This window comes from Chromobacterium fluminis (genome assembly GCF_011602385.1).
Classification (GTDB): domain Bacteria; phylum Pseudomonadota; class Gammaproteobacteria; order Burkholderiales; family Chromobacteriaceae; genus Chromobacterium; species Chromobacterium fluminis.
This window is the reverse complement of record NZ_JAAOMA010000023.1, coordinates 1-56,232: the sequence shown is the minus strand read 5'-3', so window position 1 is coordinate 56,232 and position 56,232 is coordinate 1. Positions and strand designations below refer to the sequence as shown.

The 56,232-nt window shown below is 62.0% G+C and carries 54 protein-coding genes; 37 read left to right on the top strand and 17 right to left on the bottom strand.

The features are described from left to right. Nucleotides 1-135 precede the first annotated feature (135 nt). From HA052_RS16425 to HA052_RS16365, 13 genes are all read left to right on the top strand, one after another. Complete coding sequence (locus HA052_RS16425; RefSeq protein ID WP_166452696.1) at nucleotides 136-1,425, top strand: class I SAM-dependent methyltransferase; 1,290 nt, start codon at nucleotides 136-138, stop codon at nucleotides 1,423-1,425. Then, on the top strand, nucleotides 1,422-3,446 hold the full coding sequence (locus HA052_RS16420; protein ID WP_166452695.1) for a class I SAM-dependent methyltransferase: 2,025 nt from the start codon (nucleotides 1,422-1,424) through the stop codon (nucleotides 3,444-3,446). The genes HA052_RS16425 and HA052_RS16420 overlap by 4 nt, the downstream gene beginning before the upstream one ends. 176 nt (nucleotides 3,447-3,622) lie before the next feature. Then, entirely contained in the window at nucleotides 3,623-7,471 is a 3,849-nt protein-coding gene (locus HA052_RS16415; protein WP_240937389.1) for a glycosyltransferase, read from the top strand. Nucleotides 7,472-7,703: 232 nt separating this feature from the next. Next, entirely contained in the window at nucleotides 7,704-8,552 is an 849-nt protein-coding gene (locus HA052_RS16410) for a flagellin N-terminal helical domain-containing protein (protein WP_166452694.1), read from the top strand. 183 nt (nucleotides 8,553-8,735) lie between these two features. After that, entirely contained in the window at nucleotides 8,736-9,584 is an 849-nt protein-coding gene (locus HA052_RS16405; RefSeq protein ID WP_166452693.1) for a flagellin N-terminal helical domain-containing protein, read from the top strand. A 77-nt stretch (nucleotides 9,585-9,661) separates the two neighbouring features. Next, on the top strand, nucleotides 9,662-10,090 hold the full coding sequence (locus tag HA052_RS16400; RefSeq protein WP_166452692.1) for a flagellar protein FlaG: 429 nt from the start codon (nucleotides 9,662-9,664) through the stop codon (nucleotides 10,088-10,090). A gap of 44 nt (nucleotides 10,091-10,134) precedes the next feature. After that, on the top strand, nucleotides 10,135-11,508 hold the full coding sequence (gene fliD / locus HA052_RS16395) for a flagellar filament capping protein FliD (RefSeq protein WP_166452691.1): 1,374 nt from the start codon (nucleotides 10,135-10,137) through the stop codon (nucleotides 11,506-11,508). An 82-nt stretch (nucleotides 11,509-11,590) separates the two neighbouring features. Then, nucleotides 11,591-12,016, top strand: coding sequence for a flagellar export chaperone FliS (gene fliS / locus HA052_RS16390; protein WP_051002763.1), 426 nt, complete (start codon nucleotides 11,591-11,593; stop codon nucleotides 12,014-12,016). Then, nucleotides 12,013-12,342, top strand: a complete 330-nt coding sequence (gene fliT, locus HA052_RS16385) for a flagellar protein FliT (RefSeq protein ID WP_166452690.1) — start codon at nucleotides 12,013-12,015, stop codon at nucleotides 12,340-12,342. The genes fliS and fliT overlap by 4 nt, the downstream gene beginning before the upstream one ends. A gap of 125 nt (nucleotides 12,343-12,467) precedes the next feature. Beyond that, complete coding sequence (locus HA052_RS16380; RefSeq protein WP_081545453.1) at nucleotides 12,468-12,821, top strand: DUF2802 domain-containing protein; 354 nt, start codon at nucleotides 12,468-12,470, stop codon at nucleotides 12,819-12,821. Then, complete coding sequence (gene fliK / locus HA052_RS16375; RefSeq protein ID WP_166452689.1) at nucleotides 12,818-13,843, top strand: flagellar hook-length control protein FliK; 1,026 nt, start codon at nucleotides 12,818-12,820, stop codon at nucleotides 13,841-13,843. The genes HA052_RS16380 and fliK overlap by 4 nt, the downstream gene beginning before the upstream one ends. Further along, nucleotides 13,824-14,165: an EscU/YscU/HrcU family type III secretion system export apparatus switch protein gene (locus HA052_RS16370; protein ID WP_019103813.1), complete on the top strand. Its 342-nt coding sequence runs from the start codon at nucleotides 13,824-13,826 to the stop codon at nucleotides 14,163-14,165. Before fliK ends, HA052_RS16370 begins: the two co-directional genes overlap by 20 nt. 79 nt (nucleotides 14,166-14,244) lie before the next feature. Next, complete coding sequence (locus HA052_RS16365) at nucleotides 14,245-15,111, top strand: NAD(P)-dependent oxidoreductase (RefSeq protein WP_166452688.1); 867 nt, start codon at nucleotides 14,245-14,247, stop codon at nucleotides 15,109-15,111. 64 nt (nucleotides 15,112-15,175) lie between these two features. Here the strand turns inward: HA052_RS16365 and HA052_RS16360 are convergent, their stop codons facing one another. After that, nucleotides 15,176-15,445 (bottom strand): HU family DNA-binding protein, encoded by a 270-nt coding sequence (locus HA052_RS16360; protein ID WP_019103810.1) that lies wholly within the window; start codon nucleotides 15,443-15,445, stop codon nucleotides 15,176-15,178. Nucleotides 15,446-15,509: 64 nt separating this feature from the next. Then, nucleotides 15,510-16,376 (bottom strand): YicC/YloC family endoribonuclease, encoded by an 867-nt coding sequence (locus tag HA052_RS16355; protein WP_081545450.1) that lies wholly within the window; start codon nucleotides 16,374-16,376, stop codon nucleotides 15,510-15,512. A 107-nt stretch (nucleotides 16,377-16,483) separates the two neighbouring features. Between HA052_RS16355 and HA052_RS16350 the strand changes: the two genes are divergently transcribed. From HA052_RS16350 to rph, 3 genes are all read left to right on the top strand, one after another. Then, complete coding sequence (locus tag HA052_RS16350) at nucleotides 16,484-17,434, top strand: serine/threonine protein kinase (protein ID WP_081545449.1); 951 nt, start codon at nucleotides 16,484-16,486, stop codon at nucleotides 17,432-17,434. 13 nt (nucleotides 17,435-17,447) lie between these two features. Further along, nucleotides 17,448-18,329 (top strand): PP2C family protein-serine/threonine phosphatase, encoded by an 882-nt coding sequence (locus tag HA052_RS16345; RefSeq protein ID WP_081545448.1) that lies wholly within the window; start codon nucleotides 17,448-17,450, stop codon nucleotides 18,327-18,329. A 61-nt stretch (nucleotides 18,330-18,390) separates the two neighbouring features. Continuing rightward, nucleotides 18,391-19,107: a ribonuclease PH gene (gene rph / locus HA052_RS16340; RefSeq protein WP_081545494.1), complete on the top strand. Its 717-nt coding sequence runs from the start codon at nucleotides 18,391-18,393 to the stop codon at nucleotides 19,105-19,107. A 47-nt stretch (nucleotides 19,108-19,154) separates the two neighbouring features. On the opposite strand, the gene HA052_RS16335 is transcribed toward rph, so the two are convergent. The 4 genes from HA052_RS16335 to rstA form a co-directional block, all read right to left on the bottom strand. Further along, complete coding sequence (locus HA052_RS16335; protein WP_166452687.1) at nucleotides 19,155-19,961, bottom strand: trypsin-like serine peptidase; 807 nt, start codon at nucleotides 19,959-19,961, stop codon at nucleotides 19,155-19,157. Nucleotides 19,962-20,050: 89 nt separating this feature from the next. After that, nucleotides 20,051-20,947 (bottom strand): hypothetical protein, encoded by an 897-nt coding sequence (locus tag HA052_RS27395; RefSeq protein ID WP_206118929.1) that lies wholly within the window; start codon nucleotides 20,945-20,947, stop codon nucleotides 20,051-20,053. A 147-nt stretch (nucleotides 20,948-21,094) separates the two neighbouring features. Then, nucleotides 21,095-22,366: a two-component system sensor histidine kinase RstB gene (gene rstB / locus HA052_RS16325; RefSeq protein WP_019101597.1), complete on the bottom strand. Its 1,272-nt coding sequence runs from the start codon at nucleotides 22,364-22,366 to the stop codon at nucleotides 21,095-21,097. 6 nt (nucleotides 22,367-22,372) lie between these two features. Further along, the gene (gene rstA, locus HA052_RS16320) at nucleotides 22,373-23,092 is read right to left on the bottom strand and encodes a two-component system response regulator RstA (protein ID WP_166452686.1); all 720 of its coding nucleotides are present in this window, start codon (nucleotides 23,090-23,092) and stop codon (nucleotides 22,373-22,375) included. Between the two features lie 207 nt (nucleotides 23,093-23,299). Here rstA and HA052_RS16315 point away from each other — a divergent pair, with 207 nt between their 5' ends. Genes HA052_RS16315 through HA052_RS16275 form a run of 9 tightly spaced genes read left to right on the top strand, consistent with a single transcriptional unit; the run spans nucleotide 23,300 to nucleotide 30,764 of the window. Continuing rightward, entirely contained in the window at nucleotides 23,300-23,632 is a 333-nt protein-coding gene (locus HA052_RS16315; RefSeq protein ID WP_166452685.1) for a glycine dehydrogenase, read from the top strand. 39 nt (nucleotides 23,633-23,671) lie between these two features. Beyond that, a complete protein-coding gene (locus HA052_RS16310) occupies nucleotides 23,672-24,034 on the top strand; it encodes an SFCGS family glycine-rich protein (protein ID WP_107800435.1) in 363 nt (120 codons plus the stop codon). A 3-nt stretch (nucleotides 24,035-24,037) separates the two neighbouring features. Next, on the top strand, nucleotides 24,038-24,340 hold the full coding sequence (locus tag HA052_RS16305; RefSeq protein ID WP_166452684.1) for a DUF4312 family protein: 303 nt from the start codon (nucleotides 24,038-24,040) through the stop codon (nucleotides 24,338-24,340). Nucleotides 24,341-24,375: 35 nt separating this feature from the next. Then, nucleotides 24,376-25,152, top strand: coding sequence for a DUF4311 domain-containing protein (locus HA052_RS16300; RefSeq protein ID WP_166452683.1), 777 nt, complete (start codon nucleotides 24,376-24,378; stop codon nucleotides 25,150-25,152). Nucleotides 25,153-25,169: 17 nt separating this feature from the next. Next, entirely contained in the window at nucleotides 25,170-25,823 is a 654-nt protein-coding gene (locus tag HA052_RS16295; RefSeq protein WP_166452682.1) for a DUF4310 family protein, read from the top strand. A 10-nt stretch (nucleotides 25,824-25,833) separates the two neighbouring features. After that, entirely contained in the window at nucleotides 25,834-26,967 is a 1,134-nt protein-coding gene (locus tag HA052_RS16290; RefSeq protein WP_166452681.1) for an amidohydrolase/deacetylase family metallohydrolase, read from the top strand. Continuing rightward, nucleotides 26,951-28,069, top strand: coding sequence for a DgaE family pyridoxal phosphate-dependent ammonia lyase (locus HA052_RS16285; protein WP_166452680.1), 1,119 nt, complete (start codon nucleotides 26,951-26,953; stop codon nucleotides 28,067-28,069). The genes HA052_RS16290 and HA052_RS16285 overlap by 17 nt, the downstream gene beginning before the upstream one ends. Further along, complete coding sequence (dagF, locus tag HA052_RS16280) at nucleotides 28,066-28,800, top strand: 2-dehydro-3-deoxy-phosphogluconate aldolase (protein WP_166452679.1); 735 nt, start codon at nucleotides 28,066-28,068, stop codon at nucleotides 28,798-28,800. Before HA052_RS16285 ends, dagF begins: the two co-directional genes overlap by 4 nt. Nucleotides 28,801-28,847: 47 nt before the next feature. Then, nucleotides 28,848-30,764 carry a BglG family transcription antiterminator gene (locus HA052_RS16275; protein WP_166452678.1) on the top strand — a complete coding sequence of 639 codons (1,917 nt, stop codon included), beginning with the start codon at nucleotides 28,848-28,850 and terminating at the stop codon, nucleotides 30,762-30,764. Between the two features lie 259 nt (nucleotides 30,765-31,023). On the opposite strand, the gene HA052_RS16270 is transcribed toward HA052_RS16275, so the two are convergent. Next, a complete protein-coding gene (locus tag HA052_RS16270) occupies nucleotides 31,024-31,473 on the bottom strand; it encodes a hypothetical protein (RefSeq protein WP_166452677.1) in 450 nt (149 codons plus the stop codon). 15 nt (nucleotides 31,474-31,488) lie between these two features. Here HA052_RS16270 and cyoA point away from each other — a divergent pair, with 15 nt between their 5' ends. From cyoA to cyoE, 5 genes are read left to right on the top strand one after another with little or no spacing between them, the layout of a single operon-like run. After that, entirely contained in the window at nucleotides 31,489-32,424 is a 936-nt protein-coding gene (gene cyoA / locus HA052_RS16265) for a ubiquinol oxidase subunit II (RefSeq protein ID WP_346774566.1), read from the top strand. Nucleotides 32,425-32,431: 7 nt separating this feature from the next. Beyond that, on the top strand, nucleotides 32,432-34,474 hold the full coding sequence (gene cyoB, locus HA052_RS16260) for a cytochrome o ubiquinol oxidase subunit I (protein ID WP_081545442.1): 2,043 nt from the start codon (nucleotides 32,432-32,434) through the stop codon (nucleotides 34,472-34,474). A 15-nt stretch (nucleotides 34,475-34,489) separates the two neighbouring features. Beyond that, on the top strand, nucleotides 34,490-35,104 hold the full coding sequence (gene cyoC / locus HA052_RS16255) for a cytochrome o ubiquinol oxidase subunit III (protein ID WP_166452675.1): 615 nt from the start codon (nucleotides 34,490-34,492) through the stop codon (nucleotides 35,102-35,104). After that, the gene (gene cyoD, locus HA052_RS16250; RefSeq protein WP_081545440.1) at nucleotides 35,101-35,421 is read left to right on the top strand and encodes a cytochrome o ubiquinol oxidase subunit IV; all 321 of its coding nucleotides are present in this window, start codon (nucleotides 35,101-35,103) and stop codon (nucleotides 35,419-35,421) included. Before cyoC ends, cyoD begins: the two co-directional genes overlap by 4 nt. A gap of 22 nt (nucleotides 35,422-35,443) precedes the next feature. Then, on the top strand, nucleotides 35,444-36,349 hold the full coding sequence (cyoE, locus tag HA052_RS16245) for a heme o synthase (protein ID WP_166452674.1): 906 nt from the start codon (nucleotides 35,444-35,446) through the stop codon (nucleotides 36,347-36,349). Nucleotides 36,350-36,420: 71 nt separating this feature from the next. On the opposite strand, the gene HA052_RS16240 is transcribed toward cyoE, so the two are convergent. The 10 genes from HA052_RS16240 to HA052_RS16195 form a co-directional block, all read right to left on the bottom strand. After that, nucleotides 36,421-38,385, bottom strand: a complete 1,965-nt coding sequence (locus tag HA052_RS16240; protein ID WP_166452673.1) for an acetyl/propionyl/methylcrotonyl-CoA carboxylase subunit alpha — start codon at nucleotides 38,383-38,385, stop codon at nucleotides 36,421-36,423. Nucleotides 38,386-38,390: 5 nt separating this feature from the next. Then, complete coding sequence (locus HA052_RS16235; protein ID WP_166452672.1) at nucleotides 38,391-39,995, bottom strand: carboxyl transferase domain-containing protein; 1,605 nt, start codon at nucleotides 39,993-39,995, stop codon at nucleotides 38,391-38,393. A gap of 17 nt (nucleotides 39,996-40,012) precedes the next feature. Continuing rightward, nucleotides 40,013-41,224, bottom strand: a complete 1,212-nt coding sequence (locus HA052_RS16230) for an MFS transporter (protein ID WP_206118927.1) — start codon at nucleotides 41,222-41,224, stop codon at nucleotides 40,013-40,015. Next, complete coding sequence (locus tag HA052_RS16225; protein WP_166452671.1) at nucleotides 41,217-42,428, bottom strand: 8-amino-7-oxononanoate synthase family protein; 1,212 nt, start codon at nucleotides 42,426-42,428, stop codon at nucleotides 41,217-41,219. Before HA052_RS16225 ends, HA052_RS16230 begins: the two co-directional genes overlap by 8 nt. A 52-nt stretch (nucleotides 42,429-42,480) precedes the next feature. Beyond that, on the bottom strand, nucleotides 42,481-43,683 hold the full coding sequence (gene pcaF, locus HA052_RS16220; RefSeq protein WP_166452670.1) for a 3-oxoadipyl-CoA thiolase: 1,203 nt from the start codon (nucleotides 43,681-43,683) through the stop codon (nucleotides 42,481-42,483). A 12-nt stretch (nucleotides 43,684-43,695) separates the two neighbouring features. Beyond that, nucleotides 43,696-44,364, bottom strand: coding sequence for an alpha/beta hydrolase (locus HA052_RS16215; RefSeq protein ID WP_166452669.1), 669 nt, complete (start codon nucleotides 44,362-44,364; stop codon nucleotides 43,696-43,698). Between the two features lie 12 nt (nucleotides 44,365-44,376). Then, nucleotides 44,377-45,198, bottom strand: coding sequence for a beta-keto acid cleavage family enzyme (locus HA052_RS16210; protein WP_048415426.1), 822 nt, complete (start codon nucleotides 45,196-45,198; stop codon nucleotides 44,377-44,379). Between the two features lie 44 nt (nucleotides 45,199-45,242). Continuing rightward, complete coding sequence (locus HA052_RS16205) at nucleotides 45,243-46,172, bottom strand: DMT family transporter (protein ID WP_166452668.1); 930 nt, start codon at nucleotides 46,170-46,172, stop codon at nucleotides 45,243-45,245. 208 nt (nucleotides 46,173-46,380) lie between these two features. Next, a complete protein-coding gene (locus HA052_RS16200) occupies nucleotides 46,381-47,142 on the bottom strand; it encodes an AraC family transcriptional regulator (protein WP_206118926.1) in 762 nt (253 codons plus the stop codon). A 247-nt stretch (nucleotides 47,143-47,389) separates the two neighbouring features. After that, nucleotides 47,390-49,417, bottom strand: coding sequence for a glycoside hydrolase family 3 protein (locus HA052_RS16195; protein ID WP_166452667.1), 2,028 nt, complete (start codon nucleotides 49,415-49,417; stop codon nucleotides 47,390-47,392). 462 nt (nucleotides 49,418-49,879) lie between these two features. Here HA052_RS16195 and dusA point away from each other — a divergent pair, with 462 nt between their 5' ends. From dusA to HA052_RS16160, 7 genes are all read left to right on the top strand, one after another. Beyond that, nucleotides 49,880-50,902, top strand: a complete 1,023-nt coding sequence (gene dusA / locus HA052_RS16190) for a tRNA dihydrouridine(20/20a) synthase DusA (protein ID WP_346774565.1) — start codon at nucleotides 49,880-49,882, stop codon at nucleotides 50,900-50,902. Between the two features lie 317 nt (nucleotides 50,903-51,219). Beyond that, the gene (locus tag HA052_RS16185) at nucleotides 51,220-52,290 is read left to right on the top strand and encodes an ABC transporter substrate-binding protein (protein WP_240937387.1); all 1,071 of its coding nucleotides are present in this window, start codon (nucleotides 51,220-51,222) and stop codon (nucleotides 52,288-52,290) included. A gap of 206 nt (nucleotides 52,291-52,496) precedes the next feature. Then, nucleotides 52,497-53,090 (top strand): RdgB/HAM1 family non-canonical purine NTP pyrophosphatase, encoded by a 594-nt coding sequence (gene rdgB / locus HA052_RS16180; RefSeq protein WP_166452664.1) that lies wholly within the window; start codon nucleotides 52,497-52,499, stop codon nucleotides 53,088-53,090. A gap of 55 nt (nucleotides 53,091-53,145) precedes the next feature. Then, nucleotides 53,146-54,354: a radical SAM family heme chaperone HemW gene (hemW, locus tag HA052_RS16175; RefSeq protein WP_166452663.1), complete on the top strand. Its 1,209-nt coding sequence runs from the start codon at nucleotides 53,146-53,148 to the stop codon at nucleotides 54,352-54,354. Continuing rightward, nucleotides 54,354-54,734, top strand: a complete 381-nt coding sequence (gene ridA / locus HA052_RS16170) for a RidA family protein (protein ID WP_043642167.1) — start codon at nucleotides 54,354-54,356, stop codon at nucleotides 54,732-54,734. Before hemW ends, ridA begins: the two co-directional genes overlap by 1 nt. 236 nt (nucleotides 54,735-54,970) lie before the next feature. Then, on the top strand, nucleotides 54,971-55,429 hold the full coding sequence (locus HA052_RS16165) for a DUF4124 domain-containing protein (protein WP_166452662.1): 459 nt from the start codon (nucleotides 54,971-54,973) through the stop codon (nucleotides 55,427-55,429). Beyond that, nucleotides 55,426-56,232 (top strand): PhzF family phenazine biosynthesis protein (locus HA052_RS16160; protein ID WP_166452661.1); only part of this gene is annotated, 807 nt, incomplete at its 3' end. The genes HA052_RS16165 and HA052_RS16160, both read left to right, overlap by 4 nt.

The following is a 56,232-nucleotide window of genomic DNA, read 5'->3' as shown; positions in this document are numbered from 1 at the left end:
GTATAAATCAGATGAATTTTGAGTTCTGAGTAAGTTGAATTTTGGCCTTTCGCCAAAAATTCTTTGATATGGTTATGGTATGCCAGCCACGAAAGCCCTGAAACCGGGCATGCCGCTCACATGGGAAGCGTTGAAATGAGTAATCAAGCCGCGGCTTCAGCCGCGAGTCACGAAGACGACAGTCTGATCAACTGGAAAACCCAGGCGTGGCAGGATGCGGGCATGGTTAGTTGGTATTCCGGCAGGATGGCGGAAAATACTAGCACCAATTATCTGAAAAATGTTTTGGAGGTGGGCACTATCAAGCGCCATGTCCGAGGCAAAGAGGTACTCGATATCGGCATTGGCACTGGCCGGGCTAGTCTTCCCTTGATCGAACAAGGGTTCGCAGTAACAGGCATTGACAGTTCCCAAGCCATGCTGAACGAGACACGACGGCTGGCTGGCAATTTACCCATCACGTTGAAGTTGGGCGATATTACCAAGCTGCCGTTTGATGCGGAGAGTTTTGACAGCGCGATTGCATTGAATGTGATGGTGCATTTTCCTAACTGGCGGGAGGCTTTGCTGGAGTGGAAGCGAGTGGTCAGACCTGGCGGGCGCATCGTGTTCGATATTCACTCCCGAGATCATTTTGAAGCGGCGTACGGGGCGGATATCGATAAGTGGCCAGCGGTGATGCGCGAAGCGGAAGACCCAACTAATTTTGGCCGCTATATGTCCCGGATCCGGGTCGACGAGCTGGTGGCGTTTGCCAACCAGGAAGGCTTTGCCATTGTGGATGCCGTACCGCATGGGGCATTTCTCGGAGGCGGGAATATTAATGCCTTCCTGTACGAACCGCTAGAGAAGAGCAAACGTTGGACGCGTGTGCTGTCATGGTTTTCTCGTGATCCGCAGTTGTTGGAGTTGGGCTTGTTTCTTGAGGAGCTTTTGGTGGCGCGGCTGACGCCAAAAGTCGCAGGACGCATGTTCGTGGTTTTGGAGAACAGAACGGATGTGGAAGGGAACATGGTTTGGGCTGAGGAGCAGAGGAAAAAAGATGCGGCGCTAGAGCAACTGTCGTTTCGAGCGCTAATGCCGTGGATGTTGTTGTCGAGTGAGGATCTTTCCCAAGAATTGGATCGCCTGCTGCAACCTTTGCGCGCACGGCATTTTTTCTACTGCCTGTTGAAAGTTTTGGTACAAAGTTGCCCTGGTTATGATTTTGCAGGCTTACTTTCCGAAGAGCGTGTGCAGCAGTTCTCCGTATGGTTGGCAGCCGAAGCCTTGGACCACCGGGTTATGAATCTGGTGAAGGGGTGGTCGGTTGGCTGCCCGGATAAGCTCAGACATGGGGTTGACCTGACCTTGGGGGCTGATTACCACTTGGTGGATACCTTATTGGCAAAACACTATGGCATTTTCGGCGGGAACCAAGGATGAAACCAAAGGCAATTATAAGTCTGCTGTGGGATAACCAATTGGGGGCTCTGCGCCAATTCCTGGCGATGTTCGACCCCATGGTCATTGTGACTACTTCATCAGGTATGACCCCCGCACTGCTTAATCTGGCCGCAGATTGCGGTTGCGCTGTAGTAGGTTTGGAGAGTCTGCTCCCGGATGGATATAACGCGGTTGGCGAAGCAAGTCCATCTCTGGCTGCGCTGAGTGCGCATTTGTCGGCCTTGAACTGGAGCGAAGAGTTTGCTGACGAGGACAATACTGAGCAATTGGCAGGGTTGATCAAGGAGCGTTTGGGCCTTGAATTACCAATGTCGGTGCAGTTGTTAGATGGCTTGGCCGCGGCGGCGGAGGAATTTGACGTTTCGCTCTTTGTCACTAGCGAAGATATGACGCGCTTGGGCAAGGTCGCTACTGCCTGGGCAAAGGCGCATGGCATTCCCAGCTTGCATCTTTCCCATGCTATCCCACTGGTTGACCCCTACACAGTCCATGCTGAGCTGATCGCGGATAAGATGGCTGTTTACGGGGAGCGTGGTAAAGAAGGCTTTCTGGACTTGGGGATAGAGCCGGAGCGTCTGGTGTTGACAGGCAATCCAGCTTGGGACTGCTATGCGCAATTGCGGATCCAGAAGACAGCTTATCGACAAGCATTAGTCGAAAAGTATGAGATGGACCCAAACTTGCCGATCGTGGTTTTTGGCACGACATGGGCGGCTAATCTTAGCGCACATTGCAATGAGCATGCTTATGCGGACACGATGCTGGCGTTCTTGAGCGCTTGCGAAGCTTTGTCGCAGCATGGCTGCAAAATCAATGCCGTTATCAAGGATCGGCCGGCTAATCAAGCGATAGGCGAGCGTTGTTGCTCCGAACTGCTGGCGGCCTTGGGGTCAGATGGTCGCCAGTATTATTACGCGATGGAAGATACTTCCGCCTTTGCCGTTGCGGCGGATGTGCTGGTAGCAGTGGACTCCAACTATTTAGTGGAGGGGATGATGGCGGATACGCCTGTCATCAACTTGATGAATAGTGCAGGCATGTTGATGGGACCATGCTTTGAGGCCGAGACGGGGATCAAGGAAGTGGAGGCCCATGAGCTGGCTGCATGCATTTTGCAACTGTTGGAAGACAAGGACGAACGTAACGCTCAGTTGCATCAGGCTCGCCAGCGGTTGGTCTATTATCATCATGGCGGGGTGGATGGTTTGGCGGCGGCGAGGGTGGCGCAACTGATGGCAAGCATGGCGCAGGGCCTGCAAGTGCGTCCGCAAAGATTGGTATGGCAGCAATATCTGGATAATGAGCATACAGATTTGACTGCTGGCTACCATACAACGGGGCGCAAAGATTTAATCAGCCTATTCAGCAATCAGCCTAGTCTGGCTTTGGACATAGGCTGCGCGGGCGGGGGCAATGGCGCTTTGATTAAACAGCGCTTTCCATCTTGCCAGGTGTGGGGAATTGAAATGAACCATGCCGCAGCGGAGATGGCCAGCCGGCAATTGGATAAAGTTCTGCTAGGAAAATTTGAGGACTTTGATCTGGTGGCAGAAGGTATGGCTGCGGGCAGCTTAGATGCTGTGGTGTTGGCCGATGTGCTGGAGCATATGTATAACCCATGGGATGTGATGGTGAAAATTCATCGCTATCTATCCCCGCAAGGACAGGTGCTGCTCAGTGTGCCGAATGTGCGCAACCTGGCTCTGATGGATGACTTGGCTAAAGGCAACTGGACGTATGCTAAGGAGGGGTTGCTGGATATTACGCATATTCGCTTCTTTACCTTGCGGGAGCTGCTTAAGTTTTGCCAGGAAACTGGCTATATGGTGGTCAATAAAATGAATGCACTTGATGGCAGACTGCAAGATATTTTCAATAGAGCTCAAGGCTCCCTGCCATGCAATATTGAAACAGAGCGCATGGTAATTAAAAATGTCACCCATGATGAAATGTTGGAAATGTGCTCGTTACAGTTTTATCTCTTGCTTGAAAAGGCATAGGTTAGTTTGACTGTTGAGTGAGAAGCGACCTCGGAGGGGTCGCTTCTTGTTTGTTTATTGCTTTTCTAACTGTGCCTAAATAGTCTGATTGAAGGTGTTGGTGGCGATATTTGTCGCTGTAATAGTCGTTTGACTATATTGGGCGTGGTGTCATCTCTGCAGGTGGGCCTTATCTCATGGAAAAAAGAAATCCCCGTATCGGTGTCTTGTCTAGAGACCACTTTGATCATGCTTGTTTCAAGCTCCGATTAGGTGACCCTCTGTCTTTGCTCGCAGGAGTGGTTGACACTTATTTTTATAAAAACCTGGAGGCTCATCGGTTGGTGGGTGACTATGGTTTTGAGTCGGATGCACATTTTGTGGAGTCCATGGATGCATTTATTGTGCAGCGATGGTTTATCGATAAATGTTATATGGATTTAATGAAGGCTATCATTGATTCCAAGAAGCCAATTATTTTTGATATCGATGATTGGTTGCTGGGTCTGCCAAGCAGTAATCCGATGTATGATGACTTTTTTAAATCAACTGAGTATATTAAATGGATATTGCCTTATTGTGCTGTGGTGACGGTGAGTACGTCAGAACTGGCTCAAAAATTTACTGCGTATAATAAAAACGTTGTGGTGATTCCAAACTCTCTTAGTCAGTTTAGATTTGTCGAGCCAAGAGAGCGGGATGATCAGGTGGTTGTTGGGTTTGCAGGTACCAGTACTCATGGTCGTGATTTGGATTTGATTTCTGGTGCACTGTTACGGGTTTATCATGAGTATGCCGATGCGGTGAAATTTGTGTTTTGGGGAAATGTTCCCAAAACTATGATTGGCCTGAAAGGTGTGAAGCAAGGCCCCAAAGGGGTAATGTATCATGACTATTTTTCTTATCTTGCTGATTTGAAAATAGATATTGGGTTGGCTCCATTGGAGGAAGATGGATTCAACTTGTGCAAATCTGATATCAAGTGGATTGATTATGCGGTGGTTGGTGCGGCCAGCATTGTATCGGATCTACCGCCTTATGCAGAGGCTAAGGAAAAAGGCCTGGCACTAGCTGTTGAAAACAATGAAGACGCTTGGTACAACGCCATTGTTTCCTTGATTGAGGACCATGCCGCAAGAAAGTCGATAGCTTCCAGAGCGCGCAACTATATTTTGCAGCAGCGTACGCTGGAAGGGGAGATTAATCAGCATATTTCGGCGTGGAATGATGTTTTACCCAAGGCGCTTCAAATTAGCATTCCCAGCAAAATAGGAAAACCGATTATGCAATCCTCTTGCCCAGAGGATGCGATCGAAGAGCAGCGTTACAAGATTTGGAAGAACAATCATCAGTTGCGCGAAGTCCATGCAGAACAGTTTGCAGAGAGAATGGTGAAAGCTTGGTCGGTACGGCCAACATTCAACTTGGTCACAGTGGTGCCTGCGTCACAAAAACGGCGTTTAGTCGAGTCGTTGGCGGCGATGGAGAAGCAACTGTACCCAAATTGGCGCTTGCTGGTATTGGCGGATTGGGAAATGCCGGATCCGGTGTTTAAGAACAGCCCGCAGTTGGGTTGGGTTAGCTTGCCTACTCTAGAGGATCCGGAGCAGCTAGCCCAGGCTTTCAACGATGCTGTTGCTGATTCCTATGCCGATTGGGCAATGCTCTTGCCAGCGGGATTCCGTTTGGAGCCGCGAGCACTGCTTAGGTTGGCCGAGGGAGCCCACGCTCACCCAGAGTGGATGGCGATTTATTGCGATAGTGATGTTGTGTCCCCGATGGGGGAGTATTTTTTGCCTTCGTTCAGGCCAGATTTCTCTCCGGAATACTTGCGCTCGATGGACTATATCGGGGCCGCAGTAACGATTTCAACCAGAGCCTTGGTGGCTTTGAATGGTTTGCAACCTTATCCAGGCGCTTATGTTTATGAATGTCTACTACGCTTGTTGGAGTTGAAAGGGAATGAGGTGATAGGACATGTGGATGATGTCCTGCTGTCCCTGCCATATGATAAGAGTGACATCGCTCCTCTGCCGACGGCAGCGAGAAAAGTGGCTTTGGAGAATCATGCCGCAAGATTGGGGTTGCAAGTGGAGGTGGGTGACGGCTATGTGCCGGGAACCCATCATTTTGATATCAAGGTGCAGGGCAGTCCGCTGGTTTCCATTATCATTCCGACCCGGGATAAATTGGAGTTTTTGGAGCCTTGTATTGAAAGCCTATTTGAGAAAACCCGGTACCAGTCGTTTGAGGTTATTGTTGTCGACAATCGCTCGGAGCAGCCCGAGACCCGTGAGTTTTACGCGGACGTAGCCGAAAGATTTCCCGGGAGGGTCAAGGTTGTCGAGTATGACGCGCCATTTAATTTTTCGGCACAATGCAATTTAGGCGTTAGCATAGCGGCCGGTGAGTTTGTCTTATTGCTGAACAACGATACCGAAGTCATCTTGGAGTCTTGGCTGGAGCGTTTGGTGGGGGTGGGGCAGCAGAGTGGCGTGGGGGCTGTTGGCGCGCGGCTGCTGTATCCCGAAGTGGGGCAGATACAGCATGCCGGCATCATTCTTGGGTTGCCAGGGGGGATGAGGTCTGTTGCTGATCATGTGTTTGAACCGATGGACATCTCTGAGTCAGGGTATCAGAACCGGATTTTGACTGGACAGAACTACTCGGCGGTGACCGGGGCTTGTCTTTTGGTGCGCAAAGAGGTTTATCTGCAGGTAAGCGGCTTGGATGAAGACAAGTTTAAGGTTTGCTTTAATGATGTGGACTTCTGCCTGAAAGTCCAAGCTGCAGGCTACCGGAATGTGTATAACCCCTTTGTGGTGTTGTACCACCATCACGCGAAAAGTATTGGCCGCACCACTTCAGATCCTCGCATCGCCTTGAAGGCCGCCGTGCGAGAGCGTGATGAAATGGATGCAATGTTGCGGCAATGGCTGCCGCTTCTACGGCGCGACCCATTCTTTAACCGCCATTTGTCTTTGCGCGGCAGGAGAATGGAAGTGGAGTGGCAGCGTTGCGTTGCCTGGGACCCAGAGTTGCCTGGACGCAAGCGCGTGTTGGGAATGCCGGTTCCTGGGGGCAGCGGCGAGTATCGACTAAGCCAGCCCCTGTCCATCCTGCAAGAGCAGGGACGGCTTGATGGGGAGATTCACCAGCCGACTCAGGGGGTATTGTCTGTCGTTGAGATGGCTCGTCATGCGCCGGATACCTTGCTATTGCATACCGGGATCAATGATGGGATCTATGACGCGCTGACAGCTTACCGTGAGTTCATTCCGCAGATGCGTGTGGTTTTCGGGATTGACGACTTGGTCGGCGGAACACCGGTGAAAAGCAATCTTTATGACCATTGGAAACGCTTGTATCCGGATGCGAAGCAGCGGCTTCGTAGGGTTCTGAAGTTGAGCGACGCCTTGGTGGTGTCGACCGAGCCGTTGGCCGAGTTCACTCAAGGAATGGTGGATGAGATAGTTGTAGTGCCGAATCGGTTGCGGAAAAGCGTGTGGGGGCAGTTGAGATCGCAAAGACGGCTTGGTGCGAAGCCTCGGGTTGGTTGGGTTGGCGCGTCTCAACACCGGGGAGATTTGGAGCTGTTGCTTGAGGTTATCAAGCGAACCGCAGCGGAAGTGGATTGGGTTTTCATGGGTATGTGCTTGCCTCAATTCCGCCCTTATGTGGCTGAGGTGCATCACTCAGTGCCGTTTGATCAATACCCAGAGACGATTGCCAAATTGAACCTAGATTTGGCGGTGGCACCGTTGGAACTCAATGCCTTTAACGAGGCCAAGAGCAATCTGCGTTTGCTTGAGTATGGCGCTTTAGGATGGCCGGTTGTGTGCACGGATATTTATCCCTATCAGACCAATGCTGCTCCAGTGTGCCGGGTGCCTAATGTTGCGGAGGCCTGGATTGAGGCAATCAGAAGCAGGGTGTATGACCTGGACGCCAGTGAGCATGAAGGGAGGCTGCTAAGGGAGTGGGTGGAGCGGCACTACTGGCTGGAGGAGCACAATGAAGATTGGTTCCGTGTACTGCATGGGTGAGCGTTGAGCTGTATGTTTTGAAGAAATGCCCTGCGATGGACTGCAGGGCATTTTTTGTTTTGTCGATAGGCAATCTATGATCAGAAGAGGAGCAAGGTAGATTAGTTGAGGCTGATATTTGGTAAAAATACCATTTTGGTCAAGTTTATTAACCTTTAGACGATCTAGTAAGCATGCTGCGCAAATCACGGCGTTCCGCTTGACGCAGTTTTGATCTCTTAAGGGGAATAACATGGCTATTACCGTAAACACCAATATTGCGTCGCTGAACGCGCAGCGCAACCTCGGCAGTTCCAACAACTCGTTGCAGGTCTCTTTGCAGCGTCTGTCTTCCGGCATGCGGGTCAACAGCGCCAAGGATGATGCCGCCGGTCTGGCCATTTCCCAGACCCTGACTTCCGCCATCCGTGGTAACAATCAGGCGATCAAGAACGCCAACGATGGTATCTCGGTTGGTCAGACGGCTGAAGGTGCCTTGGGCCAGCTGGCCAACAATATGCAGCGTATCCGTGAAATTGCGGTACAGGCATCCAACGGTTCAGTCAGCAACACCAACCGTTCACAGCTGCAAAGCGAAGTGGACCAACTGACTCAGGAAATCTCGCGTATCGTTCAGACCACTCAGTTCAACGGCACCAGCCTGTTGTCCGGCGGCTCGGTACTGACCTTCCAGGTGGGCTCGTCCGGCGCGGCGACCAACCAGGTGTCGATTTCCTCCACCGACCTGACCTCGGCCGGCACGTTGAACGCCTACAATTCCAGCCTGACCAATACTGGCACCATTAATGTAACAACTCAGGGCGCGGCTTCCGCTGCTTTGTCGGCACTGGATACGGATATTGCGCAGATATCGAACATCCGCTCGACTTTTGGTGCGGTACAGAACCGATTTGACGCGGTCGTCAACAATCTGCAGAACTACACTGAAAATCTGACTGCGGCTAACAGCCGTATCATCGACGTGGACTTTGCGGCGGAAACCGCTAACCTGACCAAGAACCAGATTCTGCAACAGGCTGGCACTTCGATTCTGAAAAACGCCAACTCGCTGCCGCAATCGGCTCTGACGCTGCTGCAGTAAGTCTTGGATGAACGGGCTCTGGCTGATTGGGCGGGGTCTCGTTCACCGAGGGGCTGGGTCCTAGGCGGGGGCGATGTCGGGGTGGCGGTAAAATTCACGTTCTGGCTGTAAAGTTTATTGCAGCATTGACGATATGGTGAGTAAGCAAGTCGCTTTGCCCAACTGTATCTCAGGAGAACTAACATGGCTATTACCGTCAACACCAACATTGCTTCGCTGAATGCGCAGCGCAACCTCGGCAATTCGAACAACGCGTTGCAGGTCTCTTTGCAGCGCCTGTCTTCCGGCCTGCGCGTGAACAGCGCCAAGGATGACGCCGCAGGTCTGGCGATTTCCCAGACTCTGACCGCCGCTATCCGTGGTAACAACCAGTCGATCAAGAACGCCAACGACGGCATTTCCGTCGGGCAGACCGCTGAAGGCGCCTTGGGCCAGATCGCCAACAACCTGCAGCGTATCCGCGAAATCGCGGTGCAAGCGTCCAACGGCTCGGTGAGCAACACCAACCGTTCGCAGCTGCAAAGCGAAGTGGATCAGCTGACCCAGGAAATCTCGCGTATCGTGCAAACCACTCAGTTCAACGGCACCAGCCTGTTGTCCGGTGGCTCAGTGCTGACCTTCCAGGTGGGCTCGTCCGGCGCGACCAACAACCAAGTTTCCATTTCGTCGACTGACCTGACTTCCGCCGGCGTTTTGAATAGCTACAACTCGAGCTTGACCAATACCGGTACTGTGAGTGTGACCACTCAGGGTGGAGCATCTGGCGCGCTATCGTCGCTGGATGCCGATATCGCTTCGATCTCGAACATCCGGTCCACCTTCGGTGCGGTGCAGAACCGTTTCGATGCGGTAGTGGCCAACTTGCAGAACTACGTGGAAAACCTGACCGCAGCCAACAGCCGTATCGTGGATGTGGACTTCGCGGCGGAAACTGCTAACCTGACCAAGAACCAGATTTTGCAACAGGCCGGCACTTCGATTCTGAAGAACGCCAACTCGCTGCCGCAGTCGGCACTGACCCTGCTGCAATAAGTCTAGAATGATGGTATGAGCCAGCGGCGGCTCCGGTTGGTTGGGCAACCGGAGCTGCGCGCGTCAGGAGAGTTACCATGCAAATACCTTCTTTACAATCACTGCCGATTGCCAACGCGGGCGCTTCCACGCCGCGGCAGCAAACGGTGGAACTGGCGCAGAGTGGGCAAGGGGCCGATAAGGCTGCTTCCGCTTTGCCGGAGAATGCTCAGGCCGTTGCCGCCGCAGGTCAGGCACAGCAACAGCAAGCGCAGAATACCGCGGCCAAGGCAAAACCATCGGTTACCGAACAGTTGCAGTCCTCGCTGAAGCAACTGAACAGCGTGGCCTCGCTGTACAATAACCAGCTGGAGTTCTCAGTGGACAAGGACACTGATTTGCAGGTGGTGAAAGTCGTGGACAAAGAAACTCAGAAGGTGATCCGGCAGATCCCCTCCGAGGATGCAATCCGGATCGCCAAGGCGATCGGCGACTTCAAGGGCATGCTGCTGAAGGACAAAGCTTGAGTCCCGGGAGCGGCTCAACAAAATACACATAAAGGGTGATGAACATGGCAGGGATAACAACATCGGTCGGCTCGCTCGACGTCCAAACCATCGTAAGCCAGCTGATGGCGATCGATTCCCGGCCATTGGTCGCCAGCCAGAAGAAACTGGATGGCTACAACACCCAGCTGAGCGACCTCGGCAAGATAGGATCTGCGTTGTCCGCGCTGCAAAGCGCGATCACCAGTTTGTCTTCCGGGTCGTTTTTGCAAGCGTTCAAGGCCTCGTCCAGCGACTCCTCCATTGCCGGCGTTAGTACTACCAGCGGTGGCGTCAGCGGCACCTATGTCGTCAACGTGGCCAACCTGGCAACCTCCCGGCAACTGGTGTTTGACCAGTTCAACGGTGCAGATATCAAGGACGCGCAAGCGGAAATTACCGGCGCGCCTGATGAGCTAAAGTTCACCATCAACGGCAAGGAACAGACGGTCAAGTTGCGGGATAAGCCCGGCGACAAAGTTACTCTGCAGTCCATTTCCGACAAGATCAACGCCGAGGGCATGGGGGTTAACGCCTCCGTTGTGAAAAACGGCGATAACTATAAGCTGGTGGTAGCGTCGACAGCCTCCGGTACCGACAATAAATTCACCATTAGCGCTGGCGGCACCGACTCAGGTACAACCAGTGGTTCGGCGCTGGCGGGTTTGACGCAAAGTTCGACCGCCGCTAATGAGTCCAAGGATGCTGGCAATGCTGACCTGACCGTGAATGGCGTTCGGGTGTCTTCCGGTAGTAATAAAGTAAGCAATGCGATTCCAGGGGTCGAGCTGGATCTGTACAAAGGTGGGGCCGGCATTTCCACCACGGTGACGCTGAGTCAGGACACCGCTGGCATCGGTAAAAATCTGCAAGGTTTTGTCGACGCGTATAATCAAGTATTAAGTTCGATCAAGGATGCGCGCGCCGGCAGCATGAAGGGCAATGCCTCGATTTTGTCGATTCAGCAAAAGCTGCAGGATGTATTGACCAAATCTATTCCCGGCGTCGACCCGGTCAACTCGTATGCTTACCTGTCCCAGATCGGGATTGCCATTCAAAAGGACGGCACTCTCAAGCTGGACCAGACCAAGTTCAACGATGCTCTGAAAAAAGATCCGACCGCGGTAAAAAATCTATTCGGAAATACCAGCACTACCGGGATTGCGCAGTTGTTGAATAAGGAAATCAATAGCTTGCTAGGCCCCAGTGGCGTTGTGGAAAGCAGCAAGAGTTCGATCAACTCGCGTATCAGCACCGAGAAAGCTTCGCAGGATGCGTTGACTGCCCGGCTTGCTGCGCGGCAGAAACAATATATCCAGCAATACACCGCGTTGAACTCGACATTATCTAAAATGACCGCGGCCACCAATAATCTTAGCGGCCTGATGTCTCAAGTATGAATTTGGTCTCTCGTCATGATTTTACGCTGAGGTCGGATCGGGCTGGAGCGCCCGGTGACCTGGCTCTGCCGGTGGTAACACTATGCTGAACTCCAGAATGTTGAAGCAATTCAACAAGGCTTATGAAAACGACGCCTTGAAGGCCGCGGTATACGGCGCCAGCCCGATTGGGATCGTGGTCATGCTGTACGAGGGCGCAATCAAGGCGATCATGACCGCCAGCATTGCGATCGAAGCTCAGCGCTTTGATGAAAAGGCGCGCATGATTTCGAAGGCGATGGACATCATCGAAGGTCTGCGCATTGCTTTGGATGTCGAGGCCGGCAGCGAGGCCGCCGTCAATCTGAACGAGTTGTACCTCTATATGAAGACGCGTTTGGGGCGGGCCAGCCTCAAGAACGATCTGGAAATCCTGGCTGAAGTACGCGGGTTGTTGGAAACCATTCTTCCCGCTTGGCAGCAGGTTGACCGCAGCCAGCCCGCGGCCAGCGCAGCGGCGGGCGCATGACGGCGGCGACGCGCGCGACGGCCTTGGTTGAGTTGGTGGCGGAACTGGAGGCCTTGACGCCCCAGGTGTCCGCCGCGGTATCCGCCAAAGACTACGAGCGTTTCAGCGCTTTGCAGGCGCAGCAGGAAAAGCTGATGTCGCGGCTGTTGGCTTCGCTGACCCAGGAGGCGCTGTCGGGCCTGGAGGAAACTCAGCGCGACAGGCTGCGCGAACTGGTGCGGCGACGGGAGGAAATCCAGGCCGATCTGGTACAGTGGTCAGAAGCGCTCCGTTCTGAACTGGTGCTGATCAATCAGAATTCCCGGGTGCTCAAGCACTATCGTTGACCGCAAGCCGCCGTGATTGCCCGGCCAGGACGGCGGGGTTGATTTGATGGCGGGTTGGCCTTGGGTTGTTGGAGGTTTCGCCATAAAATTAAGTCACGGCGGAAACTCTTCCATGGGGAACCAAGATGTCCGGCACCTTCTTCCCATACCTGATGGTCGTGCTCTGGCTGATGCTGGCCATGGCGGTAGCGTATGTCTACTGGCGCGTGCTGCGCCTGGAAACCAAACGCGACAGCTTGACCACCATGTATCTCGACCAGCAGCAGCAGCAGATCAGCGCTATGCAGCGGGATATGTCACGCCTATTGTCCCGCGTGGAGCAGCAGGCGCACGGAGATGTCGGACTCAGCCCTTACAACCAGGCTATCGAGATGATACGCCAGGGCCTGACGGCTTCCGAAGTGGCCTCCCGCTGCGGCATTTCCCGCAGCGAGGCCGAGTTGATCGTTTCCCTGTACCGAAATAGTCCCACCTCATGATTCCGTCGATCAATACCGGCGTCTTGCCGGCGCAACAGATCAACCCCTCGCAGTTGTTGGGCGAGGGGGCCAAGCTGTTGCTGGAAACCGCGACGCTGCCGAGTCGCTTGCCTACGCTGTTGCTGGGCGAGCAGGTGACCGCGCGCGTGGCGGATCGGCTGGACAATAACCAGCTGGCGGTATTGATCAAGAATGCGCTGTTTACTCTGAACCTGCCTCAGGGCGCGACGGTAAGCGGGGATACCTTGCAATTGAAGGTGGCGTCCTTGCAGCCGGCGCTGACTTTTCTGTTGCAGGACGGAAGCAAGGAAAGCGCGGAGCAGAACAAGGCCAGCTCGGTGCAGGTGGCTTTGAGTCCGGCTTCCAAGTATCTGACGCACCTGTTGTCCACCCAGACCAGCGACACGGGTAAGCCGGTGCTGGTCAACGCGGCGCAGCAGCCCCCGCCCAAGGTGGCGGAGGATTTGCAGCAGGGGGTGGCCAAGAGCGGGCTGTTTTATGAGTCTCATCTGAAGGACTTCGCCGATGGCCGCACCAGCCTGGCCGAGATCAAGCAGGAGCCGCAGGCCAAGATGAGCCAGGCGCTGGCCAATACCGAGCACGCGGCGGCCAGCGCGCGGCCGCAGGCGCAGGCTCAAGCCCAGGAGTTGGGCAATCTGGTGCAAAGGCAGCTCAACGGCCTGGAAAACCAGCAACTGCAGTTTCAAGGCATGGCCTGGCCCGGCCAGCCCATGCAGATGGTGATCGAGCAGGAAAAGACCGAGGCCGACCGCGAGGGCAATGGCCAGCAGGAGATGCAGGCCTGGTCCACCAACTTATCCTTGAACCTGCCGGCCTTGGGCGGCATGGCGGCGCGCATCCGCCTGGTGGGCCAGACGGTGCAGGTGTCTTTTGCCGCCGAAGACGAACAAGCGGGACAGCTGATCACTCAAAACGCCAGTCGGCTGGAGGCGGGCTTGGCCTCGGCCGGCCTGGCTCTGGCCAGCTTGGTGGTGAAGGACGATGGCTCGGCCGCCGAGTGAGGACAAGCGCCGCTCGGCGGTGGCATTGTCTTACCAGGAGGGTCACCGTTCCCCCAAGGTCGTCGCCAAGGGCTACGGCGAGCTGGCCGAGCGCATCATCGACCGCGCGCGGGAAGCCGGCGTGTTCGTCCATGATTCCCCGGAACTGGTGTCCTTGCTGATGCAGGTGGACCTGGATAAGAACATCCCGCCGGAACTCTACCGCGCGGTGGCCGAGGTGCTGGCCTTCGTCTATTTTCTGGAGCATCACGCCTCCGGCAAGGATTATGAATTCGAGGCCTGGCTGGGCGGGCGCAAGCCGGCGCCCTTGCCCGAGCCCTGATTTCCCTCCGCCGCGCGCTGGCGTTGCGGCGCGCTTCCCCTTATCCTCGATGAATGTCGTTTTCATCGTGGAGTCGCAAATGAAAGTCGGTTATATCGGTCTGGGCATCATGGGCCGTCCCTGCGTATTGAATCTGTTGAAGGCGGGCCACCAGGTGGCGGTATGGGCGCGCAGCCGCGAACGGGCGGAGGATTTGTTGCGGGCCGGCGCTAGCTGGGCTGACAGCCCGGCCGCGCTGGCAGGCCAGGTTGAGCTGCTGATCACCAATGTGTCGGACACCGCGGACGTTGAGCAGGTGTTGCTGGGCGAGGAAGGCGCGGTTCACGGCGCCGGCGCGGGCCTGGTATGCGCCGATATGAGCACCATCGCGCCCAATGGCGCGCGCCGCATTGCGGAGAAGTTGGCGTCTTTCGGCGTGGACTTCCTGGACTGTCCGGTTTCCGGGGGCGAGGTGGGCGCCGTCAACGGCATGCTGACCATCATGGTCGGCGGCAAGGCCGAGGCCCTGGAGCGGGCGCGTCCGGCCTTGCAGGCCATGGGGCAGACCATTACCCATATCGGCGCCAGCGGCGCCGGCCAGGTGGCCAAGGCTTGCAATCAGATCGCGGTTGGCGTCGGGGTTGCCGCGGTGGCGGAAATCATGAAATTGGCCCAAGCCTGCAATGTCGATCCCGCGCCGGTGCGGGCGGCTTTGCTGGGCGGTTTTGCGCAGAGCAAGGTGCTGGATATCCACGGCCAGCGCATGATAGATGACAATTACGCGCCGGGTTTCAAGGCTAAGCTGCACGCCAAGGACATGCGCATTGTGCTGGAGACGGCGCGCGAGCAGGGCATCCGTTTGCCGGAGGCCGAACGGGTGTCGGGCCTGATCGATCAGTTGGTGGCAGAGGGAGAGGGCGAGTTGGATTCGTCGGCGATCGCCCGGCTGATCTGGCGGCAGAACTGAAGCTGCGGACAAAAAAACAGCGAGGCTAGGCCTCGCTGTTTTAGCAGAAGCGCCGGAGGGTGCCTCAGGCGACCTTGTCCTTCAACTGTTTGCTGGGCAGAAACACCACTTTACGCTTGGCGGCGATCTCGATGGTTTCGCCGGTCTTGGGGTTGCGGCCGGTTCGCGCGGCGCTTTCCTTGACTTTGTATTTACCCACCACGGTGGTGATTTCATCGCCCTTGGCCAGCGCGTTTTGCAGCACTTCGTCAAATGCGCCCAATACGCGGAGCACGTCGGCCTTGCTCAGGCCGGATGTTTCCGCCAATGCCGCGATCAGTTCTGCTTTGGTCATGTCTTGGTCTTTCCCTAAGGTCTAGGAACGCTTGCCGTGGCGGCTTTGGCCACCGGCGTCGTGCTTACTCGATATTCTGGATCTGCTCGCGCATCTGTTCAATCAGGACTTTCAGCTCCACCGAGGCTTGGGTGGTTTCGGTGGACACCGATTTGGACCCCAGCGTGTTGGCTTCGCGGTTCAGTTCCTGCATCAGGAAGTCTAGGCGTTTGCCGGATTGGCCGCCGGCCTTCAGGATGCGGCGCACTTCGCTGAGATGGGTGCTGAGGCGGGCCAGTTCTTCATCGACGTCTATTTTCTGAGCGAACAGCGCGAATTCCTGCTTCAGCCGGTCTTCGTCGACATTGCCCAGCGCTTCTTGCAGGCGGCTGGACAGTTTGGACATATGGGCGTCCAGAATGGCCGGCAGCTTGGGTTTGATGGCGACGACGATGGCTTCCATGCCGGTGATGCGTTCTTCCAGCACCACCTTGAGTTTTTCGCCTTCGCGGCCGCGCGAGGCGTTGAAATCCTTCAGCGCCACCGCCAGGCTTTCCGTGCACAGTTGCTGCAGCACTTCCGGCGCCAGTTCGTTGGTTTTCATCACGCCGGGCCAGCGCATCAGTTCGCCCACGGACAGGCCGCGGCTTTCGCCGGTCTGCTCGCGCACTTGCTGCGACACTTCGATCAGCCGCTGCAGCATGGGCTGGTTCAGTTCCAGGGTAGGAGCGGCGCTGTCCACCTGATTGATGCCGACGCGGCATTCCAGCTTGCCGCGGCTGACTTTGGCGGAAATCAGTTCGCGCAATTGCGGCTCGATCACGCGCAATTCTTCCGGCAAGCGCATTTGCAGATCAAGGTAACGGTGGTTGACCGAGCGAATTTCTAGGCTAAGCAAGCCGCCGGGAAATTCCCTGCTGCTTGCGGCAAAGCCTGTCATACTTAAAATCATCAGACACCCCCTTAGATGAGCGGATTGTTTACATTCTCAAGGCTGGGCCCGAATTGCTTTGCTAAGCTCAATCCAAGGCCTGCGGACACTATAACAACTGACACCTCATGACTCAATCGAACCAGCAGACAGCTCTGCCGGCCGGCTCCCGGCTGGGGGAGTACACGATTGTCCGCCAACTTTCAGTGGGCGGATTCAGCGTTGTCTATCTGGCCTTGGACGATCAGGACAATAAGTTTGCGATCAAGGAGTACTTGCCGCGCAATCTGGCGCTGCGGGACGAGGATGGCCATGTGACGGTGCCGCACGAGCTGGATAGGGAGGCTTTCAACCTGGGCTTGAAGTGTTTCTTCGAGGAAGGACGGATTCTTTCCGGCATTTCCCACCCCACCGTGGTGCGCGTCATCAACTTCTTCCGTGCGAATCAGACGGTTTATATGGTGATGGAGTACGCCGACGGTCGTTCGCTGGTGCGCGAGCTGGAGCTGGCCGGCGGCCGGTTGGACGAGCGGCGTTTGCGCAAATGGTTCGCCGCGCTCTTGTCCGGGCTGCGCGAAGTTCATCTGCAGCGCCTGCTGCACCTGGACATCAAGCCGGCCAATATCTATTTGCGCCGCAACGGCGCGCCGCTATTGCTGGATTTTGGCGCGGCCAGGCAGACTTTGTCTCGCCGCGACAAACATTTCGCCTCGATGTACACCCCCGGTTTCGCCGCGCCCGAGCAGTATGAGAAAGACGCGCCGCTCGGGCCCTGGACCGACATCTACGCCTTGGGCGCCTGTCTTTACGCCTGCATGGGCGGCGGTACGCCGCAGATTTCCAAGGAGCGCAAGGAAAGCGACAGGCTGACGCCGGCGAGCAAGGCGTTTCGTCATTTGTATTCCCGCGAGTTGCTGGAGTTGACCGACCAGTGCCTGGCGCTGTCTCCGGAAGAGAGGCCGGCCACCGTGCCGGGGCTGCAAAAGCGTCTGATGGCGGAAGAGTACAGTCCGCCGGAAGAACTGGCGGGCAGCAAGTGGGTGGGATGGATAAAAAACCTGACTGGCGGACGCTCATGATGAGGGGATCGGCATGAAACTATCCATCTATCAGGAAAGCCGAATCGGCGGGCGAGCGTACAACCAGGACAGGCTGGTGATCGCGCACTCTCGCGACGCCGTGATGCTGGCGGTGGCGGACGGCATGGGCGGGCATTTGCGCGGCGAAGTGGCGGCGCAGATCACGGTGGATCTGCTCAGCGAGCTGTTCTACCAGCAAGCCACGCCGACGCTGACGCATCCCAATCGCTTTCTCGTCAACGCGGTCAGCACCGCGCATCAAGTCATTCTCGATTACGCCGCCGACCACCGGCTGCCGGAGGTGCCGAGCACCACGGTGGTGGCCGCCATCATCCAGCAAGGCCAGTTGTACTGGTGTCATGTCGGCGATTCCCGGCTCTATCTGTTGGATGATAAGGGCCTGCGGCTGCGTTCGCGAGACCACTCCCAGGTGCAGCGCCTGATCGATCAGGGCCAGTTGAGCGAGGACGCCGCCAAGGTGCATCCGGAGCGCCACAAGATCTACAACTGTCTGGGCGCGGCTAGTGATCCGGACATCGACGTCGGCGAGAAACAGAGCGTGGGCGCGGGTTGCTCCATCCTGCTGTGTTCAGACGGCCTGTGGTCGCAAGTCATGGACCCGGAGCTGGAAAAAGTGTTTGTCCGTCGCAACGTCAGCCAGGTCTTGCCGGCGTTGATGAACGTGGCGGAGCGCCGCGCCGGCGCCGGCGGGGACAATCTGTCCGCGGCGGCGGTCACCTTGCTGGACGAGACACAGGATTACGGCGAGCGCGAGGACGTGCTGGACACGGAAACGGCGACGCCGCGCCAGATGGGGCGGATGATTCTGGATTCCAATCTGGAGACCATGCATCAGGAGATTCTGGCCAGCCGGGTGGCGGGCAAGCGCGACTAAGCGCCGTCGTCGGTGACGACTGATATAATCGTCGGCATTTACCGTTCTGGACGATGACATGATGCGACCTTCCCAACGCCCCGCCGATGCTCTACGCACGGTGCGGATCAGCCGCCATTACCTCAAGCACGCCGAAGGCTCGGTGTTGATCGAGTTCGGCGATACCAAGGTGATTTGCACTGCCAGCGTGGACGACGGCGTGCCGGGCTTCCTGAAGGGCAAGGGCCGCGGCTGGGTAACGGCCGAGTACGGCATGCTGCCGCGTTCCACCGGCTCCCGCATGCGGCGCGAGTCTTCCGCCGGCAAGCAGTCCGGTCGCACTCAGGAGATCCAGCGCCTGATCGGCCGTTCGCTGCGCGCGGTGGTGGATCTGGAGAAGCTGGGGGAGCGCCAGATCCAGATTGATTGCGATGTGATCCAGGCCGACGGCGGCACCCGCACCGCCAGCATCACCGGCGCTTATGTGGCCTTGGCCGACGCGATCGGCCTGCTGCTGCGCGAGGGCAAGCTGAGCGAGAACCCGCTGCGCGACCAGGTAGCCGCCATTTCGGTAGGGCTGTACCAGGGCGTGCCGGTCTTGGATCTGGATTATGCGGAAGACTCCAACTGCGACACCGATATGAATGTGGTGATGACCGGCGATGGCCGTTTCGTCGAAGTGCAGGGCACGGCTGAAGGCGAACCGTTTGGCGATCAAGAGTTGCAGGCGATGTTGGGCCTGGCGCGAGCTGGAATCGGCGAACTGGTAGCTTTGCAGCGCCAGGTGCTGGCGGAGTGAAGACTTAAGCTCTGTTCAATAAAAAAGCCCCGGAAACGGGGCTTTTTTCATGGCTTGGCGCTCTTGCGTATGAACTGCTGCAGCGCATCGTAGAACATCGGCGCGCTGACGCTCATATTGTCTTCTTGTTTGCGTCGCGCGGCGACGGGGGCGGAGCTTTGCACCGCGACGATGACCGGCTGTCCCGGTCCCATCACGAAGACCGGCGAGCCGCTATTGCCCTCCAGGGTGTCGCAGCGGTGGGTCAGGCGGCCGTCCGGGCGCAGCTTGGTCGCCTTGCAGGCGTTGTGCACCAGCAGGTGTTTCTGATCGTCGATGGGGTAGCCGCCCTGGGTCAGCGTCCAGCTCCGCTGGTTCAGCAATTCGCGCAACTGCTTGGCGTTGCCGCTGAAGACCGGCAACACGCCCTGGGTGTCGCCCAGCGGGGTGGCCAGGCGGACGAAGGCGAAGTCGCGCGGCGCGATGCGCGGCGGGATGTAGAGGCCGTCGGCGCGGCGGTCCAGGCCTTTGAGGAAGCTCTTGTCCACCTGCACTTCCAGGATTTTGCTGCGGGCGGTGTATTCGTCGCCCCACAGGCCGACGGTGAAGCTGACCGCCGGATCGAAACGGCCTTTCTCGTCAACAAAGCAATGGCCTGCGGTCAGCACCACGTCGCGGGCCACCAGCGCGCCGGTGCAAATGGTGCGGGAGCGAGTTTGCAATTGCCCTACCGCAAGCCAGGGTTGATGGTCGGGGCGGGTGCGGACGCGATCGTCCTGGCCGAAGAACAGGATTTTGTGTTCCGCGGAGAGTTTGGGGGCGGCGGAAGCCAGCGGCGCCAGCAGCAGGCTGAGGACAAGCAGGGGGAGTTTCATCGAGTGTGGCCTTGCAAATGAAAACGGGGCGCCGAAGCGCCCCGAATTATGTGCGATTGCCGGAGGTGCCGGCAATGCTCGCTACCTGATTACTTGGCAGCGGAAGCAGCTTTTTTGGAAGCTTTCTTCTCGGCTTTCTTGGCCGGAGCGGAAGCTTCTTTCTTAGCGGCTTGGGCTTTCTGAGCAGCGGAAGCCTCTTTCTTGGCTACGTGCTTTTTGTGCTTTTTAGCGGCTTTTTTGGCCGGGGCGGAAGCGTCGGCTTTAGCGGCCTGGGCTTTCTGAGCAGCGGAAGCTTCTTTCTTAGCAGCGTGCTTTTTGTGCTTTTTAGCGGCTTTTTTAGCCGGAGCGGAAGCGTCGGCTTTAGCGGCTTGAGCTTTCTGAGCAGCGGAAGCTTCTTTCTTAGCTACGTGCTTTTTGGCTTTTTTGGCTTTTTTCGGAGCGGAAGCGTCGGCCTTGGCGGCTTGGGCTTTCTGAGCGGCGGAAGCTTCTTTCTTAGCTACGTGCTTCTTGGCTTTTTTAGCTTTCGGAGCGGAAGCGTCGGCCTTGGCGGCTTGGGCTTTCTGAGCGGCGGAAGCTTCTTTCTTGGCGTGCTTCTTGGCTTTTTTAGCTTTCGGAGCGGAAGCGTCGGCCTTGGCGGCTTGAGCTTTCTGAGCGGCGGAAGCTTCTTTCTTGGCTACGTGCTTCTTGGCTTTTTTAGCTTTCGGAGCGGAAGCTTCGGCTTTGGCGGCTTGAGCTTTCTGAGCTGCGGAAGCTTCTTTCTTAGCTACGTGCTTCTTGGCTTTTTTAGCCTTCGGAGCGGAAGCTTCGGCTTTGGCGGCCTGAGCTTTTTGAGTAGCGGAAGCTTCTTTCTTCGCTACTTTTTTCTCGGCTTTTTTAGCCTTGTGGATCGCAACCGGAGCGGAAGCGGCAGCTTTTTCAGCGGCGAAGCCGTTAACGGACACCAGGCTGAAAGCAGCGGTCAGAGCAAGCAGAGCCAGCTTTTTCATTTATGAAACTCCTAAGTTTCTTGGATTGGTATGAAAGTGGACACATAGTCCTTTTCAGGCCGAAATGCTAACCATGACAAGGGGCTGAGTCTATGCTCTCTGTGTATCCCAATGTTACGGAATGTACATGCAGGGCGGCGGCGAGGTTCAGATCGGCCAGCGGAACAGGAAGCGCGCGCCGCCCAGCGGCGAGCTTTCCACTTTGACTTCGCCTCGGTGGGCGCGGGCGATGCCGGCGACGATGGCCAGGCCCAGACCATGGCCGCCGGTTTTGCGGCCGCGGCTTTCGTCCAGCCGCACGAAGGCGTCGAATACCCGGCTGCGGTCCTGTTCGGGGATGCCGGGGCCGTCGTCGTCCACCATGATGATGCAGTGGCGCTGCTCGACGATGATGCTGGTTTGCACCAGGCGGTTGGCGTGGCGGCGGGCGTTGGACAGGAAGTTGTCCAGCACCCGGGTCAGCAGGTGTTCGTCGGCGGTGATGGCCAGGCTGGCGCCGGCCGGCTCCAGCCATTGAATGTCCTGCGTCAACGCGGCTTGGCCGGCGATGCGGTCCTTGGCCCAGGGAATGGCGTCGAAGCTGCTGAGCTTCAGAGGCGCTTCCGGCCGGTCCAGCCGCGCGTGCAGCAGCAACTCCTCCACCAGCTTGTCGATGGCGGACAGGTCGCGCTCGATCGCCTGCCGCTCCGGGCTGCTTTCGTCGCCTTCCAGCAGCGCCATCCGGTAGCGCAGTCGCGCCAGCGGCGTGCGCAGCTCATGGGCCACGGCGTTGGTCAGCGTTTTCTTGCTATTGATCAGCGCGGCGATATTGTCGGCCATGTGGTTGAAGGCGACGCCCAGCTGGCTGACGCCGGAGCGAGGCGGCAGGTCGACGCGGGCGGACAGGTTGCCGCTGGCCAGCTTGCCGGCGGTCTGTTCCAGAGCCACCAGGTCGCGCCAGTGCGGGCGCATCCACAGGAAAACCGGGATCGCCAGCGACAGGCCGATGAAGCCCAGCAGCGCGTAGTCGAACCATTTGAGCTGATGCAGGAAAAAGAGATAGCGCAGCGGGCCGGCCACCAAGAGGTAGTTGCTGTCCTCCAGTTTTTGCAGGAATACATATTTGTCTTCCAACATCACGATTTCGCCGCGGTCCAGCGCCTGCTTGGATTCGTCGTCCAGCAGATAGCTGCTCATCTTTTCCACTTTGACGCGGAAGGTGAAGCCGTGGTCGGAGTTGGCCAGCGTTTCGCTCCAGCGGTCTTCCGGCACGCCGCGCAAATCGGCCTCGATCAGCGACAGCGTGGTACGCAGCAGGTCGGACAGATAGCGCTCGCCCACATCGTCCACCGCCTGTTTGTAGACCGCGCCCACCAAGACCACTGCCACCAGGAAACAGGTCATCAGCAGCAGGTAGAACTGGATGAACAATCGGCGCATGCGCGCTTACTCCCAGCCAGACAAGGAGAACAGATAGCCGCGGTTGCGCACCGTCTTGATGCGGAACGGCTCGCTGGGGTTGTCGCCCAGTTTTTTGCGCAGCCGCGAGATGGCCACGTCTATGCTGCGGTCCAGTCCGTCGTAGCTGACGCCGCGCATTTCCTTGAGCAGGATGTCGCGGTTCAGGGTTTCGCCGGCGTGGCTGGCCAGCAACCACAGCAGATCGAAGTCCGAGGTGGACAGCGGAATCTTCTCGTTGGCCAGCGTCACGTCGCGGCTGATCGGGTCTATCGCCAACTGACCGAACACCACTTTCCGGGTGCCCGGTTTGGGCGGGGCGGCGTCGGCGTTGGCCTGAGCGGGCCGCAGATTGCGCAATTGGGCGCGCAGCCGCGCCACCAGCACCGAGGGCGGCGTGGTTTTCAGGATGTAGTCGTTGGCGCCCAGTTCCAGGCCCAGGATCTGGTTCATATCGCTGTCCAGCGAGGTCAGCATGATAATGGGGCCGTCGAATTTGGGGCGCAGCTCGCGGCAGATGGAGAGACCGTCCTTGCCGGGCAGCATGATGTCCAGCAGCACCAGATCCGGCGCTTCGCGGGCTATGGTGTCCAGCGCGGCGTCGCCGCGCGGCTCCACCACCACGTCCATTTCATGACGGGACAGGAAGTCGCTGATCAGCTCGGCCAGGTCGGCGTCGTCTTCTACAAACACGATGCGGTGAGTCATGCCTTGCATCCATCTATTCAGTGGTCAATCCGCGAAGTATCGCCCGAGCCGCCGCGCGCTTCAACTGCAAGCACGGTCAGGACCGCCTTGTTCCCGCCCGGCGAGCAGGCTATTTCCGTTTCGAAGCGGAAAATCCACCGGTCCACAGTTGCCGGCGCCTTGATTACAGTTTCCCGACATCGCCAACCGTTTTGCAAAGGAAACCCCATGAACGATCAAGTCCGTCCCATCGCCGTTGACCAGGCCGCTATCCGCCGTCTGGCGGACCAGGTTTTGGGGCAGATTCCCGCCTTGCTGGACGCGGCCGGCAAGTCTCTGACCGAGGTTCAGCAGCAGAAGCTGGATTCGCACGTGCTGGCGATGGCGCGCCGCTCGCTGACCGGCGAAGGGCTGCCGGATTTCGACAAGAGCCTGTTCGACGAGATCTCGGACACCACGCGGCGGCTGTCCGCCGCGGTGGTGGCCCTGTTCGGCAATCTGCCGGAAGAGGAAGCGCTGCTGCTGTCCATTCATTTCGAGATGGCCAAGAACAAGGCCTGAAGTCCGCCGTGCATAGATAGAGAGATAGAGGAGAAGACAATGACGCAGATAACCGTAGTGATTGGCGACCGTCTGGGCAAGGGACAGAAAGTGGGCGCGGGCGCGGAGGCCGCCGGCGCGCGCGCGGTGGTGATCGCGGGCATGGCCGCGGATATGAAGCTGGGCGACGTGATGCAGGCGGAGGGCGCGCAGCTGGGCATTTCCTTCTGCGGCAGCGGCGGCGCCGGCGCTATCACCGCGCAGACCAAGTACGGCTACAAGGCCAAGTACGGCATGCGTTCGGTGGAGGAGGGCGTGACCGCGATCGAGGAGGGCTACACCGTGCTCGGCTTCGGCTTCATGGACAAGGAAGAGCTGGGGCAGCGGCTGGTGGCGGCCTATCAGAAGAAATACGGCGGCTGAGCGATGCAAAGGCGTTTCGAGTCCAGCGTGACGGTCAGCGGCCGTGGCGACAGCAAGGCGCAGGCTTGCGCCGACGCCTTGTCCGGCGTGCAGCGCGCGGTGACGGCGGCAGGCCATCCGGTGCTGTTGCGCATCGAGCCCATGCGGGTGACGGTGGTCGCGGCGGAGGAGATCCGCCGCCGCGAGCGCTTTTTGTTCTTCTTTCTGCCGAGGGACAGGCTCAGCTACGCCGTCACGCTGGAGGTGGAGGTCAGCGTGACGGCGCTGGATATCGAGGCCTTGCCCTTCGTCGCGCGCCAAGCTTAGGCGCCGGCTGTCGTTTCATACCAGAGGAGGAAGCCATGCTTCTGATCATTCTTCTCAAGTCGCTGTTGATAGGCGGTCTGGTCGGCGTCGCGGTGGGCGCCGGCGCGGCTCGCATGTTCCACGCGCCGACTTCCCAGGGCATGGGCGCCTTCCGCACCCTGGGCGAGCTCAATTCCTGCGAGGGCGATCCGGCCTCGCATTTTTCCTTCGGCCTGGGCTTCTTCTTCAACGCCTGGGCCTCGTCGGTGGCCGCCGGCGCCTTCACCCAGGACATCGATCACCGGGTGATCCCGCATTGGGGCGCGGCGGCGCTGCTGGCGCGCAACCGCAACCTGGCGGAGACCCTGCACAACCCGCGCAAGATGGCCTTGGTGTGCGGGGTGATAGGCATGCTGCTGGTGGCCTTCCTGAACACCACCGCTTCGGCGGTGCCGGCTTCGCTGCAAATCACCGCGGTCAAGGTCTTGGTGCCCGCGGCCAATCTGCTGGTCAACACCGTGATGCCGGTGATTTTCTGGCTGGCGGCGATTGAGGCTGGCCGGCGTTCCGGTCTGTGGGGCACGGTGTTCGGCGGCCTGGCCCAGCTGATCATGGGCAATGCGGTGCCGGGCCTGGTGCTGGGCATTCTGATCGGCAAGGGCGTGGACGAGGGCGGTTGGAACAAGGTCACCAAGTTGATGATGGCGGCCATCGTGGCCTTGTTCGCGCTCAGCGCCTTCTTCCGGGGCTTTGATCTGAAGCTGCTGAGCAGCTTCCACTTGAACGCCCCGTCCTGGCTGGAACTGCTGCACGCCGCCGTGCGCGGCGCTTGAGGTTGAAGGAGAGAATGATGACTGAACAAGCACAAACCGGGGGTTTCTGGCTGGCGGACTGGTCGTTCCCGCTACTGGTGGGGCTGTTGTCCGCCGGCGTTTTCGCCGGCACGCATATGTATTACGTCTACGGCATCGGCGCTTTCAACGAGGTGGCTTTCGTCTCGATGCTGCGAGCCGGCATGGATACCGGCGTTTACGGCGCGGTGGCGGCCTTTGGCGCCAGCTTCCTGTTCGCCCGGGTGATAGAAGGCTCGCTGGTGGGCATTCTGGACATCGGCGGCGCCATCATGACCGGCGTCGGCCTCGGCATTCCGGCAATGTTCCTTGGCGCGGGGATCCTATTCCCGGTGGAAAACTTCGGCGCGGCGCTGGCTACCGGGCTGGTCATCGGCCTGCTGATAGGCGCGGTGATCGTCTTCGCGCGCAAATTCACCATCAATCAGGGCAACTCCACTTACGGCGCCGACGTGATGATGGGCGCGGGCAACTCCTCCGGCCGCTTCCTCGGCCCGCTGATCATCCTGTCGGCGATGGCGGCGTCGATCCCCATCGGCGTCGGCTCGCTGCTGGGCGCGCTGGTCTTCTATCTGTGGGGCAAGCCCATCACCGGCGGCGCCATCCTGGGCGCGATGCTGCTGGGCACGCTGTTCCCGGTGGCGATTGCCTGAGGAGGCGGCGATGGATGATTTGCTGATCAAGGACGCTTTGCTGGCCGACGGCTCGGTAATGGACATTGCGATCCGTCACGGCAAGATCGCCGGGCTGGGGCGGCTGGACGGCCCGGCCCGGCGCACGCTGCGGCTGGACGGACGCTGGCGGCTCAGCGCCGGCTGGATAGACGGCCATGTGCATTGCAACCCGGCCTCGCCGATTTATCACGACGAGCCGGATCAGGTGGGCGTGGCCGGCGGGGTCACCACGGTGGTGGACGCCGGCAGCGTAGGGGCCGACGACGTCGCCGCCTTCCGCGAGCTGGCCGGCGCTTGCCGCACCGATGTGCGCGCCTTGCTGAACATCTCGCGCATCGGCCTCGTCACCCAGCATGAATTGGCCAATCTGGACGACGTCGACGTGGCGCTGGCCGGCGCGGCCATCCGCGCGCATCGCGATTTCATCGTCGGCATCAAGGCGCGGCTCAGCGGCAGCGTGGTCGGCGCCAACGGCGTCGCGCCGCTGGCGCGGGCCAAGGAGATACAGCGGCGCTTCGGGCCGCTGCCCTTGATGGTGCACATCGGCAACACCCCGCCGTCGCTGGACGAGATCGCCGAATGGCTGGAGCCGGGCGACATCGTCACCCACTGCTTCAACGGCAAGCCCAACCGCATCCTGGACGCCGCCGGCGCGCTGCGCGCCTCGGTGCGGGCGGCGATCGAGCGCGGCGTGTTGCTGGACGTCGGCCACGGCAGCGCCAGCTTCAGTTTCCGCGTGGCGCGCGAAGCCATGGCGCTTGGGGTGTACCCGGACATCATCAGCTCGGACATCTATTGCCGCAACCGCGTTAGCGGGCCGGTGTTCGGCCTGGCGGCGGTAATGTCCAAATTCCTGAGCCTGGGCATGCCGCTGGAGAGGGTGCTGGACTGTGTGACCCGGCGGCCGGCCGAGGCGCTGCGGCTCAGCGGCAAAGGCCGGCTGGAAGTGGGTGCGGACGCCGATCTCACCATTTTCGACATCGAAACCGCGCCGCGGCCGCTGAGCGACAGCGAGGGCGACACGCTGACTGGTGTGCGTAACCTGGCGCCGCTGGCGGCGGTGGCGGGCGGCGTCTTGCTGCCCACCGAACAAGGAAAGGCTTGTCATGTCTTCGATCTATGAGCGGTACCTGCTGCGGCCGGTGATCAACGCCTCCGGCCGCATGACCATGCTGGGCGTGTCCACGCCGGCGCCGGAAGTGACGGGGGCGGTGGCGCAGGGCCTGGGCCAGTATTTCGAGATGAAGGATTTGGTCGACAAAACCGGCGACTACATTGCCCGCTTGCTGGAGGTGGAGGCCGCCACCGTGGTGTCCTGCGCCTCCGCCGGCATCGCTCAGTCCGTGGCCGCGGTCATCGTCCGCGACGATCCGCGCCTGCTGGTGAACCTGCACGCGCAGCCAGTCAACGGACCGCGTGAAATCGTGCTGCCCAAGGGGCACAACGTCAATTTCGGCGCGCCGGTCGGCACCATGGTGGCGCTGGGCGGCGGCCAGGTGGTGGAAGCCGGCTGGGGCAATGAGTGCTCGGCCGCGCAGCTGGAGGCCGCGGTCGGCCCCGGCACCGCCGCCATCCTCTATATCAAGTCCCACCACGCCTTGCAGAAAAGCGTGCTCGGCGTGGCCGAGGCCGCCGAGGTGGCGCGCCGCCGGAAGGTGCCGCTGATCGTCGACGCCGCCGCGGAGGAGGACTTGCGCGAGTATTACCGGCTGGGCGCGGACCTGGTGATCTACAGCGGGGCCAAGGCGATCGAGGGGCCGACCAGCGGCCTGGTCTTGGGCCGCCGGCAGTATGTGGAATGGGTCAAACTGCAAAGCCAGGGCATAGGCCGGGCGATGAAGGTGGGCAAGGAGGGCATTCTGGGCCTGACGTGCGCGATAGAACGCTATCTGAAGCAGGACAAGGAAAGCGGGGCGGCGATGGCGGAGCGGCTGCAGCCCTTCATCGCCGGGCTGAACCAACTGGCCGGCGTCAGCGCGCGCCTGGTCTGGGACGCCGCCGGCCGCGACATCGCCCGCGCCGAGATCGCTTTTGACGCCGCCGTGTCCGGCGTCAGCGCGGAGGCCGCCGCCGCCGCGCTGAAACAGGGCGACATCGCCATTTATTTCCGGGAATACCGGGCTAACGAGGGCAAGCTGGAGGTGGACGCGCGCAGCGTGGACGCCGCCCAGCTGGAACAGATCGGCGCGCGCATCCGCCGCTTGCTGACGGGAGAACAAGCATGAAACTGGAACCCCATTTTTATCAAGACCGCGTTTGCTTGAATGTACTGGCTGGAAGCAAGCACAATGCCCGTCAGATTCATCAGGCGGCGGAAGGCCATGTGCTGGTGGGCGTGCTGTCGAAAAACTACGCCGACGTGGACAGCGCGGTGGCGGACATGCGCGAGTACGCGGCCTTGATCGACAATGCCTTGTCGGTGGGGCTGGGCGCCGGCGATCCGCGCCAGTCCGAGATGGTCAGCGCCATTGTCGGCCAAGTGCAGCCGCAGCACGTCAATCAGGTGTTCACCGGCGTCGGCGCCAGCCGCGCGCTGCTGGGCCAGACGCGTACCGTGGTCAATGGTCTGGTTTCGCCCAGCGGCATTCCTGGCCTGGTGAAGGTGTCCACCGGTCCGCTCAGCGCGGAAGCGCCGGTTTGCGCGGCGCCGGTGGACACCGCCATCGCCATGCTCAAGGATATGGGCGGCAGCTCCATCAAGTACTTCCCCATGGGCGGGCTGGATTGCCGCGACGAGTATCTGGCGGTGGCGGAGGCCTGCGCGCGCCATGATTTCTGGTTGGAGCCCACCGGCGGCATCACGTTGGAGAATTTCAGCGAGATCGTCCGCCTGGCGCTGGAGGCCGGCGTACCCAAGGTGATTCCGCATGTGTACAGTTCCATCATCGACGCGAACGGAGAAACCCGGCCGGGCGACGTTGAGCGGCTGTTGTCGATGGTGAAAGCCTTGTTGTAGACGTGTCCGGGGAGGCCGGGCGCGGATGGGTTTAAAGAAAGAGGCTCATGGTCAAATTCCCCTATCAGCGGCTGGCCCAGGCCTTTGCCGCCCTGCAGGCGGAAGCGCTGCCGCAGGAAGAGCTGGCGCGTCGGCTGGCGGTGTCCACCCGCACCGTGCGCAACGACATCGACGCGCTCAACGCCATTCTGGCCGAGCACGGCGCGCGCTTCGTGCTCAAGCGCGGCGAGGGCTACCGGCTGCAGGCCGACGACCCGGAACGCTTCCAGCGGGTGCGGCCGCAGGCCGGCTCCGGCCGCGCCATCCCGCGGCAGGCCGTCGAGCGGGTGCACTACCTGCTGGCTCAATTTCTAGGCTCCGCCTACGCCTTGAAGCTGCAAGATCTGGCCGATGCCTGGTGCGTCAGCCGCGCCACCTTGCAGACGGATATGGCCGAGGTGCGAGAGCGTCTGGCGGCTTACGGTCTGAGCATAGAGGCCAAGCCGCACTACGGCATGAAGCTGCTGGGCGCGGAATCCTCCATCCGCGTCTGTCTTAGCGATCTCTTGGCGCAACTGGCGGCGGAGCGGCCGGACCATCCGCTGTTGAGCGCGGACCCGGTTCTGGCCGACGCGCTGGCGACGGTACGCGCCGGCCTGCCGGGCTGTTTGAGCCGCGCCGGCATCCGTCTCAGCGACGACGGCGCTCAGTTCCTGACCTTTTATTGCGCGGTGGCGGCCAAGCGCATCGTTGATGGTTTCCCTCTGCAGGACTTTTGCGGCGAGGAGACGCTGCCGGCGGTGGATCAGGCCGCCACGCATATCGTCGGCCTGCTGAGGCGCATGAGCGGAGTGGAAATCGCCGTCGCCGAGCGGGCCTTTCTCTGCGTCAACATCGCCGCGCGCAGCCTGACCGGCATGTTGCCCAGCGCGATCAACGCCGACGACGCCGACGCCTTGGTCTGCTACATCCTCGACTACATCAACCGCCATTACCGTTACGATCTGCGCGCCGACCGGCAATTGCGAGAGGATCTGATCACCCACGTCAAAACCATGATCACCCGGGTGCGCTACCAGATCAATCTGCCCAATCCGGTGCTGGCCGACATCAAGCAGCATTACGCGCTGGCCTACGATTTCACGCTGGCGGCGGTGTCTAGCTGGGCCAAGCACTCGCCGTACCGGATCTCGGAGAACGAGATCGGCTATCTGGTGCTGCATATCGGCGTGGGCTTGGAGCGCCATTACCAGATCGGCTATCTGCGCCGGCCGCAGGCCCTGCTGGTGTGCGACGGCGGCAACGCCACGCTGCGCACCTTGGAAGCGGTGCTGCGGCGCCGTTTCCCGCAGTTGGAGGTATGCGCCTCCTTGTCCTGTCAGGAATACGAGGCGCTGGAGCATGTGAGCGCGGATTTCGTGGTCTCCACGGTGCGCTTGGAGGACAAGCGCAAGCCGGTGGCGCTGCTGTCGCCGTTTCCGTCGGATTACCAGTTGGAGCAATTGGCGCGGCTGGTGGCGGTGGACCGTACCCGGCCTTATATGTTGGAACGCTATTTTTCCGCCCAGCATTTCTGGGTGGCGGAAGCGGGGCTGAGCCAGCAGGCGCTGTTCGAGCGTGTTTGCGGGCAGTTGCGCGAGGAGGGCTATGTCGACGCCGATTTTCTGCCTTCGGTGCGCGAGCGCGAGGACATCCTCAGCACCATGCTGGGCGACGGCATCGCCTTACCGCACTCGCTGGGCTTGCTGGCGCGCAAGACCACGGTGTGCACCATCATCGCGCCGCATGGCATCGCCTGGGGGGAGGGCGGCGTGGCGAGGGTGATTTTCCTGCTGGCGATCAGCAAGACCGAGTACGAGGAAGCGATGGCGATCTACGAATTGTTCGTTTCCTTCATGCGCCAGCGCGCCGGCGCCCGGCTGGTGGAAAGCCGCAGCTTCGAAGCGTTTCTGCGCAATGCCTTGCTATGCCTGCCTGAGTCCTGAGCCACGCGGGAAGCGCTTTTCCCGCGGCTGTCAATCCATATGGTTTGGTTTATGTTTTTGTTGCGATTTGTGTTGAATCGCGTTGTTTTTGTGCACCGCAAAGGGGGGAGTTCCGGCTTTTTTGTAACAGTTTGAAACTGTGTATATGTTCGAGTATTTACTTCATGCTTTCGTTCTAGATCACGCCATGTCTGAGCATGGGCGATATTTTCGTCATTGATCTGTAACAAGCTCTCTGGATTTACCCCGCGAGCGGCCGTTAACCTGGATCAAATTTGCCCTTGAAACTTGGGGGCGAACTGTTTTTAATAGCGCCGCCTGGCTTCACAACCGGGATGCTCCCGCCGCTTTCTGCGCCGTCCAGGGCTGCTTGCCTACTGGAAGACGCGTCTCTGCCCGAGGGTTCGCCGGCTGTCAGCGTTGTGATGTCCCAGCAGGAGAAGGCCGGCTGTCGCCGCTCTCCTGTCGCGTCATCCACTCGGAGCGATTCGCGTCGCCCCTGTCGATTGATCATGCCGACCTTTCGATTTTGATCAGCTCGCGCTGCGAGTTCCGCATTGCTTTTTATTATGACTTTGGCATTTGCATGGCCATCGGCCGCGCAAGGGCTTGCTGTTGCCGTCCGGCCATGAGCCGGGCCTGGATTACCGCCGCCGGGGCCGATGGCGCGCAGCCGTTCGCGCCCGGGCGAGATAACAAGAATGTTCAACCCGTAAAGTCGTAAATGATGAGAAACCAAAGACCCTCACGCCTGTGGCGGGGACTTGCTGTTGCTTCGGCGTTGCTGCTCGCCGGGTGTCAAGGCGGAATCCTTGACCCCAAGGGCCCCGTGGCGGCGGAGCAGAAGTCCCTGATCATCACGGCAACCGCGCTGATGCTGCTGGTGGTCATCCCGGTGATCCTGATGACCTTCTTCTTCGCCTGGAAGTACCGCGCCAGCAACAAGGACGCCGTCTACGAGCCGAAATGGTCGCACTCGACCAAGATCGAGCTGGTGGTCTGGCTGATTCCCTGCATCATCATCGCCTTCCTCGCCGTGCTGACCTGGGAAACCACCCACAAGCTGGATCCGTACCGCCCGCTGGATTCGGATCAGAAGCCGATCGAGGTGCAGGTGGTGGCGTTGAATTGGAAATGGTTGTTCATCTATCCGGAGCAGCAGATCGCCACGATCAACGAGCTGGCCTTCCCCAGCAATGTGCCGGTGAATTTCAAGATCACTTCCGATGCGGCGATGAACTCCTTCTTCATCCCGCAACTGGGCGGCCAGATTTACGCGATGGCCGGCATGCAGACCCAGTTGCATCTGCTGGCGCATGAGCCGGGGGTGTACAAGGGCTTCTCCGCCAACTACAGCGGCGCCGGTTTCTCCGGCATGAAGTTCAACGCCGTCGCCACCAAGACGCCGGCGGAGTTCGAGGCTTGGGTGGCCAAGGTCAAGGCGTCCGGCAAGGCGCTGGACGTGAATGGCTACCGCGGCCTGGTGCTGCCCAGCGAAAAGAACCCGGTGGCCTATTACGGCGCCGTCACCCCCTATCTGTTCCAGGGCGTGCTGCACAAATACATGACCGGCCGCACCTCGCTGGCCGCCACCGAGGCCGACGTGAAGCTGGCCGCTCTGGCCAAGAGCCTGTGCGAACCGCTGACGGTGAAGGAGTAATCAAGACATGCTGTTAGGCAAACTTACGCTGGACGCCATCCCCTTCCACGAGCCCATTGTGATGGGCGCGCTGGGCGGCGTCGGCCTGATCGGGCTGATGCTGGTGGCCCTGATCTCCAAAATGGGCAAATGGGGCTATCTGTGGCATGAGTGGCTGACCTCGGTCGACCACAAGAAGATAGGCGTGATGTACATCATCGTCGCCATGATCATGCTGCTGCGCGGCTTCGCCGACGCGCTGATGATGCGCGCGCAATTGGCCATCGCCACCGGCGGCAGCCACGGCGTGTTGCCCCCGGATCACTACGATCAGATCTTCACCGCCCACGGCGTGATCATGATCATCTTCATGGCGATGCCGTTCATGACGGGCCTGATGAACATCGTGGTGCCGTTGCAGATCGGCGCGCGCGACGTGGCCTTCCCCTTCCTGAACTCGCTGAGCTTCTGGCTGCTGGTGGCGGCGGTGATCCTGGTCAACCTGTCGCTGGGCGTGGGCAACTTCGCCCGCACCGGCTGGGTGGCCTATCCGCCCTTGGCCGGCATCGCCTTCAGTCCGGACGTGGGGGTGGATTACTACACCTGGGCCTTGCAGATATCAGGGATAGGGACGACGCTGACGGCGATCAACTTCCTGGTCACCGTGATCAAGATGCGCGCCCCCGGCATGAAGCTGATGGACATGCCCATCTTCACCTGGACCTGCACCTGGGCCAATGTGCTGATCGCCAGCTCCTTCCCCATCCTGACCGGCGCGCTGGCCATGTTGAGCCTGGACCGCTACCTGGACTTCCATTTCTTCACCGCGGAAGCCGGCGGCAACGCGATGATGTATCTGAACCTGTTCTGGGCCTGGGGCCATCCAGAGGTGTACATCCTGGTGCTGCCCGCCTTCGGCATTTTCTCCGAGGTGGTGTCCACCTTCACCGGCAAGCGCCTGTTCGGCCACAAGTCCATGATCTACGCCAGCGGCGCGATCTCCATCCTGGGCTTCATGGTGTGGCTGCATCACTTCTTCACCATGGGTTCCGGCGCCAGCGTCAATGCTTTCTTCGGCATCGCCACCATGATCATTTCGATCCCGACCGGGGTGAAGCTGTTCAACTGGCTGTTCACCATTTACCGCGGCCGCCTGCGTTTTGAAACCCCCATCCTGTGGACGCTGGGCTTCATGGTCACCTTCTCCATTGGCGGCATGACCGGCGTGTTGATGGCGGTGCCGGGCGCGGACTTCGTGCTGCACAACAGCCTGTTCCTGATCGCTCACTTCCACAACACCATCATCGGCGGCGCGGTGTTCGGCTATCTGGCCGGCGTGACCTTCTGGTTCCCGAAAGTGTTCGGCTTCAAGCTGAACCCGAAACTGGGCAAGGCCTCGTTCTGGTTCTGGCAGATCGGCTTCATGTTCGCCTTCATGCCGCTGTACGTGCTGGGCTTCCTCGGCATGACCCGCCGCCTGAACTACACCACCAATCCGGAATGGGAACCGTGGCTGTATCTGGCGCTGTTCGGCGCGGTCCTGATCGCCTGCGGCATCGCCTGCCAGTTGCTGCAGATCGTGGTCAGCATCCGCGACCGCAAGAAGCTGGCCGACGTCAGCGGCGACCCGTGGAACGGCCATACCCTGGAGTGGTCCACCTCGTCGCCGGCGCCGTTCTACAACTTCGCCAAGTTGCCGGTGGTGCATGACATCGACGCCTTCACCGACATGAAGGAAAAAGGCGTGGCCTACGCGGTGCCGAAGTCCTACGAGCCCATCCATATGCCTAAGAACACCGCGATGGGCGTCTATATCGGCGGCTTCACCACGGTGTTGGGCTTCGCCCTGATCTGGCATATCTGGTGGCTGGCCATCGTCGGCCTGGTGGGCATCGTCGGCTGCATGCTGGCGCGCGCCTACGACAACGATCTGGACTACTACGTGCAGCCGGAGGAAGTGGAGGCCATCGAGCGCGAGCGTTTCGAAAAACTGGGCATCGATGTGGACAACTACACCGAGCGCGACCCGGCCCAGCCGCACAAGGCGGCGCGTCCGACCACCACCGCGTAACAGGTTGAATCCGACATGACGACTTATGTAAAAGACGCGCACGAAGCGCACGACGACCACGAGCACCACGACAGCGGTTCGCAAACCGTGTTGGGCTTCTGGTTCTACTTGATGACCGACTGCATCCTGTTCGCCAGCGCGTTCGCGGCTTACGCCGTGCTGTTCCGCAATGTGGCGGAAGGCGTGTCCGGCAAGGAGATCTTCGATCTGCAATACGTGCTGGTGGAGACCGCGGCGCTGCTGCTGTCCTCCATCACCTACGGCTTTGCGATGATCGCCGGTCAGAAGGGCAATAAATCCGCGGTACTGGGCTGGCTGGGCATGACCTTCCTGTTCGGCGCCGCCTTCATCGGCCTGGAAATCAACGAGTTCCACCACCTGATCTCCGAGGGCCACGGCCCGCAGGTCAGCGCCTTCCTGTCTGCCTTCTTCGGCTTGGTGGGCCTGCACGGCCTGCACGTGACCGCCGGCCTGATCTGGATGGCGGTGATGATGGTGGAAGTGGCCAAGACCGGCCTGACCGGCCGCGCGATGACGCGTCTGAACTGCCTGTCGCTGTTCTGGCACTTCCTCGACATCGTGTGGATCTGCGTGTTCACCGTCGTCTACCTGAAAGGAGCCATGGGATGAGCCAGGCACATGAACACGCCGCGCACGGCAGCGTGAAAAGCTATCTGATCGGCTTCCTGCTGTCGGTGGTGCTCACCGCCATTCCGTTCTGGATGGTGATGGGCGGCGCCTTCACGCCGCAGGCGACGGCGATCGGCATCTTCGCGCTGGCGGTGGTGCAGATCGTGGTGCATCTGAAGTATTTCCTGCATCTGGACTTCAGCAAGGAGGGCAAGCTCAACACCTTCTCCTTCCTGTTCACCGGCATGGTGATCGTGCTGCTGGTCGGGCTGTCGATCTGGATTATCTACACCGCCGACGCGCTGATGATGCGTTGAGGCGGGTTTGAGAGAGACCGTCTTGACATTCAAGCGCTATTTGCAGGTGACCAAGCCGGGCATCATCTTCGGCAACCTGATCTCGGCCGTCGGCGGCTTTCTGCTGGCGGCCCAGGGCCGGGTTGACTGGAGCTTGCTGCTGGCCACGCTGGCCGGCCTCTCGCTGGTGGTGGCGTCCGGCTGCGCGATCAACAACTGCATAGACCGGGACATCGACGCCAAGATGGCCCGCACCCGCAAGCGGGTGCTGGTCACTGGCGCGATGAGCGCGCGGGCGGCGCTGGCTCACGGCCTGCTGCTCGGCCTGGCCGGCTTTTACGCGCTGTGGCGCTGGACCAATCCGCTGGCCTTCGGCTGCGTGCTGTTCGGCTTCGTCATCTATGTGGGGGTGTACAGCCTCTATATGAAGCGTCATTCAGTGTACGGCACCCTGGTGGGCAGCTTGTCCGGCGCGGTGCCGCCGGTGGCCGGCTACTGCGCGGTGACCGGCCGTTTCGACGCCGGCGCGGCCATCCTGCTGCTGATGTTCTGTCTGTGGCAGATGCCGCATTCCTACGCCATCGCCATCTTCCGCTTTCAGGATTACCAGGCGGCGGGGATTCCGGTGTTGCCGGTGGTCAAGGGCATTTCCAGCGCCAAGCGCCAGATCGTGCTCTACATCCTGGCCTTCGGCGCCGCCACCGCGATGCTGGCCTTCGGCGGCTACGCCGGCTACGGCTATCTGGCGGTGGCCGGGGCCACCAGCCTGTGGTGGCTGAAGATGGCCTTGTCCGGCTACAAGCGCAGCACCGACGACCGCGTCTGGGCGCGTCAGGTGTTCTTCTTCTCCATCATCACCATCACCGCGCTGTCGGTGATGATGGCGGTGGATTTCCGGCAGCCGGAACGCCAACAGCTGGCCGGCCTGAGCGCGTCCGCGCAGTCCTGAACGCCAGCAAGCCAAGACAAAGCGCGGGCCGTGGCCCGCGCTTTTTTCATGGCTGAGCGGCTAGAGCGCGATCAAACGTCGTCGGCCGCGACGCTGACCAGCACCTGGTCGGCGGCGACAATGTCGCCCACCCGGCAGTGCAGCGCGCTGACGACGCCGGCGCGCGGCGCGTAGATCCGGTTTTCCATCTTCATCGCTTCGACGACGGCCAGCACCTGGTTGGCTTCCACCCGCTGCTCGACGGTCACCGGCAGCGCCACCACCGTGCCCGGCATCGGCGAGGCCACTCGCTGGCCGGCGTCGGCGTCCGCCTCGGCGGCCTCCGGCTGTTCCGCCTGCAAGCGCAGGCGATGGCCGCCCACCGTCAACTCCATGTCGTCGCCGCAGGGCAGGGCGCTCCATTGCCGCCCGTCCACCTCGCCGCGCCACAGCTCGCCGTCGCGGCGAAGTTCCACGCGCAGGCTATGCTCTCCCACCGCCACGCGGGCATGGGCGCCGGCGCGTTCCAGCAGGCGGGCCTGCCAGCGCGAAGCGCCGATGCGATAGCTCAGGCGGCCCAAGGGGGCGCCCGGGTCCAGCGCCGCGCGGTCGTGCGGGCCGATGCCGCCCTGCCAGGGCGAGGACGATTCGACGCAGGCCAGGGTCAGTTCGACGGCGGCGGCGCAGGCGACGGCTTCGGCCAGCGGCGCGGTTTCCGGCGCGGCGGCGAGCTGGTCGACCAGATGGGTGTCCAGCAGGCCGGCCCGCACTCGCGGTTCGCGCAACAGCCGGTCGATGAAGCCCAGATTGGTGCTCAGGCCCGGCAGCGCGGTGTCGCGCGCGGCGGCTTGCAGCGCGTCCAAGGCCGCGGCGCGGCTGCCGCCGTGGGCGATCAGCTTGGCCAGCATCGGGTCGTAGAAAGCCGGCACCTCGCCGCCGTCGCCGTCGAAAGCCGCGTCCACGCGGCAGCTTTGCGGCCAGCGCGCCAGCAGCGCCTTGCCCGGCATGGGCGCGAACTCGCGCAGCGGGTCTTCGGCGTAGACCCGGCATTCGATGGCGTGGCCGTCGGCGCGTATCTCCTCCTGGCGCAGCGGCAAGGCTTCGCCGGCGGCCACGCGCAGCTGCCATTCCACCAAGTCCAGGCCGGTGACGGCCTCGGTGACCGGGTGTTCCACCTGCAAGCGGGTGTTCACTTCCAGGAAATAGAACTGGCCGTCCGGCGCCAGGATGAATTCAAAAGTGCCGGCGTTTTGGTAGCCGATGGCCGCCGCGCCGCGCACCGCGGTGTCCAGCAGCGCGGCGCGGGTGGCGGCCGGCATCGCGCAGGCCGGGGCCTCCTCGATGATTTTCTGGTGGCGGCGCTGCAAGGAGCATTCGCGTTCGAACAGATGCGCCACATTGCCGTGACTATCGCCGAACACCTGGACTTCCAGATGGCGCGGCCGCGCGATGTAGCGCTCCACCAGTAGCCGGCCGTCGCCGAAGCTGGAGCGGCCGACGCGCACGGCGGCGTCCACCGCCTCGCGCAGCGCGGCTTCTTCCCACACCACTTGCATGCCTTTGCCGCCGCCGCCGGCCACCTGTTTGAGAATGACCGGATAGCCGATATCCGCGCAGCACTCCAGGATCAGGCCGTAGGATTCGGTGGCTTCCGCCGAGCCCGGCGTCACCGGCACGCCCGCCGCCGCCATCAATTGGCGCGCGCGCGCCTTATCGCCCATCTGGGCGATGGTGTCGGCGTCGGGGCCGATGAAGACCAGGCCGGCGGCGGTCACCGCGCGGGCGAAGTCGGCGTTTTCCGACAGGAAGCCGTAGCCGGGGTGGATGGCTTCGCAGCCGCTGGCCAGCGCCGCGGCGATGATGGCCTCGCCGTTCAGATAGCTGGCGCTGGCCGGAGCCTCGCCTATCCAGCGCCGTTCCGCGGCCCCTTCCAGATGCGCCGCGCCGGCGTCGGCCGTGGAGTAGACGGCGACATGCTCGATGCCGAGCCGTCGGCAACTGCGGGCGATGCGGCGCGCGATTTCGCCGCGGTTGGCGATCAAAATTCGTTTGAACATGGTGTTTACATCCTGAAAACGCCGAAGCGGGTGTCTTGGACCGGGGCGGCGGCGGCCAGCGCCAGGCTGAGCGCCAGCCATTCTCGGGTCTGGGCCGGGTCGACGATGGCGTCCACCCACATGCGGGCCGCCACGTACAGCGCCTGGCCCTGGCGCTCATAGGCATCGCGGATCGGCCGCTTGAAGCTTTCCTCTTCTTCCGGCGTCCAGGCCTTGCCCTGCTTCTCCAATTGCTCCGCGCGGATCAGCGCCAGCACCGTCGCCGCCTGTTCGCCGCCCACCACCGTGGTCTTGGCGTTGGGCCACATCGCCATCAACTGCGGGCCGATGGCGCGGCCGCACATGGCCAGATTGCCGGCGCCGTAGCTGCCGCCGATCAGGATGCTGAATTTGGGCACGCGGGCGCAGGAGGCGGCGTTGACCATCTTGGCGCCGTGCTTGGCGATGCCGCCGGCCTCGTATTCCGCGCCCACCATGAAGCCGTTGATATTGTGCAGGAATAGTAGTGGAATGCCGCGTTGCGCGCATAGTTCGATGAAGTTGGCCGCTTTTTGCGCGCTTTCCGAGAACAATACGCCGTCGTTGATCAGCACGCCCACCGGATAGCCGCCGATGTGGCCGGTGCCGCACAGAATGGTGGCGCCGAAACGGGCGCGGTATTCGGCGAAGGCGGAGTCGTCCAGCAGCCGGGCCAGGATTTCCCGCGCCGGAATATGTTCGCGCGGGTTGGCGCTGACGATGCCGGCCAGCTCAGCCGGATCGTAACGCGGCGGTTGCGGCGCTTGCGGCGGCGCGTACTGCCGGCCGCGGCCGCGGCGCGCGACGATGTCCCGCATCAGTCGCAGCGCGTGTTCGTCGCTGAGCGCGTAGTGATCCGCCACCCCGCTGTCGCGGGTGTGCACATCGGCGCCGCCCAGGGTTTCCGCGTCCACGATCACCCCGGTGGCGGCGCGCACCAGTTGCGGGCCGCCCAGAAAGATGGAGCCGTTGCCGCGCACGATGATGGTTTCGTCGCTCATCGCCGGGATGTAGGCGCCGCCGGCGGTGCAAGAGCCGAGCACCGCCGAGATCTGCGGCAGGCCCAGCGCCGACATTTCGGCGATATTGCGGAAGATGCGGCCGAAGTGCTGCTCATCGGGGAAAATGTCTTCTTGCAAGGGCAGGTAGACTCCGCCGGAATCCACCAGATAGAGGCAGGGCAGGCCTTGTTCGCGGGCGATCTGCTGGGTGCGCAGATGTTTGCGCAGCGTCAGCGGGTAATAAGTGCCGCCCTTGACCGAGGCGTCGTTGGCGAACACCGCCACCGCGTGGCCGGCGACGATGCCGATGCCGGTGACGATGCCGGCGCAGGGCACCGCGTGGTCATAAACGTCGTGGGCGGCCAGCTGGCCGATCTCCAGAAAGGGCGTGCCGGGGTCTAGCAGCAGCGACAAGCGCTCGCGCGGGGACAGCTTGCCCTTGGCCGCTTGTTTGGAGCGCGCCTCCGGGCCGCCGCCTTGCAGGGCGGCGTCGCGGGCGGCGGCGATGCCTTCGCGCAGTTGGCGGTAGGCTTCGGCATTGCGTTCAAACGCCTCGCCCGAGGCGGGAACGCGGGATTCGATACGGGACATGAATAAGCTTTCTCGATTCAGGACGCGCGCGCGCGCACCTTGAACAGCACTTGGGACAGGGTCAACAGGCCCAGGGCGGCGACCGCCAGCGTCCAGGCGCCGTCGTGATGCAGCAGCACCGAGACGGTGGCGGCGATGCCGGCCAGCCCTTGCTGCAGGAAGCCGCACAGCGCCATCGCGTGAGCGCCGTGTTCCTTGGCGTCGCTGACGGCGGTGGCCATGCTGTTGGGGAACAGTACCGCCTGGCCGAAGATGGTCAGGCAGTAGAGGCCGATGAACAGCCACAGGCCGGGCTGACGCTCCAGCAGGCCCAGATGCCAGCCCAGCAGCATGGCCAGCGTGGCCGCGGCCAGCAGCGCCGCGCCGGCGCGCATCAGCCGCAACCTGCCCACGCGGGCCACCAGACGGTTCACCACCATGGCGCCGCTGAAGTAAGACAGGCCGATTAACAGTCCGACGTTGCCGAAACCGGCCACCGCCAGGCCGAAGTGCTCCTGAAACACGAAGGGGCTGACCTCTTGCAAGGTCACCGTGGTGGCGAAGCCCAGGCCGCCGGCGCAGGCAGGCCACAGAAAGCCGGGGCGGCGCAGAATGCCCCAGTACGGGCTGGGGCCGGAGGCCGCGGCGGCCGGGCGGCCGGCTTGCAGCGGCAGGCCCATGGTCAGCAGCGCCGCCACGGCGCCGGTGACCGCCATCAAGGCGAAGCCGGCTTCCCAATGACTGTATTTGCCGATCAGGCCGCCGATGAACTGGCCGCCGCCCAGCGCGGTGATGAAGGCGATGGAGAGCACGGACAATTTGCGCGCCAGATCGTCGCCGCGCCAGTGATCGCGCACGATGATGCGGGCGATGATGGCCGCGCCGCCGCCGGCGATGCCCTGCGCCACGCGCAGCGTCAGCAGCTCCGCGGCGTTGGACACGAAGGCGAGCAGCAGGCTGCAGACCACGAACAGCGCCAGCGAAATCAGCAGCGGCCCGCGCCGGCCCCAGCGGTCGGCCGCCGAGCCCCAGAACAGCACCGGCAAGGCCGCGCCCACCACATAGCCGGAAATCGACATCTCCACCAGGCTCTGGCTCATCGCCAGCTCCCGCATCACCGCCGGCAGCGAGGGCAGATACACGGTGGTGGCCATCTGCGCCATGAACACGATCAGGCAGGCCAGCGCCATCAGCCGGCCGGCCGGCTGCGCCAGCGCCGCTGGCGGCGCAGTCAGGGTTTTCTCATTCATGGGCGGCTCGCAACTGATTGAGGCAGGCGGCGAAGCGTTCGATCTCCTGCGCGCTCATATTGGCGCGGATCATGATGCGCAGGCCGGCGCGGCCCTTGGCGATCACCGGGAAGAAGATGGGCGAGGTGTAGAAACCGTCTTCCAGCAAGCTTTTGGCGTAGAAGATGGTGTTTTCTTCCGAGCCGATGGAGACGAAGCGGATGGGCAGCGGCTCGCCGCTATTGTCCGAGGCCACGTGTTGGTCGAACAAGCGGATATTGTCCTGCAAGCGCTGTTGCAGGCGCGGCAGCTCCTCGGAGCGATGAATGGCCGCGGACTGGATGATGGCGCCCAGGCCGGCGGTGTTGATGCGTTGCGACCAGGTCACCGGCCCGCCGAAGCGGGTGGCCAGCTTGCGGCGTTCCGCATCGTGGCGCGGGCCCAGGAAGATGGCGCCGCCGGAGGCGCCGAAGCCCTTGTTCAGCGAGGTGACGATCAAGGTGCGCTCATTGATGCCGCCCATGGTTTCCAGCACCAGGCCGCGGCCGTGGCGGCCCAGCGTGGACAGGCCGTGAGCTTCGTCGAAGAACAGGAACAAACCGTATTTGTCCTGCAACGCCAGCAGCTCCGGCACTGGGGCCATGCCGCCGGTGCTATAGACCCCGTCGGCGACGTAGGCCACGCGCGCATGGGTTTTGCACAGGTCTTCCAGCGCGTTCAGATCGTTGTGGCGTATGGTCTGGATCTCGGCCTCGTCGGCGCAGATCGGCTTCATCATGTTCAGGCAGAAGTGAGCGTTCTTGTCGAACACCATCAAGGGCGGCACGTCTTCGGTCAGCGCGCCGGAGGCCAGCAGGGGCAGGGCGGCCGCCGCGGCCGCGGCGCAGGACGGCACGGTCAGCGTTTCCGCGTTCACCAGCTCCGCCAGTGCGTCCTCCGCCTGCTGCAGAATGTCGAACTGCACGCGGATGCGCGAAATCGAGGTGTTTAGCGAGCCGGTGTTCAACACCGCGTCCGCCGCCGCTTGCAGGATGTCCGGGTGAGAGTCCAGGCCCAGATAGGAATAGGACGACATATTGACGAAGCGCTTGCCGTTGGCCACCGCCTCGTGACGGCCGTCGCCCAGGTTGCGGGTGACGATATTGGCCATGCCGGCCTGGGTGGTGATGTCCCAGAAGCTGTTGCTCAACTGAATGGCTTTTTTGATATTGGCGTGCTGATGCATGTTTCCCCCCTCGTTTGGTTTGGCGGCGGCCATCATGGCCGCCTCGTCCTGCCTATACCCGCTCCAGAATCAGCGCCGCGCCCTGTCCGACGCCCACGCACATGGTGCACAGCGCGTAGCGTTTGCCGCTGGCCTGCAACTGCGCGGCGGCGGTCAAAACCAGCCGGCTGCCGCTCATGCCCAGCGGGTGGCCCAGCGCGATGGCGCCGCCCTTGGGGTTCACCCGTTCGCAATCGTCGGGCAGGCCCAGCGCGCGGGTGACCGCCAGCGCCTGGGCGGCGAAGGCTTCGTTCAGTTCAATGATGTCGATGTCCTCGATGCCGAGGCCGGCCTGGCGCAGCGCCTTGCGGCTGGCCTCTATCGGGCCCGCGCCCATGATGCGCGGCGCGATGCCGGAGCTGGCCGAGGTCAGCACCCGCGCGCGCGGACGCAGGCCGTGACGTTGCGCCGCCGAAGCCGAGGCGATGATCATCGCCGCCGCGCCGTCGTTGACGCCGGAGGCGTTGCCGGCGGTGATGCTGGATTCCGGGCCGAACAGCGCCTTGAGCTTGGCCAGCTCCTCCAGAGAGGTCTGGCGCGGATGCTCGTCGCGGCTGACGATCAGCGGGTCCTGCTTGCGGCGTGGAATCGTCACCGGGACGATTTCCTCGGCGAAGGCGCCGGTTTCCAGCGCGGCGAAGTAACGCTGCTGACTGCGCAGCGCGAAGGCGTCCTGATCCTGGCGGCTGACGCTGAATTCGCGCGCCACGTTCTCCGCCGTGGCCGGCATGGTGTCCACGCCGTATTGTTTCTCCATCGCCGGATTGACGAAGCGCCAGCCTATGGTGGTGTCGTAGATCTGCATGTCGCGGCCGAAGGCTTTGTCCGATTTCGGCATCACGAAGGGCGCGCGCGACATGGACTCCACGCCGCCGGCGATCAGCAGCTCGGCCTCGCCGGACTTGACGGCGCGCGCCGCCAGCGCCACCGCGTCCAGGCCGGACGCGCACAGGCGGTTCACGGTCAGGCCCGGGACGCTCTCCGGATAGCCGGCCAGCAGCAGGCTCATGCGGGCCACGTTGCGGTTGTCCTCGCCGGCCTGGTTGGCGCAGCCCAGGATCACTTCGTCTATCGCAGCCGGGTCCAGGCCCGGATTGCGCTCCAGCAGCGCGCGCAGCGGCGCCGCGGCCAGATCGTCGGCGCGCACGCCGGACAAGGCGCCGCCGAAGCGGCCGATGGGGGTGCGCACGGCGTCGCAGATGAAAGCGTCGGTCATCGCGGTCTCCTCTCAGCTCAAGCTGGTTTGCGGTTGCAACAGCGCGGACAGCAAATCGCGCGCGGCGTCGATCTCGTCGGCGCAAACGTGGTGGGGCATGTCCGGATAAACGCGGAAATCCACCTCGGCGCCGGCGCGGCGGAAGGCCTCGGCGCTGCGTTCGATGCGCTCCAGCGGCATCCAGCTGTCGCTGTCGCTGGTGCCGAAGAAGGCAGGGAAGTCCAGCGCCGCGGTCGGCGCGCCCCAGGCAGACTCGTCGGGGCCGAACAGGCCGCCGGAGAAGGCGATCAGCCCGCCTATCGGGCGTGGGCGGCGATAGATGAATTCGGCGGCCAGGCAAGCGCCCTGGGAGAAGCCCATCAACACGATCCGGCTGTCGGCGAAGCCGTAGCCGCGCAGTTCCTCTATGGTGGCCTCGACGCAGTCCAGCGCCTGGTCCAGCGAGGGCTGATTGCTCTCCAGCGGCGCCATGAAGCTGTGCGGATACCAGGTGCGGTCCTTGGCGATGGGCAGAATGTAGGCGACGTCGGCCAGGCCGATGGCCTCGCCGTTCTTGTAGGCGTCCTGGGCGCTCTGGCGGCGGCCGTGGAGCAGCACCACGGCGAGTTTGGCCTGGTTCAGCGGCGCGCCGTAGATTTCCAGGCCGTGTTCTTTATGCGGATTGGGATTGATCGTGCTCATGTAGTGTGTCCTTTAGTGGATGCCCAGAATCTGCTTGGCTTCGGCGGGGGAGGCGATCTCGCGGCCGACTTCGCCGGCCAGGCGCGCCAGGCGCTCCACCAATTGGGCGTTGTCTCGGGCCAGTTCGCCGTAGCGGTAATAGACGTTGTCTTCCAGGCCGGTGCGCACATGGCCGCCCAGCAGCAGGGTGTGCAGATTGATCGCCAGCTGGTGTTTGCCTATGCCCAGTGCCGACCACACGCTGTCCTGCGGAATGCTTTCGACGAAATGCAGCAGGTTTTTGCAGGTGGCGGCCGCGCCGCCCTGTATGCCCATGGCGAAGCTGAAGCACAGCGGGCCGCTCAGATAGCCGTCTTCCTGCAGTTTCAGCGCCTCGCCGATGATGCCCTGGTGATAGACCTCGATCTCCGGCTTGGCGCGGTATTCGCGGATGTCCAGCGCCAGCGCGCGGGCCAGTTCAGGCGGATTGATGAAGGGCTTGCTGCCGTGGTTGACCGAGCCGCAGTTGAAGGAGGCGATGTCCGGACGGAAGGACAGATGGTTCCAGGCTTCCTTCTTCTCCAGCTGCGGCGGCAGATTGAGGCCGGAGGTGCTCAGATTGATCAGGATGTCGCAGCGTTCGCGGATGCGGCGGACGATATCGCCGTAGATGTCCGCGTCGTAGCTGGGCGTGCCGTCCGGGTTGCGGGCGTGGATGTGGACCACCGAGGCGCCGGCGTTCCAGCATTCATAGGCGGCCTGGGCGATTTCTTCCGGCGAAAACGGCACGCCGGGATGTTTCTGCCGGCTGGTGATGCCGCCGTTGACGGCGGCGGTGATGATGAGTTTTTGCATGGTGGGAACGCTCATGTGAATGAAAGAGGAAAAAGCTGCGGTGTTCAGATCTTGTCGCCGACGGGGGCGGTTTGCGGCTGCGCGGCGGCGTCCGGGCGCTTGGACACCAGATAAATGCCGACGCCGATCAGCACGCCGCCGATCAGCTCATGCAGCGACAGCGAATAGCCGAAGGCGGCGAAGGAAATCAGGGTGGCGAACAGCGGGGACAGAAACAGGAAACCGCTGGTGCGCACCGCGCCGCCCAGGTCCAGCGCCATGAACCACAGCGCCATCGCGCCGGTGGTGGCCGGCAGCGCCAGCCACAAGAAGGCGGCCAGCACCCGCTCGCTGTGAGGCAGTGTCGGGACTTCGCCGCCGGCCCAGGCCAGCAGCGCCAGGCAGGCCGAACCCACCAGCATCTGCCAGAAGGTCAGCGCCCAGACGTTGATCACGATGCGGCTGCCCTTGATCACCAGCGTGGACGCCGCCCAGCAGGCCGCGCCGCACAGCACCAGCGCGTCGCCGGCGCCGAAGCCGTCCAGCTTGTTCAGGCCGATGCAGACGGCGACGCCGAAGAAGGCCAGGACCAGGCCGACGGCGGCCAGAGGGTGGATTTTTTCCTTCAGCGCCAGCCGCGACATCAAGGCCACGATCAGCGGGGTGCAGGCCATCAGGATGGCGGCCTTGGCCGGGGTGGTGCTGCGCAGCCCGATATTGAGAAAGCCCATCGATCCGGCGGTCTGCAACAGGCCGATCAAGGCCAGCACGCCCCAGGGGCGAGGGCGGACGAAGGCGCGCGGATAGCGGAAGCGCTGCCACAGCAGAATGGGCACGATGCCGGCGGCGGCGGCGGTGAAACGCGCCACCGCGGCCCACAAGGGCGGCATTTCCGACAACACGATCTTGGAGGTGGGAAAGGTGGAGCCGAACAAAAAGGTGGCGGCCAGAATCAGCAGCCAATAGCGTTTGGCGTCGTAGTGGGGATGGGACATGGTCAGCTGGCCAGACGGCGGTTTCAATAGCCATTTATCATATTGAAACGGTTTGGTTCAGGCTTCTTGCAAGCGGACAATTGCTGCTTCAAAACGGACAATCATGCTGCGCTGCGGCAAAGTCGTGTCGGCGCGCGGGTCCGCGGGGCGGAAAAGAGACGGTTCAAAGCCTCGCTTTTGTCGGCTGGGCTTTGAACCGCGGATGGGATCAGGAGAAGTACTGGCTGGGGGCCGCGTTCATGATGCGGCGGAACATGGAGGAAAACGCGCCGGGCGTTTCATAACCCAGATCGGAGGCGATCAGGGTCACCGGCTCGCCGGCGCCCAGCCGCGGCAGCGCCGAGATCGCGCACACTTGCTGGCGCCAGTACAGGTAAGACACGCCCAGCTCCTGCTGGAACAGCCGCGCCAGCGTGCGGCTGGAGGCGCCCACCAGTTCCGCCCATTCGTTAAGCCCGCGCCGGTCGCCGGGATTGGCCAGAATCGCCGAGCACACCCGCTGCAAACGCTGATCGCTCAGCGGAGGCAGCGGCAAGGCCGTTTCCCCCGACCATTCGATTTCGTCGATCAGCAAGTCCAGCAAGCGGCCTTCTTTTTGATCTGCGTGGGGAATGCCGCGCGTGCGCATCAGGCGGATGATGAGTTCCCGCATCAGCGGCGAAATGGCGATGGCTTTGGAGTGGCGCGGCAATTGCGCCAGATAGTGCGGGGATTGAATGTACAGGGTGCGTAGCGACACCGTGCCGCGGGCGCGCATGCTGTGTTCCACCGCGGGCGGCATCCAGACGCCGCGCTGCGGCGGCACCAGCCACAGGCCGTCGGCGGTGGACAGCTCCATCACGCCGGAGACGGCGAAAATCAGCTGGCCTTCGCGGTGTTGGTGGCGGCCGACTTGATGACCGCTGGGAAAGTCCTTGGACATGCTCCACGCGGCGAAGTCCGGTAGGACGGCGTTGGATTCTATGGCCATGCGCTTGCTTTCTTATTTGAGGGTAGCCCGGTTCCGCGCGGCTTGCGGCCCTGTTGTGCGGGCGTCTTCAGCCGTCGGTTCAAGCTCATGATACTGCAGCGCACAAAATATTCATACAGTATAAATTGTGTCTATTTCAATGTGAATGCCTTGGAGCGGCGGAGCCGCCCGCCGCAGGGACAAAAGAAAACACCGCGGCCGGAGGGCCGCGGTGCGCAGGAGGATGGTTAAGAAGAGCGATACTTCGTCAGAAGCTCAGCCCAAAACCGCGCGCGTAACGCAACGCGCCCGGCTGGCCGTTTTCGTCCAGCGCGTGGATGGCCACCGGCAGCTTGCCGCCGGGCGGGTTCGCGCCCAGCATCACGTCCACCAGCGCCGGCATGGAGGGCCCGCGCAGGCCGTTCTCATAGCCGTAGTAGGCGTAGGTGGCCAGCGTGGCGTCGGCCAGATCGTCGTAATTGATCACGTCGTAAGGCGCGCGCAGGGTCACGTGGATCAGCTTCTTGCCTTGCCGCTTGGCGTATTCCATCGCATTGCGCATTTGCTGCGCCTCGCTGAGCGGCGGCGCGGACAGGCTGCGGGCGAAGCGGGTCCGGAGCGCGGGCAGGTCTTCCGCCACATTGAAGACCAGGGAGCCGTTGCCGGCGGCCGGCGACGGCTCGGCCTGCAGGCTGCGCTTCATCCGCGGCGCGATGGCCGGCGCGTTGGGGTCGCCGTTGCGTTCCACCGGGCTGACGCCGGTGGCCAGGGTGCCGATGACGACCACGTCGGCCTGATCGATCGCCTGTTTCTGCGCTTCCCACGGCGTGGCGCTCAATTTGGCGCCGCTGACCTGGCGATAGCCTTTTTCATCGAAGCGACGGCGCATCGCCTCGGCCTGTTCGCCCCAGGGCGTCAGGATGAAGATGCGCTGGCTGGGCGAGCGCAGCGGCAGCGCCGCACCCTGATTGCGCAGCAGGGTGATGGATTGCCGGGTGATCTTGTCCTCCACCGCGCGATGCTCCGCGCCGCCTATGGTGCTCAGCGCCGGCAGCGGCTTGGCCTCGCCGGCCGGGGTGACTTCGTTGCGCAGCTTCATCGCCACGATGCGCCGCACCGAGCGGTCCAGTTCGGCGCGGTCTATTCGCCCGTCCGCCACCGCGGCGGCCACCTGGTCTATCAATTGACGCAGCCGGCCGGCCTGCGCGGCGGTGCGGAACTCGGTGGGCATCAGCGCGATGTCCACATCGGCCTGGAACACCTTGATCACCGCGTCGGCCTGCTCGAAGAAATCGCTGATGCCCTTCATGTCCAGCGCGTCGGTGACGGTGACGCCCTGATAGCGCATCTCGCCGCGCAGCAGATCGTGCTGGATTTTGCGCGACATCGTCGCCGGCGCGATCATGCGTTCGCCGTTGCGGGCGGTGATTTGGCTGCTGTCCAGCGCCGGGTACTGGATGTGGGCGGTCATGATCATCTCCGGCGGCTGGCCGGAGGCGATGGCTTGGCGGTAGGGCGCTAGGTCGATGGCGTAGGCGTCGGCGCGGGATTTGTTGACCACGGGCAGGCCGTAATGGGAGTCGGTGGCGGTGTCGCCGTGGCCGGGGAAGTGTTTGAAGGAGCCGATCACGCCTTGCTCGCGCATGCCTTGCGTCGTGGCCTGGCCCAGCAGGCTGATGGTGGCCGGGTCGTCGCCGTAGGCGCGGACATTGATGACCGGATTGAGCGGATTGCTGTTGACGTCCACGTCCGGCGCAAAGTTGACGTTGAAGCCGACGGCGCGGATCTCGGCGGCCAGCACGCGTCCGGAGTCGCGGGCCAGGCCGCTGTCCCGCGTCGCCTGATAGGCGGCGCCCAGCGCCATATTGCCGGGGAAGCTGGTGGCCAACGGGCGCGGCAAGCGGAAGACATTGCCGCCCTCCTGGTCAGAACCGATCAACAGGCTGACCGGGCTGTTTTGCGGCCGCGCCCGGCGGATCTGCTCGGACAGGCGGCGGGTTTGCTGCAAATCGCTCAGATTGTTGGCGAACAGAATCACGCCGCCGATGGCGTTGTCGCGCAGCGCGCGGCTGGCGGCGTCCGGCAGTTCGGTCATGCCGGCGGTGCAGGCGGGCTGATCGTCCGGGCACCAGTAACGGAAGGCCATCATGATTTTCTGGCCGATCTTCTCGCGGACGCTCATCTGTTCGACGATGCGCGCGGCTTGCTGTTCGACGCTGGGCTGCTCAAGGCAGCCGCTCAGCAGCGCTGGTAACAGCATCAGCGCCGGTAGGCGCAGGGAAAGTGGTTTGGACATGGTTCAACCTTGTGCTGAAGTGGAAACATCCGGAATGGCGGGCAGGCCCGTCTTGCCGCTGGCGACGCAGGTCCGGCGGGGAGGCCGGACCTGCGGACAGCCGTGGAGGCTGGGATCTCTCTTTGTGAATATATTCATTTGTGAATGGTTTTTGTTAGTAATGGATTGCGCGTCGGACGCCCCTGCCAGGGCGCGTTCGGCGCGAAGAAGCGGCCGTCGAGGCTAAACCTTATGAAATTCAATTTTTGAAAAAGTTGCCTGCGGGAGAGAATCGCCGGATCTTAATCGCCATATCCCCTTGATTGCTCGGCGTTTTTGTCTAAATACTTGACCCCTGCTCGGGTGCGGGAGGATAATTCATGCCTTTTTTCAAACGCTAAGCGCGATGACGAGCCGGCAGGCCGCCGACGCTGGGCGGCGATTGGCTTTCGGGTGGATAGGGATACGATGCAGGACAGCGGAGTGAAGCATTCTAGGGTTCAGGAGAGCGGCGGCCTGCCGCCGCGCCGCCTGTCGGTGGCGCCCATGCTGGATTGGACCGACCGTCACTACCGCTATTTCGCGCGTCAGATCACCCGGCATGCCTGGCTCTACACCGAAATGGTCACCACCGGTGCGCTGCTGCACGGCGACGTCGAACGCCATCTGCGCTTCGACGAGGCGGAGCACCCGCTGGCGCTGCAACTGGGCGGCAGCGAGCCGGCGGAGCTGGCGCGTTGCGCCAAGCTGGCGGCGGAGTGGGGCTACGATGAGGTCAATCTGAACGTGGGCTGCCCGTCGGAACGGGTGCAGAAAGGCGCTTTCGGCGCCTGCCTGATGGCCGAGCCGCAACTGGTGGCCGACTGCGTCAAGGCGATGCGCGACGCGGTGTCCATCGACGTGACGGTCAAGCACCGCATCGGCATCGATCGCATCGAGCATTACGATTACCTGCGCGACTTCGTCGAGCAAGTGGCGGACGCCGGCTGCCGCACTTTCATCGTCCATGCGCGCAACGCCATTCTCAAAGGCCTGAGTCCCAAGGAAAACCGCGAAATCCCCCCCTTGAAGTACGATTACGTCTACCGGCTGAAGCGGGAACGCCCGGATCTGGAAATCCTGATCAACGGCGGCGTTAAAAGCCAGGCCGAGATCGACGAGCATCTGCGCCATGTGGACGGCGTGATGGTGGGGCGCGAGGCCTACCACAATCCCTGGCTGATGGCCGATTGGGACCAGCGCTACTACGGCGCCGGCGCCGCGCCGGAGCGCGAACAGGTGGTGGCCGCGATGATGCCCTATGTGGCGGCGCGCCTGGCCGAGGGCCACAAGACGCGCAATATCGCCCGCCACATCCTGGGCCTGTTCCAGGGCATTCCCGGCGCGAGAAACTGGCGGCGCATGCTGTCCGACGCCAAACTGCTGGACGGCGCCGACGAGCGTCTGCTGCAACAGGCTTTGGAAGCGACGCTGGGCGCCGCCCGCCGCGCGGAATCAACAGAATAAACCGCCTGGCCGCCGCGGCCAGGAACGGATTTGCGGCGCCGGAGTCTGCTGTAGCAAGGCGAGAGCGCTGTTCTTGCTGAGGCAGGGCCCGACGCCGCCATATTAAGAACGTGTTGACGATCCAAGGAGCAAGCGCGAGACAAGGCGGAAGCCGCGAGTGGCGCAAGAGCGTCTCGACGCCGCGTCAGCTCCCGCGAAGCGCTGCGGATCGTGAACAGGTTCCAAGTCGCGGGACTTCCCAAGGGGAGCCCGCCATGGCGGCTTGCCGCCTTTTCTGTTCGCCATGCTGGTCATGGCCGTCTGGAGGTGAACCTGAATTGAAATCGCTGAAGCTTGTCCTCTTGTCCTTCTTCCTGTCGTCCGCCGTCTGGGCCGGACCCAAGGATGTCTTGCACATCTATAACTGGAGCGGCTCTTTGTCGGACGCCATCCTCCGCCAGTTCGAGAAAAGCTGTGATTGCCGCGTGGTGCAGAATTACTACGGCGACAATGAGGAAATGCTGGCCAAGCTGGCGGCCGGGGCCAAGGGCTACGATATGGTGTTTCCGTCCAGCTTCGTGATCGAGGCGATGAGCAAGCAGAAGCTGCTGCGGCCGCTGGATCACGCCAAATTGCCGAATCTGAAGAATGTAGACCCGGCCTATTTGTCCCAAAGCTACGATCCGGGCAACCGCTACACCGTGCCCACGGTGCTGTCGCTGACTTCGGTCGGCTACAACGCGGAGCGTCTGCAGAAACTGGGCATCGACCCGCACAGCTGGTCGGTGATCTTCGATCCCAAGGTGCTGCAGAAGATCAAGGGCAAGGTCACGGTGCTGGACAGCTCGCGCGAGGTGTTCGCCGCCGCGCTGTTCTACCTGGGCAAGAACCCCAACACCGCCAGCCAGGCCGATTATCGTGCGGCGCAGGCGGTGATCAAGCAGGCCAAGCCTTACTGGGCCACCTTCTCCAACGCCAGTTATCTGAAAGAGCTGGCGGTGGGCAATATCTGGGTGTCGCTGGGCTATTCCACCGAGTTCTTCCAGGCCGCCGAGGACGCGCGGCAGGCCAAGCGCCGCTTCCGCATCGCCAATGTGGCGCAGAAGGAAGGCAATGAGCTGGGCGTGGACACCATGGCGGTCCTGGCCAGCGCCAAACGCCCGGACCTGGCGCATCAGTTCATCAACTTCATGCTGGACGGCAAGAACGCCGCCCAACTGACCAATCTCAACGGCGCCACCAATCCGGTCAAGACCGCCGAGCCCTTCTTCCGCGCGGATCTGAAGGCCCATCCGGTGATCGATCCGACGCCGGACACCGTCAAGAAATGGACGGTGCTACGCGAACTGACGCCGGCGGAGCGGCGCTCGCTGGCGCGGATGTGGACGGAAGTGAAGGTCAGCCGTTAAGCTTGTTTTGAGCAAAGTCTGCTGCGCGTCGTGAAACGTGGCACGGTGAGTACCGCTTCGAAATGCTCATGCACCACGTGTACATTCCGCTTTCTCAGCCGTTTTCGCCTTGTCTCGCTCTTGCTCGCGAGACTTTGAATAAGTTCTTATACTTATGTCCGCAGCCCCGGCATCGTCGGGGCTGCGTCGCATTGGATGGAGTTCTCATGTTCGACAAATTAGTGATGGCCAGCAACAACGCCGGCAAGCTGAAGGAATTCTCCTCGCTGCTGGCGCCGCTGGGCATACAAGTGATTCCGCAGGTGGAGCTGCAGGTGCCGGAATGTCCGGAACCGCACCACACCTTCCTGGAAAACGCGCTGGAAAAAGCGCGTCACGCCAGCCGCGTGAGCGGCTTGCCGGCGCTGGCCGACGACTCCGGCATCTGCGTGGAGGCGCTGTCCGGCGCGCCGGGCGTGTATTCGGCCCGCTACGCCGGCGAGCCCAAGTCCGACGCCGCCAACAACGCCAAGCTGGTGGCGGCGCTGCAAGGCGAGGCCAACCGCCGCGCCTGGTATTACTGCGTGCTGGTCTTGGTGCGCCACGCCGATGACCCGCAGCCGCTGGTGGCCGACGGCATGTGGTTCGGCGAGGTGAAAGACGAGGCAGCCGGCGCCGGCGGCTTCGGCTACGACCCGCATTTCTGGTTGCCGCAACACGGCTGTAGCGTGGCCGAGCTGGACGCGGCGGAGAAAAACCGCGTCAGTCATCGCGGCCAGGCGATGCAGGCGCTGCTGGCCAAGCTGCGCGCGCTGGCATGACGCCGGTCCGTCCGTTTAGCGCCGGCAAGGCGTCGGCGCAGCGAGGAGCCGCGACGTGCAAGTGACCAAGATCTCGCTGTCCGCGCTTGGGCGGGGTGGCCAAGTCGGTTTGAACGAGCTGCCGCCGCTGTCGCTGTACATCCATTTCCCGTGGTGCGTGCGCAAGTGCCCGTATTGCGACTTCAATTCGCACGAGCCCAAGAGCGGTTTCGACGAGATGGCCTATGTCGACGCCTTGCTGCGCGATCTGGAGTTCAGCCTGCCGGAAGTCTGGGGCCGTCCCTTGACCAGCATCTTCATGGGCGGCGGCACGCCCAGCCTGTTCTCGCCGCAGGCGATGGACGCGCTGCTGGCCGGCGTGCGCGCGCGCATGCGTCTGCAGCCGGATGCGGAAATCACCATGGAAGCCAACCCCGGCACTTTCGAGGCCGAGCGTTTCCGCGGCTACCGCGAGGCCGGCATCAACCGGCTGTCCATCGGCATCCAGAGCTTCAAGCCGGCGCATTTGCAGGCGCTGGGCCGCATCCATGACGGCGAGGAGGCGCGCCGCGCCATCGACATCGCGCTCAGCCACTTCGACAACGTCAATCTGGACCTGATGTACGCGTTGCCGGGGCAGACCCTGGATGAAGCGCTGGCCGATCTGGACACCGCGCTGTCCTATGGGATTACTCATCTGTCCGCCTATCACCTGACGATAGAGCCCAACACCCTGTTTGCCGTAGAGACGCCGCGCAATCTGCCGGACGACGAAGTGTCCGCCGATATGCAGGAGGCGATCGAAGCGCGGCTCGCCGCCGCCGGCTTCGAACATTACGAGACCTCGGCCTTCGCACGGCCGGGCCGCCGCGCGCGGCACAATCTCAACTACTGGCAGTTCGGCGACTATATCGGCATCGGCGCCGGCGCCCACGGCAAGATCAGCAGCCACGCGGGCATCGTCCGCCAGATGCGTCACAAGCAGCCTGCCGCCTATCTGAAAGCGGTGGCCGAGGGCAAGCCCTTGCAAAGCAGCCGCAAGGTGACGCGCGAAGAACTGCCCTTCGAATTCATGATGAACCTGCTGAGGCTGACCGAAGGCTTCGAATGGCGTTTGTTCCAAGAGCGCACCGGTCTGCCGCTGTCCGGCATACAATCCGCCTTGACGCAAGCCGAGGCGCAAGGCCTGATAGCGCGCGACGCCGTGATGTTGCGGCCCACGCTCAAGGGCCAGCGTTTCCTCAATGATTTATTAACCCTGTTCCTGAAAGAAGGAGATGAATAATGGCTAAGGAAATCATCCATACCGACAAGGCTCCGGCCGCCATCGGCGCTTACTCGCAAGCCGTGAAAGCCGGCAACACCGTTTACCTGTCCGGCCAGATCCCGCTGGACCCGGCTACCATGAACGTGGTGGAAGGCGGTTTCGCCGCTGAAACCCATCAAGTGTTCAAGAACATGAAGGCCGTGTGCGAAGCCGCCGGCGGCAGCCTGGACCAGATCGTCAAGCTCAACGCCTATCTGACCGACCTGTCCAATTTCGCCACCTTCAACGAAATCATGGGCCAGTACTTCAGCCAGCCCTTCCCGGCGCGCGCCGCCGTCGGCGTGGCCAGCCTGCCCAAGGGCGTGCTGGTGGAAGCGGAAGCGGTTCTGGTGCTCTAAACCTGCTTACGATCTGCTGCGCGTCAGCGATACGGCGTTGAAAACGTCTTCAAAATGCTCATGTACCGTGTGTACATTCCGCTTTTTCAGCCGTTTTCGCCTTGTCTCGCCTTAGCTCGCGAGATCGTAAACAGGTTCTGAGCAGCAACTGCTCCAAATGACAGACCACAAGGCGGCCCAGGCCGCCTTTTTTCATGTTAACTATCCGGATCGTTCATTCCCTTTGCGGAGGTCGTATGAGCATCCGGATCGCGCTGCTGTTATTGCTGCCGGGCCTGGCCTGGGCCCAGGTTTACAAATGTCGGGACGCGGAAGGCGGATTGGCCTATCGCGACCGGGCCTGCGCCGACGGCGGCGCGGCGGAAGCGTTCCGACCGCCGCCGTTGAGCGTGGTGGAGCAAGACGAGCGCCAGCGTCGAGGCGTGGCCGAGTCCCAGGTCCAAAGCCGGCGTTGGGCCGCCGACGAGGCGCGCGAGGCCAGACGGCGCCAGGCGCAACGCAGCCGCGCCGAGAACACGCAGGCGCGGGAACTGGACAAAGCGCGCCGCCGCTGTCATGGTCTGGAGCTTCAACAGCGGCGCTTGCGGCAGTCCTTGGCGGCGGCGCCGGCCAGGAAATCCCTGGCCGAGCGCTTGGTCGGCGTGGAAGAGAAACTGGCCGCCGCGGCGTGTCATCGATTCCAGGAGGGGGCATGAGCGGGTATTCGTTCGAATTGGTCAATGTGTTCGCCGAGGAGCGCTTCGGCGGCAATCCGCTGGCGGTGTTCACCGACGCCAGCGGGCTGGACGAGCGCGAGATGCAGCTCCTGGCCAGACAGATGAATCTGTCGGAAACCGTATTCCTGTTTCCGGACGGCGAAGCGGCGGCGCGCTTGCGCATCTTCACGCCTAGCCAGGAGCTGCCCTTCGCCGGCCATCCCACCCTGGGCGCTGCGGCGGCGCTGCACTGGCGCGGCGAGTTGGATTCCCGCTTCACATTGCGCACCAATGCCGGCCTGATTCCCATTCTCCACAGCGACGGCGTTTACACCTTGAGGGCGAACCCGCCGAGCGCGCGCGCCGCCGGCCTCAGCCGCGCTCAGGCCGCGGCGATGCTGGGGCTGGACGAGGAGGACATCGCGCTGGAGCCGGTATGGGTGGACACGGGCAGCGAACAATTGCTGGTTCGCGCCGCCAGCGCCGGCGCGGTGTTGCGCGCCCGGCCGGTGCACGCTTTGCTGCTGCGCGACGCCGCCTTGAGGCCGGGGCGCAGCGTCGCCTACCTGTGGCACGAGGACGGCGGCGTTGCCACCGTGCGGCTGTTTTTCGAACAGCAGGGCGCGGTGTTGGAAGATCCCGGCACCGGATCGGCCTGCGCCAATCTGGGCGGCTGGTGCGCGCTCAACGGCCTGGGGCCCTTGCAGTGGCGGGTGGAGCAGGGGGCGGCGCTGGCGCGGCCCAATGTGCTGCATCTGCAAGTGGACGCCGAGGGCGGCATCCTGGTGGGCGGGCGGGTGCAG

Bases quoted from the DNA above. Each gene is read 5' to 3' on its own strand.
- HA052_RS16425 (WP_166452696.1), top strand. From the start codon at position 136: ATGAGTAATCAAGCCGCGGCTTCAGCCGCGAGTCACGAAGACGACAGT.
- HA052_RS16420 (WP_166452695.1), top strand. From the start codon at position 1,422: ATGAAACCAAAGGCAATTATAAGTCTGCTGTGGGATAACCAATTGGGG.
- HA052_RS16415 (WP_240937389.1), top strand. From the start codon at position 3,623: ATGGAAAAAAGAAATCCCCGTATCGGTGTCTTGTCTAGAGACCACTTT.
- HA052_RS16410 (WP_166452694.1), top strand. From the start codon at position 7,704: ATGGCTATTACCGTAAACACCAATATTGCGTCGCTGAACGCGCAGCGC.
- HA052_RS16405 (WP_166452693.1), top strand. From the start codon at position 8,736: ATGGCTATTACCGTCAACACCAACATTGCTTCGCTGAATGCGCAGCGC.
- HA052_RS16400 (WP_166452692.1), top strand. From the start codon at position 9,662: ATGCAAATACCTTCTTTACAATCACTGCCGATTGCCAACGCGGGCGCT.
- fliD (WP_166452691.1), top strand. From the start codon at position 10,135: ATGGCAGGGATAACAACATCGGTCGGCTCGCTCGACGTCCAAACCATC.
- fliS (WP_051002763.1), top strand. From the start codon at position 11,591: ATGCTGAACTCCAGAATGTTGAAGCAATTCAACAAGGCTTATGAAAAC.
- fliT (WP_166452690.1), top strand. From the start codon at position 12,013: ATGACGGCGGCGACGCGCGCGACGGCCTTGGTTGAGTTGGTGGCGGAA.
- HA052_RS16380 (WP_081545453.1), top strand. From the start codon at position 12,468: ATGTCCGGCACCTTCTTCCCATACCTGATGGTCGTGCTCTGGCTGATG.
- fliK (WP_166452689.1), top strand. From the start codon at position 12,818: ATGATTCCGTCGATCAATACCGGCGTCTTGCCGGCGCAACAGATCAAC.
- HA052_RS16370 (WP_019103813.1), top strand. From the start codon at position 13,824: ATGGCTCGGCCGCCGAGTGAGGACAAGCGCCGCTCGGCGGTGGCATTG.
- HA052_RS16365 (WP_166452688.1), top strand. From the start codon at position 14,245: ATGAAAGTCGGTTATATCGGTCTGGGCATCATGGGCCGTCCCTGCGTA.
- HA052_RS16360 (WP_019103810.1), bottom strand. From the start codon at position 15,445: ATGACCAAAGCAGAACTGATCGCGGCATTGGCGGAAACATCCGGCCTG.
- HA052_RS16355 (WP_081545450.1), bottom strand. From the start codon at position 16,376: ATGATTTTAAGTATGACAGGCTTTGCCGCAAGCAGCAGGGAATTTCCC.
- HA052_RS16350 (WP_081545449.1), top strand. From the start codon at position 16,484: ATGACTCAATCGAACCAGCAGACAGCTCTGCCGGCCGGCTCCCGGCTG.
- HA052_RS16345 (WP_081545448.1), top strand. From the start codon at position 17,448: ATGAAACTATCCATCTATCAGGAAAGCCGAATCGGCGGGCGAGCGTAC.
- rph (WP_081545494.1), top strand. From the start codon at position 18,391: ATGCGACCTTCCCAACGCCCCGCCGATGCTCTACGCACGGTGCGGATC.
- HA052_RS16335 (WP_166452687.1), bottom strand. From the start codon at position 19,961: ATGAAACTCCCCCTGCTTGTCCTCAGCCTGCTGCTGGCGCCGCTGGCT.
- HA052_RS27395 (WP_206118929.1), bottom strand. From the start codon at position 20,947: ATGAAAAAGCTGGCTCTGCTTGCTCTGACCGCTGCTTTCAGCCTGGTG.
- rstB (WP_019101597.1), bottom strand. From the start codon at position 22,366: ATGCGCCGATTGTTCATCCAGTTCTACCTGCTGCTGATGACCTGTTTC.
- rstA (WP_166452686.1), bottom strand. From the start codon at position 23,092: ATGACTCACCGCATCGTGTTTGTAGAAGACGACGCCGACCTGGCCGAG.
- HA052_RS16315 (WP_166452685.1), top strand. From the start codon at position 23,300: ATGAACGATCAAGTCCGTCCCATCGCCGTTGACCAGGCCGCTATCCGC.
- HA052_RS16310 (WP_107800435.1), top strand. From the start codon at position 23,672: ATGACGCAGATAACCGTAGTGATTGGCGACCGTCTGGGCAAGGGACAG.
- HA052_RS16305 (WP_166452684.1), top strand. From the start codon at position 24,038: ATGCAAAGGCGTTTCGAGTCCAGCGTGACGGTCAGCGGCCGTGGCGAC.
- HA052_RS16300 (WP_166452683.1), top strand. From the start codon at position 24,376: ATGCTTCTGATCATTCTTCTCAAGTCGCTGTTGATAGGCGGTCTGGTC.
- HA052_RS16295 (WP_166452682.1), top strand. From the start codon at position 25,170: ATGACTGAACAAGCACAAACCGGGGGTTTCTGGCTGGCGGACTGGTCG.
- HA052_RS16290 (WP_166452681.1), top strand. From the start codon at position 25,834: ATGGATGATTTGCTGATCAAGGACGCTTTGCTGGCCGACGGCTCGGTA.
- HA052_RS16285 (WP_166452680.1), top strand. From the start codon at position 26,951: ATGTCTTCGATCTATGAGCGGTACCTGCTGCGGCCGGTGATCAACGCC.
- dagF (WP_166452679.1), top strand. From the start codon at position 28,066: ATGAAACTGGAACCCCATTTTTATCAAGACCGCGTTTGCTTGAATGTA.
- HA052_RS16275 (WP_166452678.1), top strand. From the start codon at position 28,848: ATGGTCAAATTCCCCTATCAGCGGCTGGCCCAGGCCTTTGCCGCCCTG.
- cyoA (WP_346774566.1), top strand. From the start codon at position 31,489: ATGATGAGAAACCAAAGACCCTCACGCCTGTGGCGGGGACTTGCTGTT.
- cyoB (WP_081545442.1), top strand. From the start codon at position 32,432: ATGCTGTTAGGCAAACTTACGCTGGACGCCATCCCCTTCCACGAGCCC.
- cyoC (WP_166452675.1), top strand. From the start codon at position 34,490: ATGACGACTTATGTAAAAGACGCGCACGAAGCGCACGACGACCACGAG.
- cyoD (WP_081545440.1), top strand. From the start codon at position 35,101: ATGAGCCAGGCACATGAACACGCCGCGCACGGCAGCGTGAAAAGCTAT.
- HA052_RS16240 (WP_166452673.1), bottom strand. From the start codon at position 38,385: ATGTTCAAACGAATTTTGATCGCCAACCGCGGCGAAATCGCGCGCCGC.
- HA052_RS16235 (WP_166452672.1), bottom strand. From the start codon at position 39,995: ATGTCCCGTATCGAATCCCGCGTTCCCGCCTCGGGCGAGGCGTTTGAA.
- HA052_RS16230 (WP_206118927.1), bottom strand. From the start codon at position 41,224: ATGAATGAGAAAACCCTGACTGCGCCGCCAGCGGCGCTGGCGCAGCCG.
- HA052_RS16225 (WP_166452671.1), bottom strand. From the start codon at position 42,428: ATGCATCAGCACGCCAATATCAAAAAAGCCATTCAGTTGAGCAACAGC.
- pcaF (WP_166452670.1), bottom strand. From the start codon at position 43,683: ATGACCGACGCTTTCATCTGCGACGCCGTGCGCACCCCCATCGGCCGC.
- HA052_RS16215 (WP_166452669.1), bottom strand. From the start codon at position 44,364: ATGAGCACGATCAATCCCAATCCGCATAAAGAACACGGCCTGGAAATC.
- HA052_RS16210 (WP_048415426.1), bottom strand. From the start codon at position 45,198: ATGCAAAAACTCATCATCACCGCCGCCGTCAACGGCGGCATCACCAGC.
- HA052_RS16205 (WP_166452668.1), bottom strand. From the start codon at position 46,172: ATGTCCCATCCCCACTACGACGCCAAACGCTATTGGCTGCTGATTCTG.
- HA052_RS16200 (WP_206118926.1), bottom strand. From the start codon at position 47,142: ATGGCCATAGAATCCAACGCCGTCCTACCGGACTTCGCCGCGTGGAGC.
- HA052_RS16195 (WP_166452667.1), bottom strand. From the start codon at position 49,417: ATGTCCAAACCACTTTCCCTGCGCCTACCGGCGCTGATGCTGTTACCA.
- rdgB (WP_166452664.1), top strand. From the start codon at position 52,497: ATGTTCGACAAATTAGTGATGGCCAGCAACAACGCCGGCAAGCTGAAG.
- ridA (WP_043642167.1), top strand. From the start codon at position 54,354: ATGGCTAAGGAAATCATCCATACCGACAAGGCTCCGGCCGCCATCGGC.
- HA052_RS16165 (WP_166452662.1), top strand. From the start codon at position 54,971: ATGAGCATCCGGATCGCGCTGCTGTTATTGCTGCCGGGCCTGGCCTGG.